The organism is Bradyrhizobium sp. WSM2254, from assembly GCF_000472645.1.
Lineage (GTDB): Bacteria > Pseudomonadota > Alphaproteobacteria > Rhizobiales > Xanthobacteraceae > Bradyrhizobium > Bradyrhizobium niftali.
Genome location: NZ_AXAB01000031.1, coordinates 1 through 53,617, shown reverse-complemented (window position 1 = coordinate 53,617; position 53,617 = coordinate 1). Strand labels below are relative to the sequence as shown.

Below are 53,617 nucleotides of genomic sequence, written 5' to 3'. Positions count from 1 at the left end.
TCGAGAACATCGACGATGCCAGCGACGGTTCGGCGGCGCTGAACAAGATGCGCGGCAAGAAGTACGGCCTCGTGATCTCCGACTGGAACATGGAGCCGATGACGGGCTACGACCTCCTGCGCGAAGTGCGCGCGGATCCGAACCTCGCCACCACGCCTTTCATCATGATCACGGCGGAATCGAAGACCGAGAACGTGATCGCGGCCAAGAAGGCCGGCGTGAACAACTACATCGTCAAGCCGTTCAACGCGGCGACGCTGAAGACCAAGATCGAGGCGGTCTTCCCGGACATGGCGAGCGCGTAAGGCGCGCACGCTTCTTCGGATAACAATCTTTCATCAGGATCGTCATGCCCGGGCTTGTCCCGGGCATCCACGTTCTTGTGCACGCGTGGTGGGACGTGGATGGGGGGGGGGAGCCCGGCCATGACGATCTCCATAGCTTAGCAATTGGTCTAAGCAGGCGCCGCTCAGGGCGGCATCACCACTTCAATTCGCGCATCAGCGCCTTCGGCGGGTGGCCGAACAATTCCATCACGGACGCCGGGTCGAGCTGGTCGAGACCTTCGAACTCCTCGGCATGGATGCCGCGGGTGACGAACAGGCAGTCGATGCCGAATTCGCGCGCGCCGGTGAGGTCGGTGCGGACGGAATCGCCGATCGCCAGCACGCGTCTGCGGTCGATCTGGTGGCCCTGGCGTTCGCCGGCGAGCGCCATCGCGCGCTCGTAGATCGGCCGGTGCGGCTTGCCGTAGAAGATCACCTCGCCGCCGAGCTCGCGATAGAGCTCGGCGATCGCGCCGGCGCAATAGATCAGCCGGTCGCCGCGTTCCACCACGATGTCCGGGTTGGCGCAGACCAGCGTCAGCTTGCGCTCGCGCGCCTTCAGCATCATGCCGCGATAGTCTTCCGCCGTCTCGGTCTCGTCGTCATAGAGGCCGGTGCAGACGATGTAGTCGGCCTGTTCCAGCGGCGCGGTCACCGCATCTAAGCCCCGATAGATCGAGTTGTCGCGCTCGGGGCCCAGCCAGAACATCTTGCGGCCGGGATGTTCGGCGACATAGAGCCGGGTCAGGTCGCCCGACGAGACGATCGCGTCATAGGTCTCGTCGGCGACGCCGAGCTTGCGCAATTGCCGCTGCACGGAGTCGGCGGGGCGTGGGGCATTGGTGATCAGGATCACCGTACCGCCGCGGCTGCGATAGGTGTGCAGCGCTTCGCAGGCTTCGGGGAAAGATTCCAGGCCGTTGTGGACCACGCCCCAGATGTCGCTGAGCACGACGTCCACATCGCCCACGAGCTCGCGCAGGCTTTCGGCGAAATGCAGCGTGGTCATGATGCGCGCGGCCAATCAGATCCGGCGCGCGAGCGCCGCGTTGCCGGTGATGCGTTGTGCCGGAGGTGCGGCTGACGTCGCGCCTTGGCTGAGTGGAGCGGAGCCATTGGATCCCTGAATATCCTGCGCCTGGTTCGGCGAGGCCCCGCCGGTAGCAGATGCCCCCTCCGGCCGCAATGGCCGCGGCGGCGCGAACAGGAACCCCTGGCCGAACCGAACGTCATAGTCGAGCAGATCGACCACGGCGCGCTCGCCTTCGATCCGCTCGGCGATCAGGTCGATGCCGAAACGGCCGAGCAGGTCGGAGAGGTCGGACGGGTGGATGTCGGAGGTCGAGGCCTGCCTCGGGTCGAGCAACAGCGTGGCCGGAACCTTGATGAAGCGCACGCCGCGGTCGGCGAGTTCGCGCGGCTCGATGCGCAGATCCGTGACATGGTCGATCGAGAAGCGGAAGCCGCGCTGGGCGAGCGCGGCGAGGTTCTCGGACTCGGCCGGGCCGAGATTGCGGAAGGTCGACTGCTTGAACTCCAGTACCAGCGACGGCGCCAGCGCCCGGTTGGCTTCGAGGAAGTCGAGGCATTGCGCGAAGGTGGTCGAATTGCCGAGCGTGGAGGCCGCGACGTTGCAGAACACGCCGACGTCCTTGTTGCGGACCATGAGGCGGCGCAGCACCTGCACACAGCGCAGCATCACCATGTTGTCGATGCGCCCGATCAGGCCCGAGGCCTCCGCGATGCTGATGAACTCCTCGGCGGCGATCAACTGGTCGCGCTCGTCGCGGACCCGTGTCACCGCCTCGTAGAACCGCACCTTGCGCTGCGGCAGCGTCACCATCGGCTGGAGGAAGATGTCGATGCGGTTCTCGTCGATCGCGTGGCGGAGCATCGCCAGCAATTGGGTCTGGTTGCGTCCGTTGGCGGTCTGAAGTGGATGGGCGGTTCGGGCCTGAACTGCCGGTGCCGGCCGCGGCTGCGCTGCGGGAGGCGGGGGAGCCGCGGGAAGCAGTGGCGGCGGCGCCGGCCGCTCCCCGAGCGGCGCGATCAGGTCGATCGGCGCTTCCGGGTCCGGCCTCGCGGCCGGAGCCGCCGCAGCTGCAGGCGCGGCGCCAGCCAGCAGGTCCTCATGGGTCGACACGGTGGAAGCAAGCTGCCTGACCAGCCCGCCGAGCTCGTTGATCTCGCCGACCACCGACTGGATGCGGTCGGAATTGGTCGAATTGGACGAGGCGATGCGCCCTTCGATCGCAGCGAGCCGACGGCCGAATTCGGCCACCTGGCGGGCGAGGTCGGCGGTGCCGCGCGAGAGGTCGGCGATCTGGCCGCCGACGTCGCTGCGGTCGCGCAGCCGCATCGACACCGCGTTGTAGAGGATCAGGAAGGTCAGCGCGGTCAGCGCCACGATCGCGGATTCGGTTCCGCTGATGCCGGCGACCGCGTAGAGCACAAGCCCGAGCGAGGCCGCGACCAGAACCATGCAGATGGCGATGAAGATCGTCGAAATGCGAATCATGCCGCGCGTTACGCCTCAAGAGCTGACTGCCTCACCCGGGAAAACACGGGTTACTGTGCGAACCCGTCACGCCTCATGCTCCCCCAAGCCGCATGACCCTAACATCATTGTTGATTCGAGGGGATAGTGGTCCGTTTGCCCTTCAAGTCAGGCCAGCCCGGCGAAAGCCTTCGAGGTAGTGCTCGCGATCGGAGGCGAGTTTGATCGGCATGAATTCGGCGATCCAGGTCAGCGAAACGTTCGGCTGGGCCCGGTGGAGTTCCTTCAGGGCAACCCGGGCGGTCTCGGTTTGTCCGGCCATGCCGGCAGCGGCAACCAGCACCCGGTGCCCGCCGACGAAGTCGCTACGCTGGCGCAGGGACTCCTGTGCGAGCCGGATCGCTTCCGCGTAGTCGCTGCCGAGGAAGCGGGCGAAGGCGGCGATGCCGAAATAGACCGGCGCGTAGGGATCGCGCGGGCTGAGGCGGATCGCTCGGCGCGCGGCCTCGTCGGCATCCTGCCAGCGGCCGCAATAGCCCAGCGCCAAACCATAATAGCCCTGCGCCAGCGCAAAATTCGGATTGAGCCGGAGCGCGGTCTCGAACTCGGCGAGCGAGTCCTCGAACCGCCGCGCGAACAGATGGACATGGCCGAGCGCATTGTGGGCCCAGGCATCCTCATCGTCGGCGCGGATCGCGGCCCTGGCCGCGCGCTCGGCGAGGGGTATTGCCGTGGCCATCTCCATCCAGCCCATGTGCGCCGTGAACATGTAGCTGGTGCCGAGCAGGCCGAGCGCCTTGCCGTAGTTCGGGTCGAGCGCGATGGCCTTCTCGAGCAGCGCCTGCGCCACGACATGATCCTGCCGCGTCACGCGCCAGTAGTGGGAAAGGGCGCGCATCACGAGATCCCATGCGTCCAGGCTGTCGGGCGGCTTGCGCTGGGCGCGAAAGCTCTCCGCGGCGTAGAGCTGCGGCTCGATCGCGGCGACGATGGCTTCGGTGATCTCGTCCTGCACGGCGAAGACGTCGGCGAGCTCGCGGTCATAGCGCTCAGCCCAGAGATGACTGCCGGTTGCGACGTCGTTGAGCTGCGCGGTGATGCGGACGCGGCCGCCATCCTTGCGGACGCCGCCTTCGACGACATAGCGCACGCCGAGTTCTTCCGCGACCTGCCGCAGATGAACCGGGCGGCCCTTGTAGATGAAGGACGAGTTGCGCGCGATGACGAAGAACCAGCGCAGCTTCGACAGCGCGGTGATGATGTCCTCGCTGATGCCGTCGGAGAAATAATCCTGCTCGACTTCGTCGCTCATGTTGGTGAAGGGCAGGACCGCGATGGCCGGACGATCTGGCAGCGGCAATGCCGTTGGCGGCGCGTTGGACGGTAGGGCTGACGCCGCGGGCGTTGCGGCCGAGGAAAGTTCCGTGACATCGCCGACGAAGCGCACGCCCTTGCGCGCGATGGTGCGGATCAGCCGCTGCTCCTCGCCATTGTCGTTGACCGCGCGCCGTGCTGCGTTGATCCGGCTGGTAAGGGTCGATTCCGAGACGACGCGGCCGTTCCAGACCGCATCGAGCAGATTGTCCCGCGTCACCACGCGCTCGCGGTTGCGGACGAGATAGAGCAGAAGATCGAACACCTGGGGCTCGAGCGCGACGAGCGAGTCCGCTCGCCGCAATTCGCGGCGCTCGGGATCGAGCACGAAATCCTCGAACTGAAACGCCACGCCTCGCCTCGGCCTCCGTGCGGAAATCAAGGTGCTCTCAGCGTAAAATAACGCTGGTCTCAAGGCCAGCGACCCGCATGCGCCCTATCGTCCCGGCGCTTTCAACCGCAGGAGATTGCCATGTCGACATCCGCCGCGCTCAAGCCCGCCGCAGCCCAACCCGATCTCGCCGCTGTCAAGCAGCGCCAGCACGGCGCCTGGTCGTCCGGCGACTATGCCATCGTCGGCACCACCTTGCAGATCGTCGGCGAGCAGCTTTGCGAGGCGCTGGACCTTCGCGCCGGCAGCAAAGTGCTGGACGTCGCTGCCGGCAACGGCAATGCGACGCTGGCGGCGGCCCGGCGCTGGTGTGACGTCACATCGACCGACTACGTTCCGGCGCTGCTCAAGCGCGGCCGCGAGCGCGCGGCAGCCGATCGTCTGATGGTCGAATTCCGCGAGGCGGACGCCGAAGCGCTGCCGTTTGCCGATGGCAGTTACGACGTCGTCGTCTCGACCTTTGGGGTGATGTTCACGCCGGACCAGGACAAGGCTGCTGCCGAACTCGCACGGGTCTGCAAATCCGGCGGCAAGATAGGCCTCGCCAACTGGACGCCGCAAGGCTTCATCGGCCAGCTGTTCAAGACCATCGGCGGACATGTGGCGCCGCCGGCCGGCGTGAAGTCACCGGCATTGTGGGGCACACCGTCCCGCCTCAAGGAGATGTTTGGAGACCAGGCGTCGGAGATCGCCGCCGAGCCGCGCATGTTCGTGTTCCGCTATCGCTCGCCGGAGCACTGGCTCGAAATCTTCAAGTCGTATTACGGGCCGATGCTCAAAGCCTTCGCCGCACTCGACGAGTCCGGTCAGGCTGCGCTGCGGCGCGACCTCATCACGCTGCTTGGCGAGTTCAACCATGCCGACGACGGCACGGTCGTCGTGCACAGCGAATATCTGGAAGCCGTCATCACCAAGCGCTGATGCGGCTTGAGGTCAGGCCGGCGTTCGGCCTGACCTCAACATCAGGCCGGGGCGGCGGCGCCGACCGTATCCGCGGCGACCGCCTCGCGGCTGCCGAGCGGCTTGGGCTCCCCGGTGGTCGTGTCGCGCAGGGTCTGCCGTTCGATCTCCGAGTTCAGCTCGGCGCCGAGCATGACGACGATCGCGGACATCCACATCCACATCATCAGGCCGATCGCCGCGCCGAGCGAGCCGTAGGTGGCGTTGTAATTGGCGAACTCGGACAGATACCAGGACAGCAAGGCGGAGCCGGCAATCCAGAGCAGGGCGGCCGCCACCGCGCCGAGGCTCAGCCATTGCCAGCGCGGCGCGTCGCGGCTGGGTGCGAAGCGGTAGAGGATGGCGAGCGCCGCGAGCAGGATGAGGAACAGGAGCGGCCATCGTGCCAGCGCCACAATCAACTTGCTTTCGGGCGCCATGCCGAGATGATTGAGCGCGAGCGGGAAGGCGACGACGGCACCCACCATCAGCAGCAGTGCCACGATGCCGCCGACCGTGAAGGCCAGCGACACCGAGTTCAGCCGGATGAAGCTGCGCTTCTCGCGCTCCTCATAGGCGACGTTGAGGGCGTCGAAGATCGATTTGACGCCGGCATTGGCGCTCCAGATCGCAAGCAGGAGGCCGAGCAGGAAGGTGGCACCAAGCGTCGTATTGCCCTTCGACACCACGCGCGCGACCTGGTCCTCGACGATCTGGAACGAGCCCTCGGGCAGCATCGTCGCGAGGGTCTGGAGATTGGCGCTGATCGTGGCGGGATCGGCGAACAGCCCATAGGACGAGACCAGCGCGGTGACGGCCGGAAAGATCGCGAGCAGCCCGAAAAACACGACGCCGCCGGCGGTCGCGAGCAAGCGATCGTCGTCGATGCGCTGATAGGTGCGCCGGAAGATATCCTTCCAGCCGGCCCAGGGGATCGCGAAGGGGCTTCTGGAACGGCGCCCGCGGCCGGGCTGCGTCGCGGCACGGGTTACGCGCGTTTCGGGAGAGCTTGCTTCGTTGTTGCGGTGGTCTTGCGGAGGACCCGGCCGGATCACGCCGGGGTTCTGGAAGTAGCGTTCTGCGGTCAGCACCAAGACGGCGGTGGCGGCGACCAGCAGCCAGGAGTCGAGCTGCCCTGAGCGCCGCGCGGGCATCTCACGCGTCCAATCCGTGCCGGTGCCGTCTCCGGCGCGCGGCCGTGAAGCCCAGCAGCCCGACGGCTGCGAGCATCAGACCCAGCTGCACGGGACGGTTGGCGCGCACGGGCCGGGTGTTGCCGCCATGGCGGCGTTCGCCGGGCGCGAGCGGCGCGAGGGGAATCGTCGTCGCGACCTCTTTCACTGCCTGCTTGACCGTTCCACGCGGAATCCGCGGGGTGGCGATCGCAACGCGCAGGCGGCTGGCCAGCGGCACGATCGGCTTGTCCCGACGCTTCGTTTGAGCCAGAGCCGCGCCGGCGCAGCACGCAGCCAGGACCAGCAGGACCGCGCCGACGGCACCAAAGCCCCAGAATTGTCCGTAGGTGATTGCGATCCAGCGGTACAAGGCAACCAGACCGACAAAGAAGGCCGCGATCAGGAACAGCCCGGCCACGGCGAACAGGCCGGCCGCGACCGCATAGGACGTCGCCCGTCCCGTGGCCTGGCTGGTGCGGTCACGCAAGTAAGACCGGGTGGCGCGCCTGAGATGGTTGAGTTTCAGCGCCATGCCGGCGCGCAGCAATTCGCCCGATGGCGCGAGCATGCGGACATCCTCCGAGAGCGAGACATTCGTCGGGGATGAACGTGACGGGATTTGACTTGTTCCGCGCCGGGCGCCGCCGCGGTGACCGATCAGCCGAGATCGGCGGCCGCGATCCAGAACACCTCGCCTTCGGAGTCTTCGGTGTCGAGCCAGAGCAGCGGCAGCTCCGGAAAGGCCTCGTCGACCAATTCGCGGCCGCGGCCGATCTCGCAGATCAATCCGCCATCCGGCGTCAGGTGATCGGGGGCGTCGCGCAGGATCCGGCGCACCACGTCGAGACCGTCGGCGCCGCCGTCGAAGGCGAGCTTCGGCTCGGCCCGGCACTCCGGCGGCAATGCCGCCATGCCTTCCGCATCGACGTAAGGCGGATTGGTGATGATGAGGTCGTATCTGTTGTCGCCCAGCGGGGCGAACAGGTCGCCGCGATGGAGGGTGACCCGCTCATCGAGCCCGTGCTCCCCGACATTGCGCGCGGCGACTTCGAGCGCGCCCCTGGAGATGTCGACGGCATCGACCGTTGCATTCGGGAAGTGATACGCGGCGAGGATGGCAAGGCATCCCGATCCCGTGCAGAGGTCGAGCACGCGCTCGACGGCGGTGGGGTCGTCGATCAGCGAACCGGACTCGCCGTCGCCGCCGAAATGCGAATCCAGGAGCTCGCCGATGAAGGAGCGCGGGACGATAACGCGCTCGTCGACATAGAAGGGCAGGCCGCGCAGGTAGATCTTGTTGACGAGATAGGCGGCCGGTTTGCGCGTGGTCACGCGCTTATGGATGAGATCGAGGATGGTCTTGCCTTCCGCAGCCGTGACGCGCGTGTGGGCAAAGGCCTCGAACTGGTCGGGATGCAGATGCAGGGCCTCGCAGACCAGAAAGGCCGCTTCCGCCACCGGATCGGTCGTTCCGTGCGCGAAGGCGAGCTTGGCCTCATTGAAGCGGCTCACGGCATAGCGGACGAAGTCGATGAGCGTGCCAAGCTCGCCGCGGCCGACTTTCGCAAGTTTGGGCGCGGCGCGGCCGCGCGCGGTCTTTTTTGAAGCTCTTGCCATCAGGATTTCGTCCAGCGCGCGGCGGCCTCGTCGTCACGGGTGTGGGCTTCGACCCAGCCGGTGCCGGTGGCGCTCTCTTCCTTCTTCCAGAACGGCGCGCTGGTCTTGAGATAGTCCATCAGGAACTCGGCTGCCTGGAACGCCGCCTGACGATGCTGCGATGCGGTCAACACCAGCACAATGTTCTGGCCGGGCATGAACCGCCCGACGCGGTGGATGACCGTGACGCCGTTGAGCGGCCAGCGCGTGGTCGCCTCGTCGACATGACGCTTGATCTCTTCCTCGGCCATGCCGGGGTAATGTTCGAGCGTCAACGCGGCGATCTTCGCGCTTCCCTCGTCGCCGCGGCAGATGCCGGAGAAGCTCACGACCGCACCGATGTCAGTCCGGCTCCTGGTCAGGAGCGCGGTCTCGCGCGCAACGTCGAAATCGTCTTCCTGGATACGGATGGTGACGGGGCCGGTGGTCGCAGGGGAAGTCATGGGCCTAGCCGCCGGTCATCGGCGGGAAGAACGCGATCTCGCGGGCGCCCGCGATCGCGGCGTCCGACTTGACGTGGGCGTGGTCGATCGCGGCGCGGATGACCTTCGGCTTCTCGAAGGCGTAGGCATAGGCCTCGCTCCGGCCGGAGAGCCAGGCGATGAGCTCTTCCACGGTGCGCACGGTCGCTGGCGGCTCGACGGTCTCCTCGGCCTTGCCGACCCGTTCGCGCACCCAGGCAAAATACTTCACCTTCATACCTCATCCTCCTTGATGAGGTGATGGATGCCGGAGCGGAAATAATCGTAGCCGGTGTACATGGTGAGGATCGCCGAAGCCCACAGCAGCAACAGGCCGATCTGGGTCACGACAGGCACGACCTGGTCGCCGGCCTCGCCCGCGAGCAGGAAGCCGATGGCGACGAGCTGGACCGTGGTCTTCCACTTGGCAAGCTTGGTGACGGGCACGCTGACGCGCAGCGCGGCGAGATATTCGCGCAGGCCCGAGACCAGGATCTCGCGGCACAGGATCACGATGGCGGCCCACAGTGACCAGCCATGGATGATACCGTCGGCGGCCAGCATCAGCAGGCAGGAGGCGACCAGCAGCTTGTCGGCGATCGGATCGAGCATCCGGCCGAACGCCGATTGCTGATTCCAGATCCGCGCGTAGTAGCCGTCGAGGTAATCGGTGACTGCTGCCGCGATGAAAATAGCGACCGCGACCCAGCGCAGCCACAGTGGCTGATCCAGAATCGACTGCGCATAGATGCACCCGACCACGACCGGGATCGCGGCGATCCGGCCATAGGTGAGGATGTTCGGGAGGGACATCGCGCGGCTGGTCGTCCCTCGTGTCGTGGCGATGTTCATCCGTCCTACCAATACCGCTGTGGCCCGAAGGTCAACCGTTCCGCTCCCCAAATGGGGTGCGGGATGCGACGACCATATGACCACGGCCCCCTTTAGTTCACCCCGGCTGGGGATGGAAATACTCGAAAATCCTGCGGGCGCTTTCGGCGCTCACCCCCGGAACCTTGCCGAGATCGGCGATCGAGGCCCGTTCGATCTCCTTCAGGGTTCCGAAATGATGCAGCAAGGCACGTTTGCGTGACGGGCCGATGCCCGGAATCTCCTGCAAACCGGCCTCGCGGATGTCCTTCTTGCGCAGCTTGCGATGCGAGCCGATGACGAAGCGGTGGGCCTCGTCGCGCAGGCGCTGGATGAAATAGAGCACGGGGTCGCGCGGCTCGAGCTTGATCGCCTCGCGTTCCGGCATGAACAGGGTCTCGCGGCCGGCATCCCGGTCCGGCCCCTTGGCGACCGACATCAGCGACACCTGGGTCAGGCCGAGATTCGCAAAGATCTCCCGGACGGCATTGAGCTGGCCGCGGCCGCCGTCGATGATCACGAGGTCGGGCCATTGCGGAAAATCGTCGTCCTTGACCTTGGCGCCCTCCTCCGGCGGGTTGATGAGACGCTTGAAGCGGCGCTCCAGCACCTCGCGCATCATGCCGTAGTCGTCGCCGGGCGTGAGCCCTTCCGACTTGATGTTGAACTTGCGGTACTGGTTCTTCACGAAGCCGTCCGGGCCGGCGACGATCATGGCGCCGACCGCGTTGGTGCCCTGGATGTGGCTGTTGTCGTAGACCTCGATGCGCTTGGGGGCATGCGGCAGGCTCAGCGTCGTCGCCATGGCGTCGAGCAGGCGGCCCTGCGTCGCGGTGTCCGCGAGCTTCCGGCCCAGCGCCTCGCGCGCATTGGTCAGCGCATGGGCGACGAGTTCCTTCTTCTCGCCACGCTTCGGCGCGGTGACCTCGATCTTGTGCCCGGCCTTGATCGAGAGCGCGTTGGCAAGCAGCTCGCTCTCCTCGATCTCATGCGAGAGCAGGATGTTCTTCGGCGGCGGCTTGTCGTCGTAGAACTGGGCGAGGAAGGAGCCGAGCACTTCTTCGGGCGTAAAGGTCTTCTCCGCCCGCGGGAAATAGGCGCGGTTGCCCCAGTTCTGGCCGGTGCGGAAGAAGAACACCTCGACGCAGGAGAAGCCGCCCTCCTGGTGGATGGCGAACACGTCGGCCTCTTCCACCGTGCGCGGATTGATGCCTTGCTGCGACTGGATCGCCGACAGTGCGGCAAGGCGGTCGCGGTAGAGTGCCGCGCTCTCGAATTCGAGCTCATTGGCCGCCTTCTCCATCTCGCCGGCAAGCTCCTGCTTCACCGCATGGCTCTTGCCGGAGAGGAAGTCGGTCGCCTCACGCACCAGGGTCGTGTAGCCGGGGAAATCGATCTCGCGGGTGCAGGGACCGGCGCAGCGGCGGATCTGGTAGAGCAGGCAGGGCCGGGTGCGGCTCTCGAAAAAGGAATCGGTGCAAGAGCGGATCAGGAACGCGCGCTGCAGCGCCGTGATGGTGCGGTTGACGGCGCCGGCGGAAGCGAACGGGCCGAAATAGCGTCCGGGCCGGGTTTGTGCGCCCCGATGTTTCAGGATCTGCGGCGCCCAATGGTCGCCGGTGATCAGGATATAGGGAAACGACTTGTCGTCGCGCAGCTGGACGTTGAAGCGCGGCCGCAGCTGCTTGATGAGGTTGGCTTCCAGCAGCAGCGCTTCGGTCTCGGTGTTGGTCGAGACGATCTCCACGGTCACGGTGGCGGCGATCATGCGCAGGATGCGCGCCGGTTGCGGCGCACTCTGGCGCGCGTAGTTGGAGAGGCGTTTTTTGACGTTCTTGGCCTTGCCGACATAGAGCACGTCGGCATTCGCATTGAGCATGCGATAGACGCCGGGCGAGGTCGGCGCGAGCCGGACCGCGCGCTCGATTGCCTCATGGCCGCTCGCCAGCGGCTCTTCGCCGACCGCGCCGCTCTCTTCCAAGATATCGGGCAGAAGCGCATCGTCCTCGTCGTCGCTGCCCGTGGTGGCGGGATCGAGGTCCGGCGGTGCCGTCTCCTGGGACGGGGCGTCCGGTGCCATGCCGCGCCTGGATTTGGGTGCGCGGGCGTCGTCCGGATTGTCGGTGGAATCGTGAACCATGGGGCGAATTTAGGCGCTGGGGATGCCGATTTGAAGTTCCGGCCATGCTGCACGCACAGAATGGCGGGCGCGGTTCCCGGTAACGCTTCCTTAAGTCTGTTAAGCGCGCGGTAACGGGTCTTAACAGCGCTTTAACTTAAAACTCTCGATAAATCTTACGCGAAAAGGTCTTGGTTCCGTAACCATGCGACGTGGCGCGGCGCGGCGGCGCGGGCATCGCACTGGTTTACGGCAGTTGCGTTGGAGTGTGTGATGAAGAGGCTCGTTGTGGGCGCGGCCGTGTTGGTTGCCGCCGGCTGGACAGCTTCGGCAGAGGCCGCCGATCTCAATTACGGGCAGCGTGCGCCCTATACCGTCAATCAGCCGCTCAATGCCTATAGCTGGGCCGGTCCGTATCTCGGTGCCAATCTCGGCTATGAGTGGGGGTCGGTGAGTAACTCACCCGTAAAGCCCTCCGGCTTCGTTGGCGGTGTGCAGGCCGGCTATAATTTCCAGAACGGTCCATGGGTGTTCGGCGTCGAGGGCGATATCCAGGCCGCCGGCGCTGATGACACCTTCGCGCCGTGGAAGTTCTCCAATCCGTGGTTCGGCACTCTGCGCGGCCGTGCCGGCTATACCTTCAGCAACGTGCTGCTCTACGGCACCGCCGGCCTCGCCTTCGGCGAGCTGCGTGCGCAGACCTTCGGCTGGACCGAGTCGCATACGAGCGCCGGCTGGACCATCGGTGCCGGTGCGGAAGTGGGCTTCGCGCCCAACTGGACCGCCAAGCTCGAATATCTCTACATCGATCTGTCGACGAGTCAGTTCGCAATCACAGGCGTGTCAAACGGCTATAGCGCCAGCGTTGTGCGCGCAGGCGTGAACTATCACTTCTGATAGCCAAATAAGAAAATACCGGACAATAACCTCCCGGCCGCTCGCGGCCGGGACTTTTTTTGCGCAAGGTTTTTTGAGTCAGGCCCGCTAGGAAAGGATGACCAAATTGACCGCCTTCGGTCCCTTCCCCTTCTTGTCCGGTTCGACTTCGAAAGTAATACGCTGTCCTTCGGCAAGGTCCTTCAGTCCCGCTCGCTCCACAGCAGTGATGTGAACGAAGACATCGCGACCGCCGTCATCCGGCTTGATAAAGCCGTAGCCGCGCTCGCCGTTGAAGAACTTGACCGTTCCCGTCATGGCCATCGGGAAACTCCCCCTCATTGCTCCTCCGTCGCGACGCAGACTCACGTCACGACATGACCGGGCCGTACGGAGCCCGGGAGCTGGCCATCCTTGGGCGGACCTTTTGGTCCGGCCGGATCTTTCTTAGGCCTTCACTCCGCCGCAACCATTCGCGGAAGCGGAACGCAAAGCCAGTCACGGAAATAGCATAATACGGTTCTTTGCAGATTGACTACGGCTCCTGCATATTTTTCCCAAGAATGCCGGAGTGTTACGGCCTCGGCACCTCTAATCGGAATCTGGCAGCGCCGCCCTGGCCGAGCGGCATTTCGAGCTCGGGCAGGATCGTCTTGAGCTCGCCGTGCAGCGTGTAAGGGGGATTGACGATCAGCAGTCCGGTGGAGGTGAGGGCTGCGCCGTCCAGTTGCGGCGCGGCGCTGAATTCGAGGCGCAGGCATTTGCCCGGCGGCTTTGCTGCGGCTGCGAGCCGCGCCACGAGTTGCGCCAGCGTGTCGGTGGCGCGCCGGCTCTTGGCCGGATACCAGATTACATAGATACCGGTTGGCCATTTTGCGAAAGCCTCCGAGAAGGCTTCGCCCAGCCGTTCGAACTCGTTCTTTGCCTCGAACGGCGGATCGATCAGCACCAGCCCGCGCCGTTCCTTCGGCGGCACGAAGGCCGGCAGCGCCACCCAGCCGTCGAGATCGACCACGCGGGCCTGCTCGTCGCGGCGCAACACGTCGATCAGCGCCTTGCGCGCCTTTGGCTCGAGCTCGCAGGCGACGAGGCGGTCCTGCGGCCTCAGCAGGCCGCGCGCGATCAGCGGCGAACCCGGATAGGCCTTGAGCTCGCCCTTCGGATTGAAGGCGCGGACGATGTCGAGATAGGGCTTGGTCAGTGCGGCGGTCTCGTTCGACAGGCGCGCCTGCATCAGCCGCGCGATGCCGGTCAGCCATTCGCCGCCGCGCCGCGCCTCGTCGCTTTCGAGATCGTACAGGCCGGCGCCGGCATGGGTGTCGATGACGCGGAACGCCCCCGGCTTGTCCTGCAAGTAAGTGAGGATGCGCGCGAGCACGATGTGCTTGATGACATCGGCGAAGTTGCCGGCATGGAAGGCGTGACGGTAGTTCATGGCGGAGAGTTACGACATCGCGCGATGAAAGTAACTCCCGTCATTCCGGGGTCACGCTTCCGCCTTCGCTCTTCGAGCTTCGGCGGACAAGTCGCGTGCCCCGGAATGACGGAGCTGATTTAGCTACCCACCCCTGATCGGCGGCATGGTCACCTGGTCGCGGCGGCAGGCGCGGCGGTCGATCTCCTCGCAGGCGCGGAATTGCAGGTCCTTGCTGAGGCAGATGCGGACCTCGGAAAGCCGCGTCCGGTTGCAGGTCACCGAGACGGCGGCGCTGCTGAGGCCCGGATTGGCCTTGATGAAGGCCTCCTCGACCTCCGCCGGCGCCACGGTCTTGGCCTGCGACAGGTCGAGATACTCGGCCGGAATCTTGATCGCGGCGCGCGCTTTCCGGATCGTCTCGAAATAGCTGCGATCGGCGAGCCCCGAGCAGGTGCCGTGCTTGTCCCATTCGTTGAAGATCAGGCCCGGCGCGGGCATCAGGTCGAGCATCGAGGAGACGATGCTGCGGTTCAGCCGTGGCGCCGGCCGCTGGCAATATTCCGGAAAGCCGTTCTCGTATTGCGGCCACAGCCCGTGCACCACGAAAGCATAGGGCCGGCCGCTGCACTGGATCTGGGAGCGGCCGCCGCGCTCGGCCGCCTCCTCGCAGAAGGAGGGCGACCACGACAGCGACAGCACATAGAAATCGAATTCGCCGGGCGCGTTCTGCCGCCTGTCCTGGGCTTGCGCGGCGCCCGTCAGCGCGACCAGCCCGGCGGCAAGCGGGAGGGCAAGGACCAGCGAGATCATCAGGCGGGAGAACGAATGCAATCTGGAATGAAACATGGCGACGCCCCTCAACTAGACTGTGCAATCGAGCCTAGCAGGCGATAAGAACATTTCAAGAACAAAATTCGGGCGGCCCCCGCCAAGCCGCTGGCTCGGTCCGAATCAGGGCTTGTCGAATTACTGCCTGGCGGCGCGGCAGGCCGGATTGTAGGCCCAGTTGCGGTCGAGCCCGACCACGCACCATTCGACACCATTGCCGTAACCGGCGAAGCCGCCATCCTCGATGATCGAGAAATGCACCTTGCGCACCTTGCCGTCGTTGAGCATGGCCTCGCCGGTGCAATAGCGGCGCGGAATGTTGTCGGACTGCCAGGGCCGGAACGCGGTCTCGCGCACGGCGGAGAAGCCGGTGATCTTCAACGAGGAGTTCCAGAAGGAGCTTTCCTTCTCCCAGAACTGGGTGGCGATCGTCGGCAGCGCCTTGTCGCAATCGGCGACGCCGCCGTCATAGCGCGGTCCGCTCAGCCAGAAGTTCAGCTCCAGCGGATTGGCCGCCCTGGCCTCACCGAGCGACAGCGCCCCGAACATGAGGCCGAGCACGGCGGCAAAGCGGAGCGATTTCAGGGGGGGCGAGGCGCGCATGGGCAATCCAGACAGAATGATCTGCGAAGGTCGGACGGTGCCGCGAAGGGCGGGTGAGGTCAAGTGCAGCGCGGCAACACTTGGCCAGGAGTTGATCATAACGTCGCATCCGACAGGGCTTCAGTTCTTTTCACTTCCGTCCCGGCACCGTAAACTGGCGCCAACCAATTGGAGTAACGGGAATGCGAATCATTGCGGCCGCGGGCCTTCTTGCCCTGGGTATGATGGCGAGCCAGCCGGCGCGCGCCGACATCTTTCCGGTGCCTCCGTTCAAGGGCAACGACACCGGCGGCATCATCGCCTATTCGATGGCCACCCAGGTCGATGCGCGGCAGGTCGCGGTCGATCACTGCGCGCGCTACGGCAAGGTCGTCAAATTCCTCGGCGTGCAGGCCTATGAGGGCGGCTACATCTCGTTCTCCTGCCGCTGGGTGCCCTATGGCGCCGCCAACCAGCCGATCCGCACGCTGTACTGAGGCGTTTTCGTAACGCAGCGATCTCTCAGCCGGGAGCTTCCCACATGACGCGCAAACTTGCTTTGCTCGGCTCGGCCGCTTGCTTCGTGTTGTCGGCCGGCAGCGCCTCTGCCGACGATCTGCCGGTGCGCAAGGCCGGCCTGTGGGAATTGAAGATGGTCAGGAGCGGCTCTGCGATGCCGGAAATGACCATGCAGCACTGCACCGACGAGACCGTCGACAAGGAGATGAACAACAACGTCTCCCCGATGGCCAAGCAGATCTGCGCCAAGCAGGACATCAAGAAGACTACGACCGGTTATGTCAGCGATTCCGAGTGCAGCGTCGCCGGCATCAGCACCACCTCGCATGCCGAGATCACCGGCGACTTCAACTCGGCCTATACGGTGAAGACCTCGTCACACGCGCAAGGCGGCGCTGCCGGCACGGCGGGACGCGACACCAGCATGACGCTCGAAGCGAAATGGCTGGGCGCCTGCAAGCCCGATCAGAAGCCCGGCGACATCGTCATGCCCGGCGGCTTCAAGATGAACGTGCGCGACGTCGACAAGCTGAAGAACCTGCTGCCGAAGTAGGGTTGTCTTCCCCTCTCCGCTTGCCGGAGAGGGTGGCTCGCCGCGAAGGCGCGAGACGGGTGAGGGGTATCTCACCGCGTGTGACGCTCTTACTTCTGAATTCGTTGAGGCAACCCCTCATCCGGCGCCATAGCCGAAGCTTCGCTTCGGCGTTCTTAAGAACGGCGGCCGAAGGCCGCCTACGCCACCTTCTCCCGCAAGGGGAGAAGGAAGATCGCGGCTACACCGGTATCCGCACACTCGCCCGTAGTCCGCCCATCGGGCTGTCGCCGAGCGTGATGTCGCCGCCGTGGGAGCGGGCGATGTCGCGGGCGATGGCAAGGCCGAGGCCCGTGCCGCCCTCGTCCTGGTTGCGGGCGTTGTCCAGCCGCAGGAACGGTTTGAACACCTCTTCGCGCAGATGCGCGGGAATGCCCGGGCCGTCGTCGTCGACCGTGACGGTCAGATAACGGTGATCGCGCTGGCCGGTGATGGCGATGCTCTTGCCGTAGCGCGCTGCATTGGTGACGAGGTTGGCGAGGCAGCGCTTGAACGAGGCCGGCTTCACCGTCACCACGGGCAGTCCGTTGAATGCGACGGTCGCAGCGTGGCCGTGGCGTTCGGCATCGCTGCGCAGCTCCTCGAGCGCCTGCGCCATGTCGGTCGGCTGCGACTGCTCGCCGGAATCGCCGCGGGCAAAGGCGAGGTAGTCCTCCAGCATCATCGACATCTCGTCGACGTCCTTGCGCATGCCCTCGAGCTCCGGGTTGTCGCCGATCAGCGCCAGCTCGAGCTTGAAGCGGGTCAGGATGGTGCGCAGATCGTGGCTGACGCCGGCGAGCATCGCGGTGCGCTGCTCCATCGTGCGCTCGATGCGCGACTTCATCTCGAGGAAGGCGACCGCCGCGCGCCGCACCTCGCGCGCGCCGCGCGGCCGGAAGTTCGGCGCCTCGCGGCCCTTGCCGAAGCTCTCGGCTGCATCGGCAAGACGCAGGATCGGTTTGATCTGGTTGCGCAGGAACAGCACCGCGACGATCAGCAGGATCGAGGACGTGCCGACCATCCAGAACAGGAAGATCTCCGAGTTCGAGGCGTAGGCCGCGCTGCGCTGCGCGAACACGCGCATCACGGCGTCGTCGAGCTGGATGCGGATCTCGACGAGGTTGGAGCGGCCGACCGTGTCGATCCAGAACGAGCGCCCGATCTGGCGACCGAGCTGCACCGACAGCGTCTGGTCGAGCAGCGAGAAGAACGGCTTTGGTCCCGGCGGCGGCATGTCGCCGGCGGGCAGGAAATCGACGACGAGGCCCAAACGCTGTTGGGCGATGCGACGGATCTGGTCGCGATCCTTGTCCTGCGGATAGCCCTTGTAGACGTCGATCAGCGCGGCGATGTCCTGCACCACCGCGGCCGACAGGCGGCGCGTCACCGTGTTCCAGTGCCGCTCCATGAACACGAAGGCGACGACGGATTGCAGGATCACCATCGGCACGATCATGATCAGCAGCGCGCGGGCATAGAGGCCGGTCGGCATCCAGCCCTTGAACGCATTGCCCATCCAGCCATTGGCGGCGGAGACGCGGCCGGCAGCGCTCTTCAGCAGGGTCAGGCCGGTATCGATCGTGCTCATCGGTCGCGCTTCACTGCTTTATGGCGATGCCACCAGCCGGTAGCCGATGCCGCGCACCGCCTGGAGGAACAGCGGATTGGCGGGATCGGTCTCGATCTTGCGCCTGAGGCGGTTGATCTGCACGTCGACGGCGCGCTCGTTGACGCTGCCATTGCCGGTCAGTGCGCTGCGCGGCACGGTCTCGCCCGGGGTCTCCGAGAGAATGCGAAGCATCTCGCGCTCGCGGTCGGTGAGGTGAATGACCTCCTCGCCCTGGCGCAATTCGCCGCGATCGAGATGGTAGACGTAGGGGCCGAACGCGATCTTCTCCACCACCGCGGCCTGCGGCGGCGGGGCGGCGCGCTTGAGGATGTTGTTGATGCGCAGCGCAAGCTCGCGCGGCTCGAACGGTTTTGCCACGTAGTCGTCGGCGCCGATCTGGAGCCCCTCGATGCGGGCTTCGGCCTCATGGCGCGCCGTCAGCATCACGATCGGCACCGAGGAGGAGGTCCGGATGAAGCGGGCGAGGTCGAAGCCGGTCTCGCCGGGCATCATGACGTCGAGGATCAAGAGGTCGAAATGCAGGCCCATGAGCTTCGAACGCGCATCGCTGGCGCTGGCCGCGGTCGAGACGCGATAGCCTTCGCTGGCGAGGAAGCGCGACAGCAGATCGCGGATGCGGCGGTCGTCGTCGACCAGTAGAAGATGCGGGGCGTCATCGGCCGGTTGCACCGGCGGACGGGCGAGCGTGGCAGCGAGCGGCACGGTCACTCCTTTGCGTCTTGGTTGACGGATGCGAAGATCGTCTCCAGCACCTTGTCCGGATCGTCGCGGTCGATCATCGCGCGCAGGAAGCGCTTGACCGTCTCCGCATCCTGCGGCGCCATCTCGGCGAGCGCCTTGGTGATCCGCGTGGTCTGGAGCCCGGCGAGCTTCTGCACCAGCGCCTCGCCCTTCGGCGTGGCGTAGAGCAGACGCTGGCGGCGGTCATTGTCGCCGGTCTTCTGCACGATGTAGCCCTCGTCCAGGAGCTGCTTGAGCACCCGGCCGAGCGACTGTTTTGTGATGCGCAGGACGTCGAGCAGATCGGCGACCTTCAGCCCGGGATAGCGGTAGACGAAGTGCATGACGCGGTGATGGGCCCGGCCGAAGCCGAATGCCTCCAGCTCCTGGTCGGGATCGCCGACGAAGTCGCGATAGGCGAAGAACAGTAGCTCGATGATATCCCAGCGCAAATTGCCTCCTTCGCCTGCGGCCGGCCGGAGCTCGGCAGCGTCTTGAGAGGGAGTCGCGAAATTTATGTCAGGCATATTGACGTATCTTGGGTTCAATGTTACAAAACGATCAGCCCGCACGAAATTTTAGATCGTTTCGCGTCGGGTGGCATTTCTAAGAGCGGCCGGAGAGAGCCGGACAGGCGGCAACGGCCGGATCAGATCTACCGTGCGATTGTCGAGCGGCATTTCGGCAAAACATACTGGACTTCCGCCTTCCGCAAAAGCATGTCCTCGGCGACATGCTGGTCACGGAAACCGGCCGTAACAAGGCTGGCGGTGGTTCGGCCAACAATCTAATCAAGCCAGCCGGGCCCGGAACGGGCAGGCGGGCGCCCGAACAGCGCCGCTACCGGCAGCGGGAGGCAAGGACATGAGCATGAAATTCGACATCCAGCCCGCATCCAATCCGACGCCCGAGAAGGATCGGGTCGCCAAGCTGGTGGACCCCGGCTTCGGGCGGGTCTTCACCGATCACATGGCGATCGTCCGCTACAATCAGGCCAAGGGCGGCTGGTACGAGGCGAAGATCGAGGCGCGCGCCAACTTCCAGATCGATCCAGCCGGCGCAGTCCTGCACTACGCCCAGGAGATTTTTGAAGGCCTCAAGGCCTACAAGCGCGACGACGGTGGCGTGAACCTGTTCCGCCCCGACGCCAATGCGCGCCGCTTCAAGGACTCCGCCGACCGCATGGCGATGGCGCAGCTACCCGAAGATGTCTTCATCGAGGCGGTCGAGCAGGTCGTGCGCATCGACCGCGCCTGGATGCCGGGCGGCGAGGGCAGCCTTTACCTGCGGCCCTTCATGATCGCGAGCGAGACCTTCCTCGGCGTCAAGCCGTCGTCCGAATACATCTTCGCGGTGATCGCCTCGCCGGTCGGCTCCTATTTCAAGGGCGGGCCTGCGCCGGTCTCGATCTGGGTCTCGGAGAACTACACCCGCGCCGCGATCGGCGGCACCGGCGCGGTCAAGTGCGGCGGCAACTATGCCGCAAGCCTGCGCGCGCAGGCCGAGGCCATCCAGCACGGCTGCGATCAGGTCGTGTTCCTCGACGCGGTCGAGCGCCGCTACATCGAGGAGCTCGGCGGCATGAACGTCTTCTTCGTGTTCGAGGACGGTTCGCTGTCGACGCCGCCGCTCGGCACGATTCTGCCCGGCATCACCCGCGACTCCATCATCGCGCTGGCGAAGGATGCCGGCAAGACGGTGCGCGAGGAGCCGTACTCGCTCGACCAATGGCGCAAGGATGCAGGCTCCGGCAAGCTGAAGGAAGCGTTCGCCTGCGGCACCGCTGCCGTGATCTCGCCGATCGGCAAGGTGCGCTCGGTGAGCGGCGATTTCGACATCAGCGGCGGCGCCGCCGGCCCCGTCGCCATGGGCCTGCGCAAGCAGCTCATCGACATCCAGTACGGCCGCACCAACGATCCGCACAACTGGATCCGCAAGGTGTTTTGAGGCTCTTCTTCCTTCTCCCCTTGTGGGAGAAGGTGGCGCGAAGCGCCGGATGAGGGGTCTCTCTCCACGCAGCCAAATCTGGATTCGCGGAGAGAACCCCTCACCCGTCTCGCCGCTTTGCGGCGAGCCACCCTCTCCCACAAGGGGAGAGGGGAAAAGCGCAAATGTTTGTGGACTTTTGCGCTATGAACTCCCCGCCACAACTCCGCGACAAAGCCAGGAGACATCGAAGCATCCTGGACATCGCGATCATGGCAACACAACTCTCCCAGCCCCTGAAATGGGTCGTACTCGCCGCAATCACCGGCGTCTCCGTCTTCGGCATCCTGACCATCGGCCCCACGCCGGAAGTCGCAGCGCAAGACCGCTCGCCGATCGTCGACGTGCGCACCACCGATCCCGAGATGAACACCGCGATCGCACGCGCCCGCGGCACGCTCCCGACCTTCTGGGCCTCGTACGAGGCGCCCAAGCCGTCGGAGGCCGGGCACGCCCTGAAAGTGCGCTTTCCCACCCGCAAAGGCGGCGAGCACATCTGGATCGCCGAGGTGAAGAAGCTGCCCAACGGGGCCTATTCCGGCCGCTTCGCCAATGAGCCGCGCGATCTGCCCGGAAAGCACGCGGGCGACGAGGTCAAGTTCAGCGAAGCCGACATCTCGGACTGGATGTTCATGCGCAACGGCAAGATCGTCGGCGGGGAGACCATCAAGCCGACGCTGAAGTCGCTGCCAAAGGCCGACGCTGATGCCCTCCGGGCGCGCATGGAGCAGCCGTAGGGCAAGCCGGGGCACGATCTCTCTTCCCCTCTCCCCGCTTGCGGGGAGAGGGTAGGGTGAGGGGGAGTCTCCGCAGGGACGGTGGCAGAGGGACTCGCGGAGAGTCCCCCTCACCCGAAATCCGCGCTTTCAGCGCAGATTTCGACCTCTCCCCGCAAGCGGGGAGAGGTGAAAGCGCCGTTTCCGGGTTGTACGTCAACGTTTGTGCTGTAAGTCAGCGTTGCCGCCTCGCGCGTCGGCTGGTAAACGCCGCGCATGGCCGAAAAACCCAAAAAACCCCAGAAACTGAAGGCGCGTCTGCCGCGCGGGCTCGAGGACCGTGATCCCGCCGCGATCCGGGCGACGCGCGAGATGGTCGAGAAGATCCGCGCCGTCTACGAGCTCTACGGGTTCGAGCCGGTGGAGACGCCGGCGATGGAATATACCGATGCGCTCGGCAAGTTCCTGCCCGACCAGGACCGCCCGAACGAGGGCGTGTTCTCGTTCCAGGACGACGACGAGCAGTGGATTAGCTTGCGCTACGATCTGACCGCGCCGCTCGCCCGCTACGTCGGCGAGCGCTACGGGACCGACGCTCTGGTCTTGCCCTATCGCAGCTACCGCGTCGGCTACGTCTTCCGCAACGAGAAGCCCGGCCCCGGCCGCTTCCGCCAGTTCATGCAGTTCGATGCCGATACGGTCGGCTCGGCAACGCCGGCGGCGGATGCCGAGATCTGCATGATGGCCGCGGACACGATGGAGGCGCTTGGGATAGCGCGCGGCTCCTATGTGGTGAAGGTGAACAACCGAAAAGTGCTCGACGGTGTTCTGGAGGCAATCGGACTCGCTGGTGACGAGAATGCCGCACGCCGACTGACCGTGCTGCGCGCAATCGACAAGCTCGACAAGTTTCCGGCCGACGAGGTGCGCAAATTGCTCGGTCCCGGCAGATGGGATGGAGGCGAAGAGGGCAAGGGCGACTTCACGAAGGGCGCCAATTTGAGCGCGGCCGAGGCTGACGTTGTTCTCGCCATCACCAAACCGCGCGACGATTGGAAAGATGCCATTGCCGCGGCGGAAACTTACCTCGCCAAGACCGAAGTTGGTCAGGCCGGCGTGAGCGAGCTGGAAGAGATCGCCAAACTGGTCATGGCGTCGGGCTATGGCGCGGACCGCATCAGGATCGACCCCTCCGTCGTGCGCGGCCTCGAATATTACACCGGCCCCGTCTACGAGGTCGAACTCCTGCTCGACACCAAGGACGAGAAGGGCCGCCCGGTGCGCTTCGGCTCCGTCGGTGGTGGTGGCCGTTATGACGGTCTCGTCTCGCGCTTCCGCGGCGAGCCGGTGCCGGCGACCGGTTTCTCGATTGGCGTCTCGCGTCTCCAGGCCGCGCTGACGCTGCTCGGCAAGCTCGACACGCGGCCCGAGTTCGGGCCTGTCGTCGTCACCGTGTTCGACCGCGACCGCGTCGCCGACTATCAGAAGATGGTCGCGTCCTTGCGCACCGCCGGCATCCGCGCCGAGCTCTATCTCGGCAATCCCAAGAACATGGGCAACCAGCTCAAATATGCCGACCGCCGCAACAGCCCTTGCGTCATCATCCAGGGCTCCGATGAAAAGGCGCGCGGCGAGCTGCAGATCAAGGATCTGATCGAGGGCGCCAAGGCGGCCGCCGCCATCGCCTCCAACCAGGAATGGCGCGAGAGCCGCCCGGCGCAGTTCTCGTGCAGCGAAGCCGACCTCGTCGCCAAGGTGCGCGAGGTGCTGGCGCGCCATGACGTGAGCTGGGACTAGCCATTCGCGCATTGCCTGATGCCCGGGCTTGTCCCGGGCACCCACGTCCTGTTTGATGCACACGACTTTGAATGATCGGGACAAGCCCGATCATGACGACAGCAGCAGGGAGAGAACGATGCCTGAGATCACCGTCAGCATGGCCGAAGGCCGCACCGACGAGCAGAAGGCCGGCATGATGCGCGACATCACGCAGGCACTGGTGAAGAATCTCGGCGTCGACGCCGATGCCGTCGTCATCCAGATCAACGAAGCCCCGCTCCGCCACAAGATGAAGGGCGGCAAGACCTTCGTGGAGCGCGCGGCGGCGGCGAAGAAGTAGCGACGGCTGGCGCGGGTAGCCACAGTCGCAGCAGCAATCACAACTGTCGTCCCCGCGAACGCGGGGACCCATAACCACAGGGAGCGGTTGTGGGCGAGCTGCTAACTGCGAGTCTTCGCCAAGCTACTCCCTGTGGCTATGGGGCCCGGATCTGCGCTTCGCTTGTCCGGGACGACACTGAGCAAGCACCATGGACGCACGCGACTTCATCAAGGTCGGCATGAGCGCGGAACGCACACTGGTGGTGCCGGTGGAGCGCACGGTCGGACATTTCGTGCCCGGCATGCCTTTTGTCTATGCGACGCCGATGATGATCCTCGAGATGGAGATGACCGCGGGCGACGCGATCCGCTCTGCGCTTCAGCCGGGCTGGGTCACCGTCGGCACCGAGGTCGACATCCGCCATCTCGCAGCCGCCCTCGTCGGCGCGACGGTGCGAGCCACCGCGACAGTGGTCGCGGTCGAGCGCCGCGTCATCCGTTTCGAGGTCGGAGCGTTCGAGGGCACGCGCAAGCTCGGCGATGGTCGCCACGCGCGCGGACTCGTCAATGTCGAGATGTTCAACAAGCGCCTCGGGGCAGGCTTGAAATCGTAGGGTGGGCAAAGGCGCGAAGCGCCGTGCCCACCATTGCTCCGCGTGCGAGATAGATGTGGTGGGCACGCTTCGCTTTGCCCACCCTACGGCATCTTGCTACTTCGCCAATTCCTTCGACCGCTGCGTTGCGGCCGCAATCGCGCGGATCATCAGGTCGCGCAGTCCGGGCTCACCCATCAGCACGCCGAGCGCTGCGGCCGTGGTGCCGCCGGGCGAGGTGACGTTCTGGCGCAGCGTGCCGGAGGGAAGCTCGGATTGATGCAGCAGCTCGCCCGAGCCGGCGACGGTTTCGCGCGCGAGCTTCGTCGCCAGCGCCTCGGGCAATCCCGCTTCGACACCGGCGCGCGCAAGTTCCTCGGCGAGCAGGAACACATAGGCCGGCCCCGAGCCGGACACCGCGGTCACCGCATCCATCAGGCTCTCATCCTCGATCCATTCGACCGAGCCGGTGGCGCGCAGCAGCGCATCGGCGACCGCGCGCTGCGTCGCGCTGACGTTGTTCGCCGCAACCGCCACCGTGATGCCGCGGCCGATCGCGGCCGGCGTGTTCGGCATCGCGCGCACCACGGCGCCGCCGCAGACCTCCTGGAGTGAGGCGATCGTGGTTCCCGCCATGATCGAGACCACGGAGGTGTTCTCCGAGACGAAGGACTTCAGCTTCGCGCCGGCCTCGCGGAACATCTGCGGCTTCACCGCGACGACCATGGTCTCGACCCGGCCTGCCGCCTTCACATCGGGATTGAGCGCCACGCCCTTGGCGGCAAGCGCGCTGATCTCGGGTGCGATGTGCGGATCGACCACCGCGACACGGCGCGGATCGAGCCCGCCCGCAAGCCATCCGGTCAGCATCGCGCCGCCCATCTTGCCGGCGCCGGCGAGAAGGATGGTGCCGGTGATGTTTTGAAGGGTGCTGTTCGCCACTGTGGTCACCACAAATTCGGTGTCGTCCCGGCGAAGGCCGGGACCCATAACCACGAATGTTTCTAGTGGATGCAGGTGTTGGCAACAAGCCGCGTGCCCTAAGCGATTTCACGCGCAGGACGACGGTGGGGAGGGAGCGGCGGCTCCCTTACGTCACGAGAGACTTACGCCTCTCCCACCGTATCGAACATCGCCGCGTCCATCGCTTCCGTCGTGGTCTTGCCGGCCCACACCACGAACTGGAACGCCGGGAAGTAGCGCTCGCAGGCGTGGATGGCGCCGGCGAGCATGGCTTCGCATTGCGCGGTCGAGGCGGTCAGTCCGCCCGGCAGCACCAGGGCCTGACGGTGCATGACCATGCCGGTGTTGGTCCACAGGTCGAAATGGCCGACCCACAACTGCTCGTTGACGGCGGCGACGAGCCGCTGCACTTCGTTCCGCCGCGCGACCGGAATCTTCATGTCGAACGCGCAGGCCAGATGCAGCGCCTCGATCCCGCCCATCCAGGTGAAGGAGAGCTGGTAGTCGGTCCATTGTCCCTTCGAGACAATCGTGAGTTCGTCTTCGCCGGAGCGTTCGAACGGCCAGTTGTTGCTGGCAGCGATATCCTCGACCACCGCGAGCGGATGACTTCGGGAATCGATAGCGCCTTCGAGCAGGGACATGCCGTCTCGACCTCTTGCCTTCTTGTTGTCTTTGATACGCACGCGGTTGGTCCGGCGCGCGCTTCCTCAACATCACTGAGGCGATCCCCTCGGAGTCGCTCTCGCGATCCCGGGATCAGCGCGGGCTTATCGCGGATCAACTGATGTGATTTGCGGAATCTGCGCAACTGGCTGCCGAGTCCGTCCACAAGTCAGGACTCGTTCGTCCACAGCTCATCTCCGCCACAATTCTTAACGGAGGAGAACAAACCGGAATCGGATCGACCGGCCTTGCTGCGTTCCGTGTGCCGGGGGCCCTCCTTGCGGGTCCGGATCGGTCCCGCCCTGTTCGATGTCTGCCCCGCAGGATTTTCGCAGAGTTTCGCTCTGACGTCATAGGCACATGCGTAGTACCCATAAGGAAGGTTCTTGCTGGCCGTCTCCCGGTTCGTCATAATTCGAAATAGTCCACCCATATCGGGTGGATAAGTTCTCAGGGCGGGGTGGAAGTCCCCACCGGCGGTAAGGGCCGAAAGGTCCAAGCCCGCGAGCGCCTTCCCCAGGATTTGTCCTGAAAAGGGATTTTATCCGAAGGGAAGGGTCAGCAGATTCGGTGCAACTCCGAAGCCGACGGTTAAAGTCCGGATGAAAGAGAACGGTCGGTGGCAGACGCATCGCAAGGTGCGGCTGTTTGTCGTTCCGTGTGCCCTGATTCTGGTCCTTAACTGAGGAAAGCCATGAATCAGATGTTGCAAGATCCCCAAGTCCAAACTTCCAAAGCTGAAACCGCCGAGACGACCCAACCGCCGGTTCCCGTGGACCCGCCGGCAATCGAGCATCCGCGTTTTGCAAAACCGCAGCGGGTGGCCTTCGTGCAGGCCTGCTGGCACCGCGACGTGGTCGAGGAAGCCCGCATCGCCTTCATGAAGGAGGCCGAGGCGCGCCACCTCACCCATGTCGACGTGTTCGAGGTGCCGGGCTCGTTCGAGATCCCGCTGCACGCGCAGATCCTCGCCAAGACGCGGCGCTACACCGCGATCGTCGCGGCCGGCCTCGTCGTCGACGGCGGCATCTATCGCCACGAGTTCGTCGCCGACACGGTGATCAAGGCGCTGATGGACGTGCAGCTCCGCACCGAGGTGCCGGTGTTCTCCGCGGTGCTGACGCCGCAGCAATTCCACGAGACCGAGGTGCACTACGATTTCTTCCGCAGGCATTTCGCGATCAAGGGCGTCGAGGTCGCAGAAGCCTGCGCCAACACGCTGCTCGGTCTGGAGCGCTTGCGCGGCCAGGTCGCGGCGGGAATTGCGTAACGCGGCGTAACGACTCTCATCCCTCATCCCTGGGAGCGCGTAGCGCGTCTCAAAGGATGAGGCCCGGATGCTGCCGCGGGCCTGCATGGTCGAGTCGGCGCTTGCGCGCCCCCTCTCCATGAGGCTCCGGCGGCCTTCACACGCCGCTGATTGTCAATCCCGCCGCCGTCCCTGTAAAGTCGGCGGCGGGAGGAGGCCGTGCCGTGGAGACGGCGTGGCCGACAAGATCATGTTCGAAGGACACGATCCCTATCTCGTCGCGCTCTCTGTGGCGATCGCGAGCCTGGGTGGCTATACCGGCTTTGCGCTTGCGGCTCGCATCCGCAACACGCCTGGCGTCAGTAACCGCGTTCTTCTCGCGGGCGCGGCGGTGTTTCTCGCCGTCGGCATCTGGACCATGCATTTCGTCGGCATGCTGGCCGCGCCGCTGCCGCCCGACACGGTCTATCTCGTTCTTCCCACCATCATCTCGTTCCTGATCTGCGCGCTGGTGGTCGGCATCTCCTTGTTCTTCGTCTCGATCGGCGAGCCGTCCCTGAAGCGGGTGGCCTCGTCCGCCGTGCTGCTCGGCGTCGGCATCGCCAGCATGCATTATGTCGGCATCCATGGGCTCGCCGGTCCCTTCGGCATCGCACATGACCGGACGATGGTGCTGCTGTCGGTTTTGGTTGCGGTCGTCACCGCCTATGGCGGCTTGCGCGCCTTCCTGGCGCAACAGGAAGGCGTTCGGCTGATCGTCAGCTCGATCGCTTTCGGCATCGCCGTCTCCGGCATGCACTACACGGCAATGCTCGGCATGCATTTCGAGCCGCTGACGGGGGCGGGGCATCACCATCCCGGCAGCGGTCTTGCCGCGTCGCAGCAAATTCTCTCCATCGTCGTCGCCGTGCTGTGCTTCGTGATCGCCGCCGGCTTCCTGCTCTCGCTGGTGCCGGATCGCCGGCAGGCGCAGACGTCTCCAGCCGCCGACCCGGTTTTACCGCCAGTCGCTCCCGCTGAACCGGTCGTCGCGGCTGGGACATCGCCGCGGCCGGTGGGGCCGCTCGGCGGTCTCGGCCTGCCGCCCCGCGCACCGGCGCCGCGGCTGCCGGTCGAGGGAGCCGACGGCACCCATTTCATCGACACGGCCAACGTCCGCAGCGTTCGGGCGGACGCGCACTACACCCTCGTCCATGACGGCACGCGCGAGCGGATGTGTCCATGGTCGATCTCGGAGGCCGAGGCGCAACTCGATCCGTCGCTGTTCCTCAGGGTACACCGCAGCCATATCGTCGCGATCCCCCATGTCGCGCTGGTCCGGAAAGAGGGCGACGGTGCCGTGCTCGAGCTCGACGGCCCGTCACCACACTTGGTCCCGGTCAGCCGCGCCAAGATCGCCGAGGTGAAGGCGAGGCTGGGGCTGGCCAATCGGCGGCACGCGTAACGCTCCGGCCGCACGGGAAGTGCGCTCCCTCCCGCGCACTTCGAGCGCGTCGACCGCCCCCGCAAACGGGAGAGGTGCGGCGAGATCGCCGCCTTAGGTCGCCGTCCCTGACGCAATTCGTGCGTTCCCACCCGCAACTCGTGCGAAATCCGCTGTTCCGTGCCCCGGCGATTGCAGCTGCCCCCGCTCGGAGAGACCGTCCGGCCAACGTCCGCGCCGCCACCGGCCCAAGGACGATTATGGGAGGAGACGATGATCCCGGGCTCATTCAGCTATCACCGGCCGGCGAGTGTCGCCGATGCCGTCAAACTCTTGTCAGACCTCGGCGAGGATGCGCGGCCACTGGCCGGCGGGCACAGTCTGGTGCCGATGATGAAGCTTCGGCTCGCGACCCCCGCCCATCTGATCGATCTGCACGGCATCGCCACCCTGAAAGGCATCCGCCGCGACGGCAATAATCTGGTCATAGGCGCGATGACCACCCAGCACGAGCTGCTGGCCTCCAGCGACGTCGCCCAGTCGATGCCGATCCTGCACGAGGCAGCCCTGCTGATCGCCGATCCCCAGGTGCGCTACCGCGGCACGATTGGCGGGAACGTCGCCAATGGCGATCCCGGCAACGACATGCCGGCGCTGATGATGACCTTGGGGGCGACCTACCGCCTCGAAGGGCCCGATGGTGCGCGGGATGTCCCCGCCGCCGATTTCTATCAGGGCGCCTATTTCACTGCGCTCGAACCCGGCGAGATCCTGACCTCTGTCTCGGTCCCCGTGCCGGCAGCCGGCCACGGCTACGCCTATGAAAAGCTCAAGCGCAAGGTCGGCGACTACGCCACCGCGGCGGCGGCCGTTGTGCTCACCATGTCCGGCGGCAAGGTCGCGACCTGTTCGATCGGCCTCACCAATGTCCACGAGACGCCGCTGCTCGCCGCTGACGCCGCCAAAGCGGTGATCGGCACCAGCCTCGATCCAGCCTCGCTGAAAAAGGCGGCTGCCGCAGCCGAAGCGATCATGGCGCCGGCGGCAGATGCGCGGGGGCCGGTCGAATACCGGAAACATGTCGGCGGGATCATGGTGACGCGCGCGCTTCAGCGCGCGGCCGCCGTCGCCAAGTAAGGGAGGGGATCGATGGCAAAAACACATGTGACCATGAAGGTGAACGGCGCCGAGGTCGAAGGCCTCGTCGAGCCGCGCACGCTGCTGGTGCATTTCATCCGCGAGAACTTGCAGATGACCGGCACCCATATCGGCTGCGAGACCACCCATTGCGGCGCCTGCACTGTCGATATCGACGGGATGTCGGTGAAGTCCTGCACGATGTTCGCAGTCCAGGCGGACGGCTCCGACATCACCACGATCGAAGGCATCGCCAATGCCGACGGCACGCTGTCGGCCCTGCAGGAAGGCTTTCGCATGATGCACGGCCTGCAATGCGGCTTCTGCACGCCCGGCATGATTGTCCGCGCGCATCGGCTGCTGAAAGAAAACCCGTCGCCGAGCGAGCAGGAGATCCGTATGGGCATCTCCGGCAACATCTGCCGCTGCACCGGCTACCAGAACATCGTCAAGGCAATCCAGTACGCTAGCGCCAAGATCAACGGCGTCGAATTCCAGGAGGCCGCAGAATGAATGACCTCACTCCCACGCGGGAACAACGCACCGCCGCACTCGAGGGCATGGGCTGCAAGCGCAAGCGCGTCGAGGACATCCGCTTTACGCAGGGCAAAGGCAATTACGTCGACGACGTGAAGCTGCCGGGCATGCTGCATGGCGACTTCGTTCGCTCGCCGCATCCGCATGCGCGCGTCAAAAAGATCGACGACAGCGAGGCGCTGAAAGTTCCCGGCGTGCTCGCGGTCATCACCGCCGAGACGCTGAAGACCGTGAACCTCGCCTGGATGCCGACCTTGGCCGGCGACGTGCAGATGGTGCTCGCCGACGGCAAGGTGCTGTTCCAGAACCAGGAGGTCGCCTTCGTGGTCGCGACCGACCGCTATGCCGCCGACGATGGCATCAACAAGGTGGTGGTCGAATACGAGCCGTTGCCGCCGCTGGTAGATCCCTTCAAGTCGATGGATGCGGACGCGCCGGTGCTGCGGGAAGATCTCGCCGGCAAGACCACGGGCGCGCACGGGCCGCGCAAGCATCACAACCATATTTTCGAGTGGACCGTGGGCGACAAGGAGCTGACCGACGCCGCCTTCAACAAGGCCGAAGTGAAGATCAAGGAGATGATCTCCTATCACCGCACCCATCCGTCGCCGCTCGAGACCTGCCAATGCGTCTGCTCCTTCGACAAGATCAAGGGCGAGCTGACGATCTACGGCACGTTCCAGGCCCCGCATGTGATCCGCACCGTGGTGGCGCTGATCGCAAAGCTGCCGGAGCAGAAGATCCATGTGATCGCGCCTGACATCGGCGGCGGCTTCGGCAACAAGGTCGGCGCGTATCCCGGCTATATCTGCGCGGCCGTCGCCTCCATCGTCACCGGCAAGCCGGTGAAATGGGTCGAGGACCGCATCGAGAACCTGACCGCGACCTCGTTCGCGCGCGATTATCACATGACGACGGAAATCGCGGCGACGAAAGAGGGCAAGGTCACCGGCCTGCGCGTGCACGTGCTCGCCGATCACGGTGCGTTCGACGCCTGCGCCGACCCGTCGAAATGGCCGGCCGGTTTCTTCAACATCGTCACCGGCTCCTACGACTTCCCGACCGCGCATCTGGCGGTGGACGGTGTCTACACCAACAAGGCGCCGGGCGGCGTCGCCTACCGTTGCTCGTTCCGCGTCACGGAGGCGGCCTACTGCATCGAGCGCGCCATGGATATTCTGGCGCAGAAGCTCAACATGGATCCGGCGGAGCTGCGGCTGAAGAATTTCATCAAGCCGGAGCAGTTCCCGTATCACTCGGCTTTGGGCTGGGAATACGATTCCGGCGATTACCACACCGCCATGCGCAAGATGATGGAGACGACCGGCTACGCCGCGCTCCGCAAGGAGCAGGCCGAGAAGCGCGCGGCCTTCGCGCGCGGCGAGACCCGCGAGATCATGGGCCTCGGCATCTCCTTCTTCACTGAGATCGTCGGCGCCGGCCCGTCGAAGAATTGCGACATCCTCGGGATCGCCATGTTCGACTCCTGCGAGATCCGCATGCACCCGACCGGTGCGGGCATCGCCCGCATGGGAACCAAGAGCCAGGGTCAGGGGCACGAGACCACCTGGGCCCAGATCATCGCGACCGAGATCGGAATCCCTGCCGACAACATCCAGGTGGAGGAGGGCAACACCGACACCGCGCCCTACGGGCTCGGCACCTACGGCTCGCGCTCGACGCCGGTGGCGGGCGCCGCAATCGCGATGGCGGCGCGAAAGATCAAGGCCAAGGCGCAGATGATCGCGGCCTACAAGCTCGAGGTCCACGAGGATGATCTCGAATTCGACATCGACGGCTTCCGCGTGAAAGGCCTGCCGGAAAAATTCATGTCGATGAAGGACATCTGCTGGGCAGCCTACAACTCTGTGCCGCCGGGCATGGAGCCGGGGCTGGAGGCGGTGAGCTACTACGATCCGCCCAACATGACCTACCCGTTCGGCGCCTATCTCTGCGTGATGGACATCGACGTCGATACCGGCGTGTACAAGATCCGTCGATTCTACGCGCTCGACGATTGCGGCACCCGCATCAACCCGATGATCATCGAGGGCCAGGTGCATGGCGGCCTGACCGAAGCCTTCGCGATCGCGATGGGTCAGGAGATCCGTTACGACGAGGTGGGCAACGTCGTCACCGGCTCGTTCATGGATTTCTTCATGCCGACCGCGGTCGAGACGCCGCATTGGGAGACCGATTTCACCGTCACCCCGTCGCCGCATCACCCCATCGGAGCCAAGGGCGTCGGCGAGAGCCCGAATGTCGGCGGCGTGCCGGCCTTCTCCAACGCCGTCAACGACGCGTTCTCGTTCTTGGGGAGTACGCATATCCAGATGCCGCACGACTTCTGGCGCAACTGGAAGGCGGCCAAGGATCTGGGCGCGGTAGCGTAGTTGGTTGGTTCGTCATTCCGGGGGCGCCCGAAGGGCGATCCATGGTGCGCAATTGCGCACCAGAGAATCTCGAGGTTCCGGGTTCGATGCTTTGCATCGCCCCGGAACGACGGAGAAAAGACATGAAAGGTCGTGACGAACTCGCACAAGCCCTGTCCGCATCGGGCTACATCGCCGATGCGGACCTCGCGACTGCGATCTCGCTGATGCAATTGCTGCGGCGTCCGCTCTTGCTCGAAGGCGAGGCGGGCGTCGGCAAGACCGAGGTGGCGAAGACGCTCGCCAAGGTGCACGCGACTAAGCTGATCCGTCTGCAATGTTACGAAGGCCTCGACCAGTCGTCGGCACTTTACGAGTGGAACTACCAGCGCCAGTTGCTGGCGATCCAGGCCCATCGCGGCACTGACAGCATCGAGGACCAGGTCTTCTCGGAAAAGTACCTGCTGGAGCGACCGCTGCTCGCCGCGATCCGCCGGCCGAAGGCGCCGGTGCTGCTGATCGACGAGATCGATCGCGCCGACGACGAGTTCGAGGCGTTCCTGCTGGAACTGCTGTCCGACTTCCAGGTCTCGATCCCTGAGCTCGGAACCATCCCTGCGGTCACCATCCCGCATGTGGTGCTGACCTCGAACGGCACGCGCGAGCTCTCCGACGCGCTGCGCCGGCGTTGCCTCTACCATTATGTCGATTATCCCGACGTCGATCGCGAGACCCGCATCATTCTGGCGCGCGTCACTGGCGCCAGCCCGTCGCTCGCGCTCCAGATTGCTCGTATGGTCGAGGGCGTGCGCAAGGAGGAGCTGCGAAAAGTCCCGGGTGTCGCGGAGACACTCGACTGGGCGGCGGCCCTGGTCGGGCTTGATATCCGCGATCTCCACGATGCGCCCGAGACGGTGCATGAGACGCTGGTCTGCCTGCTCAAGACCCATGAGGACCGCGCCCGCGTCACGTCGGAGGTGACGCAGCGCCTGCTGGGGAAGGTCGCATGAGCTGCTGCGGCTCCAGCCCCGGATATGACGATCTCAACGAGGTCTCTCGCCTCGTGTCGACACGGCTTGCCGCCTTCCTGCGCACACTGCGTGATGCCGACTTCCGCGTCGGGCTTGCCGAGGGACAGGACGCGGCGACGCTGATGGCGTCGGGCTACGCGGCGCGGCCGAGTTTGTTGCGCGCGGCATTCAAGCACTTGTTCTCGGCGCGCAAGTCCGACTGGGACAAGTTCGACGGGCTGTTCGATGCGTTCTGGCTAGGCAAGCGCGTGCGCTCGCGCTCCCGCACGATTGGCTCGGCGCCCGGCGCCAGCAATCCGTCGCTGAAGAGCCTGCGGGACAAGTCGGCGGAGCAGGGCGGCAACCAGTCCGTCACCGACCAGCTCCCGTCGTCCGATGATGCTCCGGAAGGCCGTTCCGGCGAGGGTCGAATGGAAGGCGCTTCGCGCGCGGACAATCTTGCGGAGGTCGATTTCAGGAAGCTTGGCGATCCCGATCAGGTCGCACAGGCCCATGAAGCTGCGGCGCAGCTCGCGAGCGCGATGCGCACGCGGCTGACGCGGCGCGATCTGGCGCGGCGGCGCGGCTACCGGCTTGATCTCCGCCGCACCATTCATCGCAATATCAGCCATGGCGGCGTGCCGATCAGCCTCGTCAAACGGCGGCGCAAGGACAAGCCGCTGCGTCTGGTCGTGCTGCTCGACGCCTCGGGCTCGATGAGCATGTACACATCAGTGTTCCTGCGCTTCATCCACGGCGTGCTCGACCAATTCCGCGAGGCCGAGGCGTTCCTGTTCCACACCCGCCTCGCCTACGTCTCCGATGCGATGAAGGAGAAGGACGCCGGCCGCGCACTCGACCGGCTCTCGATCATGGCGCAGGGCGCGGGCGGCGGCACGAAGATCGGCGAGAGCCTGCAAACCTTCAACCGATGGCATGCTTCGCGCGTTCTCCATTCGCGCAGCTGCGTGATGATCGTCTCCGACGGCTATGAGACCGGCGATGCCGCGCTGCTCGGCCGCGAAATGGCGGCGCTGCGCCGCCGCTGCCGCCGTATCGTCTGGCTCAATCCGATGATGGCCTGGGAAGGCTATGCGCCCGAAGCGCGAGGCATCAAGGCGGCGCTGCCGCATGTCGATCTCTATGCGCCCGCGAACTCGCTGCAAAGCCTGCGCGCGCTCGAACCCTATCTGGCGAAGCTCTAGAGGAGGCGCCGATGACCGCTCATGTCGAAGTGCTGGATCTCGTGGCGCGGATGAAGGCCGCCGAGCGCGCCTTCGTGCTCGCGACGGTGGTGCGTACGGTTTCGGTGACCGCGGCGAAGGCCGGCGCCAAGGCGATCATCGCGGCCGACGGCAGCATCGTCGCCGGCTGGATCGGCGGCGGCTGCGCCAAGGGTGCGGTGCTCAAGGCGGCGCGCGAAGCGCTCGCCGATGGCGAGCCGCGCATGGTCTCGGTGCAGCCGGAAAACCTTCTGGCCGAGCTCGGCGTCAGCGCCGGCGAGAGCCGCGACGGCATCCGCTTCGCCAGCAACATGTGCCCGAGCAAGGGCACCATGGACATCTTCGTCGAGCCGGTGCTGCCGCATCCCTCGCTCGTCATTCTTGGCGCCAGCCCGGTGGCTCTGTCGCTGGCCGCGCAGGCGCGCACGCTCGGCTATCACGTCACGCTGGCCGCACCCGCTGCCGACCTCACGGCCCAGCCGGATGCCGACATTGTCATCGATGGCTACCAGCTCGGCGAGCTCAACGAGGCAAAACGCTTCGTCGTGGTCTCGACGCAAGGCAGGGGCGACGAAGCCGCTCTGCGCGCGGCGGTCGCGACCAGGGCCGACTATCACGCCTTCGTCGGCAGCCGCCGCAAGATGGCCTCGCTGCGCGCGAAGCTGATTGCGGAGGGCACCAGCGCCGTAGCAATCGATGATGTCAAGGCGCCGGCCGGACTCGATCTCGGTGCCATCACGCCGGAAGAGATCGCGATGTCAATCCTCGCCGAAATCACCAGGGAGCGCCGGCGCGGCCAGCGCGCCGCCATCCAAGTCGCAAGCAGAGAGTGAGAACCGATCATGCAGATGAACGACAGCCAGCGCATTCCCGCCTCACGCGAACAGGTGTGGGCGGCGCTGAACGACCCCGCTGTGCTGAAGCAGTGCATTCCCGGCTGTCAGTCCCTCGAGGTGACCGCCCCGAACGAGATGACCGCGACGGTGGTCTTCAAGGTCGGCCCGGTGAAGGCGACGTTCAGCGGCAAGGTGACCCTGTCCGATCTCGATCCGCCCAACAGCTACCGCATCTCGGGCGAAGGCTCCGGCGGCGTCGCCGGTTTTGCCAAGGGCGGCGCGGTCGTGCGGCTGGAATCCGAGAGCGCCGAGATCACGGTGCTGCACTACGAGGTCGACGCGCAGATCGGCGGCAAGCTCGCCCAGTTAGGGGCACGGCTGATCAATTCGACCGCGACGAAGCTGGCCGGCGAGTTCTTCAAGTCGTTTGCCGAGGTTGTGGGTGCGAAGGCCGAAGCGGGTTGAAACGTCGTGAGGTCTTGGCCTCACCCCAACGACACGCCCGCCTTCGCCCGGCTGATCCCGAGCGTCAGGATGCGCTGCAGGAGATCCGGATATTTCAGCCCGGCATGTTGAGCCGCCGTGGCGAATTCCTGGCTCTTGGCGATCTCGGGGTTGGGATTGGCTTCGATGAAATACGGCGTGCCGTCGGCGGCGAGACGAAAATCGATACGCGCATAGCCGTCGAGGCCGAGCGCCCGGTAGATGCGCTTCGCGGCGCGCTGGATGCGCGCGGTGACTTCGGGCGCGAGGTCCTTCGCCGGCCCGTCGACGATGCCGACCTTTTCCTGATAGTCGGTGTCGTGCTTGGCTTTCTCCGTGGCGATGTGCCGTGAGCTGCGTCCGCCCATGCTGCCGAATTTCAGTTCCCAGACCGGCAGAACACGCAGCCGGTTGTTGCCGAGCACGCCGACATAGAGCTCGCGCCCCTCGATGAACTGCTCGGCGATCGCGGCGGATTCGACGCGCTCGTGGATGAAGGCGACCCGCTCCGCGAGCTTCTCGTCGGTATCGACGATCGATGCCTGCGAGATGCCGAAGGACCCGTCCATGTTCAGGCTCTTGACGATCAGCGGCAGCGCAAGGCGCGTCGGGCGTTTCACCTTGCGGCGCATCGGGAAGACGGCGAAGGCCGGCGCCGCGATCCGGCGGTGATGCACCAGCGTCTTGGACAAATCCTTGCCGCGCGCCAGGATCAGGCCGCGCGGATTGCACCCGGTATAGGGGACCTTCAACAGCTCGAGATAGCTGGCGATGTGCTGGTCGTAGGCGACGTTGTTGTGGAATTCCTCCAGCAACGTGAAAACCACGTGCGGCTTGAACTCTTCGATCGCCTCGCGCACCGGCTTGATTTCGTCCTGCGCGCCGAGGGCGCGAACCTCGTGGCCGGCCGCGCGCAAGGTGCTGACCACATCGTATTCCGTTTTCCACGCGTTGATTTCCTGCGCGGTGTATCCGTCGCTTGAGTCCGGAGGCATGAAGTCCGGATGCATCAGGACCAGAATGCGCAGGCGTCTCATAGCGCGATCCATTTGCGCCGAGACGGGCCAAACAGCGCGTGCATCGTCTTGGCGGTCACGAGGACGGTGAAATCGAGAACGAGCTTCTGTTCGGGGCCGACGGCGCGCAGATCGAGCTCGCGGCAGCGGGAGATCATATCATCAAGCACGGCATCGAGCGTGAGCTGGTTCTCGCCGGTCCACCGCGCGACCAATTGCCTGATCTGGGCGCGGTGCCGCCTGATCAGGCTCGAAGCCGGCTTTGACCGGTAATGCCGTGGATCGGCGGAAAACAGCCTCGAGAGGTCGCGGTCGTAGGTCTTCGGCGGCGTGAAGGCGTAGAACGCCTGCTTCTTCTTGTAGTGGTCGTCGAGCGTCTGGCTGAGCTTGCTCAGCGGGTCGACACGCTCTCGCGTCGTGATAAGCGGCCGCTTGCCTGCGATCTCGCCCATCAGTTCGTCGACATATTCGAGCTTCTTCAGTGCCGGCCAGCCGGCATATCGTGTCCGCCAGTTCGAGCGCGGCCGCAGCCACACCGCAAAGGTTTCGGCGAAGTCTTCGTCAGGATGGCTCTGCGCGTACCAGAGCCGAAGATGCTGGACATAGCGCCGGCTCGCCGGATTGGGCCGGTAGTAGCGCGGATAGTGCTTTGACGATGGGCCGAACAGCTGCTGCCAGCGTCGGCGGCGCTGCAACTGATAGCCGTGCTGGATGGCATGGCCTGCCTCGTGACGGAGGATGGCCATGCACTCGCGCCAGGTTCCGCCCTCGACGTCGAACATCATCCTTTTCTCGAGCTTCATCAGGCGGGGATGGGCGAGATAGAACGGGATGGCGATGCCGGGCACATCTCCCGGACTGAACCATTCGCTCGAGATCCATGTGTGCGGCCGCAGCCGGATGCCCCGCTCTTCCAGCTCCTCGTGGAGCGTGCCGACGCAATCCTCGAGCCAGGTACCTTCGACGGTAACCCTCAGGCTGCTGAGGCGTTGCTCGAGCAATTCGTCATCCGACAGCTTCTCCCAGGCAAATTTCCGGCGTGGCATCAGGCATCCAGAGGGCAGAGATGACTCGGCGTCCGGATGATGTCATGGGCCGCGGTTGGCAACAACCCGTGGGGCTAGGTCGTAAGGGACGCAAGCGTCGCGCACTCCCTCGCCCCGCTCTTGTCCGCCGAAGCCTTGGCGAAGGCGGATGCGGGGCCGCGGCGAGCTTCGCTCGCGCTGAGAGGGTGGGGTGAGGGGGAGTCTCCACAGGAACGGTGAGAGCGAGACTCGCGGAGAGTCCCCCTCACCCGGACTCCGCGCTTCGCGCGAATTCCGGCCTCTCCCCGCAAGCGGGGAGAGGCGAAGAAAAAATTAATCGAACAGGCTCGACACCGACTCTTCCGCCGCGGTGCGCGCGATCGCGTCCGAGATCAGGCTGGCGATCGGCAGCGTGCGGATGTTCGGCGCCTTGCTCACCGCTTCCGTCGGCAGGATCGAGTCGGTGATCACGAGCTCCTTCAGCTTGGAGTTGGTGATACGGGCGGCCGCGCCGCCGGAGAGCACGCCGTGGGTGATGTAGGCGTAGACGTCCTTGGCGCCCTTGGCGATCAGCGCGTCGGCCGCGTTCACCAGCGTGCCGCCGGAATCGACGATGTCGTCGACCAGAATACAGCTGTAGCCGGAGACGTCGCCGATCACGTTCATGACTTCGGATTCACCCGGCCGCTCGCGGCGCTTGTCGACGATGGCGAGCGGGGTGTTGATGCGCTTGGCGAGTCCGCGGGCACGGGCCACGCCGCCGACGTCGGGCGATACCACCATCACCTTGGAGAGGTCGAAACGTTCGCGGATGTCGCGCACCATCAGGGGGGCAGCAAACAAATTGTCGGTCGGGATGTCGAAGAAGCCCTGAATCTGGCCGGCATGCAGGTCGAGCGTCATGACGCGGTCGACGCCGGCATGGGTGATCAGATTGGCGACGAGCTTGGCCGAGATCGGCGTGCGCGAGCCGGAGCGGCGGTCCTGCCTGGCATAGCCGAAATAGGGGATCACTGCGGTGATGCGGCGCGCCGAGGAGCGGCGCAGCGCGTCGGTGATGATCAGCAGTTCCATCAGATTGTCGTTCGCCGGGAACGAGGTCGACTGGATGATGAAGGCATCCGAGCCGCGGATGTTCTCCTGGACCTCGACGAAAATCTCCATGTCGGCGAAGCGCCGCACAACCGCTTTGGTCAGCGGCATGTCCAGGCCTTGGGCAATGGCCTGGGCGAGAGCCGGATTGGAGTTGCCGGCGACAAGCTTGATGGAGCCGTTCTTGGCCGACATAGACGCTTCCTCCCGCGCTTTGCTGGATAGGACGTTCAACATCTGGGAATACCCACTTGAAGCACGGTTATGACGGGCGAGGAAATATCAGGCCGAGGGCCGCAATGGCAACCCGGGATGCTACGTTTTCCCTTTGAAAATCCTGAGTCGGGCCAACGGCTTGGCCGCAACTTGAGGCCGTGGTTTAGCGGGGGTTATCGCTCGGCGTAGCCGAGCGCCGAGGCCGGCATGTCGGGTGCCGGTGCCTCCCGGGTCACGCTTGCCACCGCCGGTCCCCGCAGGCCCGGAGCCTCCGGCGTGCCGTTGATCATGTTGGAAAGTCCGCTGAATCCGGCCTGGGCGATCTTCCGCAGCACGAGGTCGTCGGCGGCTCCCCAGGGATCGCGGCCCCCCTTGCTGGCGGTGGGTTCCTCGCCGGAGAGGCGCAGCGCCCGCTGCTGGTTGGCGTCATAGACGTCCCAGACCCAGGCGATCACGGTCCTGCCGCGCACGATCTGGGCGGAGAGGTAGCTGCGCACGCGGTAGGCGGCCGAACCCTCGCGGGAGACCACGGACAGGCTGCGCAGCTTGGATTCGCTGTCGAGCACGCCGACCATGCGGTCGAATACCTGGGGCGGGGGGCCGTCGATGGATTCGAAGGCGACCGTCGCGCCCGAGCCGGCGCTCGGTGCCATCGCATAGGAGTTGGCGGCACTACCACCACCGCCGGCGCAGCCGCCAAGCGCGGTCGCCGCCGCCAGCAGCATGACCGCCAGCACGCGCGAACCCGCGCGGCCCAGGATGAATGACGCGTCCCTCATTATGGAGGGCAGCGATATCGTTAAAATGCATTAACGTCTAGGGCGGGAAAGCCACATCGGCACCTGGGAGCGCGTCGCGGCCGGAGCCGGTGGCGATCGGGCCGCGATCCGCATGCTGGCTCAGGTTGCCAGATGATGCCGCATTGCGGCCTGGATCCACACCCATTCCCGGTTCGGGCTGGTGTCCGGAGACTGCCCCCTCATGATGGCGACCAGTTCCCAATAGCGGTTCGCGCGAGCATCGTGCCGAACATATTTCGTGCGCATCCAGTTGCGGAAGGCGGCGTCGGGCTTCTGGTTCATCAGGTGGGCCGAAGTTTCCAGCCAATCCCGCGCCAGCTCATTGGCTTGCGCGGATGACGGATCCAGCCCCTGTTCGATGGCTTCCTTCGCCCTGAGCACCATGGCGTCGCTGGCTTCTTGACAGGCCTTCATATCGATGACCTCGCGATCCCAGACATCACCGGCGTTGGCTCGCATATTGGCGATAAAGGAGGGATCGCTCAGGAGAGCTGCAAGCTCGATCCATGCGTCACATTGCTCAGGCGTTGGCTCGTCCGGCAGTTCGGGGACGGACGCTTCCACCATCTGGCGCACCCATTCCTGATCGATGTTGATGCCGTCGGACACTCTTTCAAAAAAGCGCTCAACCACGTTGCGTCGTTCCACGCGGGACAGTTGCGTCATGCTCCAAAATCTCCTCAGGTCGGCTTCGGTGAGTTGCGGTGAACGCAACGCAGCCCGCAGCGCGGCGGCGACGCGGCGCTGGGCGGCGATCTCCGCCTCCAGCGCCTCGAGCCGCAGCTTCAGAGCCTCGGCCAGCGACAGCTCCTGGCAGAGGACCTCCCGGATCGCATCCAGGCCAAGGCCGGCATCACGGAGACAGCGGATGAGCTCAAGCCGGACAAGCTCGCTATCCGTGAAGACGCGGTAGCCGCTCGCAGTTCGGTCCGCCGGCGGCAACAATCCCTCGTCCGAATAGAAGCGAAGCTTGCGGACCGAAATGCCGCAGAGCCGTGCCGCTTCGCCGATGCTGTAGGTACGTTGCTTCATTCCGCCGTTCTGCGGTTTCCAGCAGGTGGAGAGTCAAGGCCGTTTTGAAGCAGGAACGAAGCGACGGCCGGTTCATCCCTCCAGCGCGATCGCGTGAACGTGCCGGCCGTAGTCCGGCTCCTTGCGATGCACCGAGCGGCGATAGCTGAAGAAGCGCTCGTCGGCGTAGGTGTCGAGGCCGAGATCGTCGATCATCAGGATGCCGGCGGCCTCCAGCCGCGTCCGGATGAAGCCGGCGAGGTCGAACATCGCGTGGCCCTCGCGCACCGACGGAATGAAGAACATCGCGTTCTCCGCGTCCGTCTCGATGAAGCGCGCCAGGAACTCGTTGCCGACTTCATAGCTCTCCTGCCGGATCAGCGGGCCGATCGCCGTGATGATGCCGCCGCGCGTGGCGCCGAGCTTTTCCATCGCTAGAATCGTCGCCTCCAGCACGCCGGTCAGCGCGCCCTTCCAGCCGGCATGGGCGCAGCCGATGACGCGCGCATTGGGATCGACGAACAGCACCGGCCCGCAATCGGCGGTGGAGACGCCGAGCGCGATGCCGGGCGTCTTGGTCACCAGCGCGTCGCCCTTCGGCCGCGGCCCGCTCGGCCACGGCGTCTCGGCAACCAGCACGTCGGGCGAATGGATCTGGTGCAGGCTGAGGAAGCGCTCCGGCGCCACACCGACATGCTCGGCCATGCGGCGGCGGTTCTCCGCGACAAGGGCCTGATCGTCGTTGGAGCCGAGCCCGCCATTCAGCGCGGCATAGATGCCGCCGGAGACACCGCCTTCGCGGGTGAAAAAGGAATGGCGCAGGCCGGGCACCGCCGACAGCAGCGATGAAGCGAGAGTCATCAATTCCCCCCGGCCTGTTCGAGATCGCTGAGGCCGGCAAGGCCTGACAGCCGCGGCTCGGAGATGCCGAGCACCTTGAACATCGAGCCCATGCCGCTACGCCCGGTGTCTGTCAGGCGCTTCAGCGCCACGGAAATGTCGGTGGCGACCTCGGGCGCCGCCTTCTGCATCAAGGCGGCTGCGCGGGTGTCGATGCCGACGCGCTTGAGGAAATCGCCCTGCGTCACCGGCCCGTGCACGCGGGCGCCGACATCCTCGGCCGCGCGCGCCAGCGCCTGGAAATCGACATGGGCGGTGACGTCGGCCTGGCCCGGCGCCTTCAAGGGATCGGTGAAGGTGTGGCGCGCGATCGCCTGGAAGGTGTCGCCGGCATCGCTGCGCAAATGGCCGTAATCGATGATCAGCGCCGCACCGTCCTGGTCGCGCACGCGCGTGGCGAGCTTCATCATCTCGCCGTCCGGACGCCATTCGAACACGGCGCCGACGGGCGCGGCGCGCACCAGGGGCGGCAGCAGCACGTCGAAGCGCGGCGTCGGCTCGGGGGCCGCGCCGAACTGAAGCTTGCCGTTGGGATCGATCTCGATCACGCGCTCGTGCCAGCCGTTCTCGCGCTTCACCATCTGGTGGATCGGCAGCACGTCGAAATATTCGTTGGCGAGGATGATGCTCGGGCCTTCGGGCACGTCGTCGATGCTGTCGTGCCAGGCGATGTGGCGCACGCCCGACAGCATCGCACTCTGCCGTTCGCGCAGGACGGGATTGACCTCGACCAGGTGGATATGAAGCGCCTGGTAGAGCGGCGGCAGCACGCGGAGCGCGCGCAACGCATCCGCCATCATGGTGCCGCGGCCGGGGCCGAGCTCGATCAGCCGCAAGAATTGCGGCGAGCCCATCTGCTTCCATACCGAGGCGGTCCACAGTCCCAGCAGCTCGCCGAACATCTGGCTGACCTCGGGCGCGGTGGTGAAGTCGCCCTCACGCCCGAGCGGATCGCGCGAGACGTAATAGCCGTAGCGCGGGTGCATCAGGCACAGTTCCATGTACCGCCAGACCGGCATGGGGCCTGAGGATTTGATCAGCGCCTTGATCTCGTTGAGTAGCGGCTGTTCGGTCACGGCCTTCTTCTCGAAAGGAATTAACTGATAGCCCCGATGGGCCTCGGCGCACCGCGCCTGATAGCCAATACAATAAGTATGAGGCCTACAATAAGCATCGGGATCGACAACAGCATGCCCATGGTTAATCCGCCCCAGAGGAAGCCGAGCTGAGCGTCCGGCTCGCGGAAATGCTCGCCGGCGATCCGGGTCAGACCATAGATCAGGATGAAGGCGCCGAGGATCATGCCGGGCCGCTTCAGGGCGCCGAGGCGGATCATGATCGCAAGCACCGTGAACAGCAGGATGCCCTCCATGCCGGCCTCGTAGAGCTGGCTCGGATGACGCGGCAGCTGCGTCGGGTCGTTGGGGAAGATCATCGCCCAGGGCAGGCTCGCATCGGTGGCGCGGCCCCACAATTCGCCATTGATGAAATTGGCGATGCGCCCGAGCAGCAGCCCGACCGGCGCGACCGCGGTGGTGATGTCGCCGAGCGACAGGATCGGGATGCCATTGCGATAGGCGAACCACATCACCGCGACGACGCAGCCGAGGAAGCCGCCATGGAACGACATGCCGCCCTCCCACAATCTGAAGATCGCGGCGGGGTGATCGATGAAGAAGGGCAGATTGTAGAACAGCACGTAGCCGGTGCGGCCGCCCAGGATGATGCCGAGCGTGACCCACAGGATGAAGTCGTCGATCTGCACCAGCGAGATCGGCGCCGGCCCGCCCCATAAACGCTCGTTCTTCAGGAGCGAGCGCGCATAGAGCCAGCCGAACACGATGCCGCAGATATAGGCCAGCGCATACCAGCGGATCGCGAACGGACCGATCTCGAGTGCGATCGGCTTGAAGGCGGGAAAGTCGATGAGCAGAAAGGGCATGGCGCCTTCGAGGGGCTAGACGAGGTTGCGGCGATAGAGCGCCAGCAGCCGCTCCCAATGCCGCTCGGCCGCGTCGCGGTCATAGACCGGACGCTTGGGGAAGGCAAAACCGTGATGGGTGCCGGGATAGATCTCGACCTCGGCTTTCGCACCGCTCATGCCCTGCTTGACCTTCTCGATGATCTCGGTCGGCGCATAGATGTCGGTTTCGGCGCAGGCGAAATAGAGCTCGGCGCTGGTCTTGCCGGCGGCGAGATGCGGGCTGTCGTCCTGGTCGGTCGCAAGCTGCGTGCCATAGACCGAGGCGGCGGCCTTGACGCGACCTGGGAAATGCGTGGCGGCGTTGACGGCGTAGCGGCCGCTCATGCAGTAGCCGACCGTGCCGACAATCTTGGTGTTCGCGGCGGCCTGGCCCTCGGCGTAAGCGAGCAGCGCGCTTGTGTCGTCCATGATCATGGGGATGGTGAGCGAGCTCATCAGCGCGAACATACGCTTGCGCTCCGGTGCGTTCGGGTCGGCCGGCAGCGCGCCGAGCTCCATCACCCCGGAGCGGTAATAGAGGTTCGGCAGCATCACGTAATAGCCTGATGTCGCGAGCCGGCGCGCCATGTCGCGCAGCTCTTCGCGGATCGCCGGCGCATCCATGTAGAACAGGATGACCGGAAACGGCCCGCCACGTTCGGGATGGGTGATGAAGGTTGCGGTGTGGCCGTCCCTGGTGGGAATCGCGATCTGCTGGTCGATCATCTCGTGCGCCTTGTGATTCTTCTTATGCCGGGACGTTGAATACGATTGCAAGGAAACCGGGGCATGACAAGGATACCGCCGATCGGCCCTTGATCCGTTCCGCCCGGATTGCCATTGTCTTTTCGAGCGTTCGCGCAAAGTTTATCGGAGCTGCCAGGAGACCGAAATGACCCAGACCAACAACCGGTTTTTCGACGAGATCGGCCGCCTGATGAACGACGCCGCCGGCGCGGCCCAGGGCGTCAAGCGCGAGTTCGACACGGTGATGCGGACCCAGGCCGAAAAATTCCTGCGCGACATGGACCTGGTCAAGCGCGAGGAGTTCGAGGCGGTCAAGGACATGGCCCGCCTGGCGCGTGAGGAGAACGAGGCCCTGAAGGCGCGCATCACGGCGCTGGAGGGCAAGCTGGGCGGGACGACTAGCTGAGGTCGTCATGCCCGGGCTTGTCCCGGGCATCCACGTCTATCGTCCTACCCGGGAATACGTGGATGGCCGGGACAAGCCCGGCCATGACGGTGTTCCGGGCCACACCGGTCCTCGCAAAAAATCCCCGCATTTCCTTGTCATTTCCGCGTCTTCCGGGTAAAAGCCCGCCACGTCCGCGGCCCCCGCACCCCTGGAGGCTTGCTGTGGACGATGCCATGGGCCGCGCTGCGGCCCATTAACTTTTGCAAAAACAAGGACTTAACGTTATGGCGACGACCGTCAAGGAATTGAAGGCGACCGCACGTCCGAAGAGCGGCAAGGGGGCCGCCCGGGCTGAGCGTCGCGCCGGGAAAGTGCCCGGAGTGATCTATGGTGACAAGCAACCCCCGCTCCCGATCTCGGTTGACGATCGTGAACTGCGCCAGCGCATCCTCGCCGGCCGGTTCCTGACCACGCTGGTCGACATCGACCTCGACGGCAAGAAGCACCGCGTGATTCCGCGCGACTATCACCTCGATCCGGTCAAGGATTTCCCGATCCATGTCGACTTCATGCGGCTCGGCGAAGGCGCCACCATCCGCATCAGCGTTCCGCTGCACGTGGTGAAGGCGGAAGGTTCGCCCGGCGTGAAGCGCGGCGGCGCCGTCAACATCGTCGCGCATGCGATCGAGCTCGAATGCGGCGTCGAGAGCATCCCGCAATTCATCGAGGCCGACGTCGGCTCGCTCGAAATCGGTCACTCCCTGCATCTGGCTGACATCAAGCTGCCGGCCGGCGTGAAGGCGCTGACCCGCGAGGACGCGACCCTCGTCACCATCGTGCCGCCGTCCGGCTACGCCGAAGAGCAGAAGGCTGCTGCTGCGGCCGCGGCTGGTGGTGCGGCTCCGGCTGCGGGCGCTGCTGCTCCGGCGGCTGGTGCTGCTCCGGCGGCTGGCGCGGCTGCTCCGGCAGCGGCTGCCAAGGCTCCCGCCGGCGGCGACAAGAAGAAGTAATCTCTCAAGGCTGGCGCGCGGTCCCTGATCGCGCGCCGAGCGAGGGGCGCGCCGCGTCATGCGACTCTTTGTTGGGCTCGGCAATCCCGGCGCGAAATACGCACGTAACCGGCACAATATCGGCTTCATGGCCGTCGACGAGATCGCGCGGCGTCATGGTTTCTCGCCATGGCGCCGCAGGTTTCAGGGCGAGACCTCGGAAGGCGCGCTCGGCACTGAGCGCGTGATCCTGCTCAAGCCGACGACCTACATGAATGAATCCGGCCGCAGCGTTCAGGAGGCGGCAGGCTTCTTCAAGATCGCCCCTGGCGACGTCACCGTGTTCCATGACGAGCTCGAACTGCCGCCGGGCAAGGTGCGCGTGAAGGTCGGCGGCGGCATCGCCGGCCACAACGGTCTGCGCTCGATCTCGGCGCATATCGGCAACGACTACCGCCGTGTCAGGCTCGGCATCGGCCATCCCGGCGTCAAGGAACTGGTGCACGGCCACGTGCTGTCGGACTTCGCCAAGGCCGACAACGACTGGGTGGCGACGCTCTGCGACGCGGTCGCCGAGCACGCCGCGCTGATCGCCAAGGGCACGGACGCGACCTTCGCCAACAGGGTGCATCTTGCCATGCAGGCGAAGGGATTTTTGACCAAGGACGACAACGGCAAGGAATAGCGCTCGTGGGATTTAAATGCGGGATCGTCGGGTTGCCCAATGTCGGCAAATCGACCTTGTTCAACGCGCTGACCGAGACGGCCGCGGCGCAGGCCGCGAACTATCCGTTCTGCACCATCGAGCCGAATGTCGGCGAAGTCGCCGTGCCCGATCCGCGGCTCGACAAGCTCGCGGCGATCGCCAAGTCGGGCCAGATCATTCCGACCCGGCTGACCTTCGTCGACATCGCGGGCCTGGTGCGCGGCGCCTCCAAGGGCGAGGGCCTCGGCAACCAGTTCCTCGCCAACATCCGCGAGGTCGACGCCATCGCGCATGTCGTGCGCTGCTTTGAAGATTCCGACATCGCCCATGTCGAGGGCAAGATCGCCCCGCTCGCCGACATCGAGACCATCGAGACCGAGCTGATGCTCGCCGACCTCGACAGCCTCGAGAAGCGTGTCGACAACCTCAGCAAGAAGGCCAAGGGCAACGACAAGGACGCCAAGGAACAGCTCGACCTCGTCAACCGCACGCTGGTGCTGCTGCGCGAGGGCAAGCCCGCACGCCTCGTCGAGCGCAAGGCGGAGGAGGAGCGTGCCTTCGGGATGCTCGGCCTGCTCTCGTCCAAGCCCGTGCTCTATGTCTGCAACGTCGAGGAAGGTTCGGCCGCGACAGGCAATTCGTTCTCGAAGGCGGTGCAGGAGCAGGCTGCCAAGGAAGGCGCCGTCGCCGTCGTCATCTCCGCCAAGATCGAATCCGAGATCGCCACCATTTCGCGTGAAGAGCGCGCCGACTTCCTGGAGACGCTGGGTCTCGAAGAGGCCGGCCTCGACCGCCTGATCCGCGCCGGCTACACGCTGCTCGACCTCATCACCTATTTCACGGTGGGCCCGAAGGAAGCGCGTGCCTGGACCATCTATCGCGGCACCAAGGCGCCGGGCGCGGCCGGGGTGATCCACACGGACTTCGAGAAGGGCTTCATCCGCGCCGAGACGATCGCGTATGACGACTACGTCGCGCTCGGCGGCGAGGCCGGCGCCCGCGATGCCGGCAAGCTTCGGCTTGAAGGCAAGGAATACGTCGTCGCCGACGGCGACGTGATGCATTTCCGGTTCAATACGTAAGGTCTCGTTGTCATTCCGGGGCGCGCCTCTTGGCGCGAGCCCGGAATCCATTTGTCCGCGTACCCTGAGGCTTGATGGATTCCGGGCTCGCGCTACGCGCGCCCCGGAATGACGAGCCTCACTTCATCCCGCCGCCCTGGTCCCGGATCGCGCCGAGATGCTCGTTGATGCGGAAGACGATCAGGATCAGTTCCGCGACGATGCGCGAGAACACGATGCCGACGACGACGCTCGCGATCGACGACAGCAGCACCAGGAAGCCGCCGAACGGGCTGATCGCCATCGCCGCTAGCCCTGAGAAGATGCCGGAGAGGCCGAACAGGCAGATCAGCGCGATCACCAGCCAGTAGAAGGTCTTGATGATCGTCGGCGTGATGAAGCGGTCCCACTGAAACAGGTCGCTGAATGAAAACATCGCTCTCCCCAGGACAAATCGGGCCTTGTCAAATCGGGCATCGGCCCTCGGTTGATCCGACTCAAGGCCAGGATCGCCGCGTCGAATGTAGCACGAGCCATGCGGGCCGGCGGGTTGAGATTGCCGCAAAGTGCGGCCACAATCTGTCATTTCCGCCAGCAATCCCAAGATGACCCTGACCTTCGAAGATTTCCCGCCCGGCCGGTTCGGAACGTTCGGCCCGCGCCATGTCACCCGCGACGAGATCTTGGCCTTCGCCGCCGAGTTCGATCCGCAACCGATGCACCTGGACGAGGACGCCGCCAGCAAAAGCATGCTGCGCGGCCTGTCCGGATCGGGCTGGCACCTCTGCTCGCTGATGATGCGGATGATGGCCGACGGCTTCATCACCCGTGCCGCCTCGCTCGGCTCGCCCGGCGTCGACGAGGTGCGCTGGCTGTCGCCGCTCAGGCCCGGCGACGACCTCATGCTGGACGTCGATGTGCTGGAGGCGCGCACCTCGAAGAGCCGCCCCGAGCTCGGCATCGTCAAGTTCAAATGCACTGTGCGCAACGCGACGGGACAGGCGCTGTGCGAGATGACCTCGCCGATCCTGATCAAGCGGCGCGAGGGGGCGGTCTGATGCGGTTCTTCGAGGACATCGAGATCGGCCACCGCCGCGAGATCGGCGCCTACACGTTCACGGCGGAGTCGATCAAGGTTTTCGCTGCAAAGTTCGACCCGCAGCGCTTTCACCTCGACGAGGAGGAGGGCAAGAACTCGCTGTTCGGCGGGCTCGCGGCCTCGGGCTGGCATGTTGGCTCGGCCTGCATGAGCCTGCTTGTCGCGGACGGCCAGCGCCTGGCGCGAGAGGCCGCAGAGCGCGGCGAGGAGGTCGCGGTGTGGGGCCCGTCACCGGGCTTTCGCGACCTGCGCTGGATCAGGCCGGTGCTCGCCGGCGACACCGTCTCTTACGCCAATGTCGTCATGGACAAACGCACCTCCGCCTCGCGCCCCGGCTGGGGCATTTTGACGGCCCGCACCACCGGCACCAACCAGCGCGGCGAAGAGGTCTACGCCATCACCGCCAGCGCCTTCGTGCCGATGCGGAAGACGGGTTAGATCAGTTCCAAGATGAACGGCTGAAAAGAGCGCGCAAGTGTTGCCCGCGCGCTATGGACGCTATTCCGGACGGCTGCCATAAGCCTGCGCAACATGGTTACCCGCGAAGCAGTTGGCGGAACCATCGAGTTGCTAACCAATTATGAACCTGTCGCTGTCTATTTGAACGAATAGGCAGAGGACAGGGGACGAGGACCATGGCTGACCGCGGCGCACTCAAGTTTGTTGGATTTATCTTTGCTACCGCGACGTTGGCCGTGATGCTGGTCGCCGGCATGGTGGTGAAGGGCTATGCCGATGGCGCCTACACCCTGGAAGCCTCGACCGTGGAAGCTGCCCGGTAAGACTTCGTTAACTTTTCGGGGCCGGCGTCCGGCCTCCGCTCATCGGCTATAGACGAACGCCAGCACCGCGATCGCAACCGCCAATAATCCAACGAAGCGCAGCATGATCGTGCCGAACTGGTTCGGCGCGGGGCGCAGCGGTATGGGGTCCGTGGTATCGGGCCGAATGCTTTCCATCTGAAATATCCCCCGGGCCCGGCCGCAACGCTGCGGGGGCTTGGCATTGGTCGCCGGGAAGGGGCGGAGGGTTCAAAGCCAAATCCTCCGCCGTCATGCCCCGGCTTGACCGGGGCATCCAGTACGCCGCGGCCTCTCGGCTCTTGCCTCACTGTCGCTGGAATACTGGATCACCCGCCTTCGCGGGTGATGACGCCCAGCGTGAGGAGCGTGCGCGCACCCATCACGCCCCCAGAATCAAAACCGCCGCGCCCCTTTCGGAACGCGGCGGCCGGTGATGCCTGGTGCTGACCGATCAGCTGTTGCGCAGGCCGTCGGCGGCGCGCTTCCACTGCGCGACGTTGTCGGCGATCATGCGGGTCGACTTCATCGCGGCCTGGCTGAGCTGGGCGTAGCCGGAGATCTCGCGCTGGACGCGCTGGCCTTCGGCATGGAGCAGGTCGCGCAGGCTCTCGAGTTCGGAGATCAGGTTCTCGATCTCGGCGAGCGAGGTGCCGGCGACGCGCTGGATCAGCGAGTTGACGTTGGTGACGGTGGCCTCCGCGCTCGGATCGAGCGCCGGTGCGTCGGTGGTCGTCGCCGCCGGACGGCGCAGATAGGCGATGTCGTTGCGGACGAAGTCACGGATGCCGGCTTCGACTTCCGTCACCGCGGCGAGATTGCTGTCGACGACGGTCTCGGTCTCGGCGGCTTCGATCTTGTCCGGACGAATGGCGTTCATCGTTGTTCCCCTGTTCGCGTTGAGCGCAGCGCGAGTGTCCCCCGCACGACGATGTCTGTAAGGCAATTCGCATCAGGGCGTCGGATTTTGACCGTAACTGGGCCAAGATGCGGCAAGGGCGGACCATTCGGGGGTTTTGCCGTGGCGTATGGTTAGGAATGTCTGAACGGCGCAACGCGCATCGAATCCATCCCCTCATGGTGAGGAGCGCGCCCTTCGCGCGCGTAGCGGACGATGCTTCGCATCGCCGCGGGAACCATGCAGGCCCGGCTGTAGCAGTGGGGCCTCGATCCTTCGAGACGCCGCTGCGCGGCTCCTCAGGATGAGGGGAGAGAGTGCAGCGTTAAGCTCACCAGCTCTTCTTGAACCCCGCCGTCAGGCTCTTGTTGATCGCGCCCTGCGAGGTCTCGCCGACCGAGCCGGAGACGGTGACATTGTCGAACAGCTTTTGCTCGGCGCCGAGCTTGCGCAGCCATTTGTCGTCGGTGGTCGACAGCGTCTGGCCCGCGGTGATGCTGGTGCCGGTATCGGTGAGGGTGACCTTGGCGGACTGATCGGTCTCGTAGTTGCGGGTGATGTGACCGCCGATGCCGGGGACCGCGGTCGTGCCCTGCTGGTTGACGCTGTAGCCGTTCTGGAGCGTCAGCGACGTGTCGCCCGACAGCGGCATCGATTTGGTGAGGGAGGCGCCGATCTTGCTCTGCTCGGCGCCGGGATCGACGCGGGCTTCCACCGCGGTCTTGTCCCAGATCGGGCCCGCGCCTGGCGCGGTCGCGGCCGCCCAGGCGCTGCCGGAGGATTGCGGCAGGCTGCCGCCATTGGCGGCCTTCTGCGCCAAGAGCTCGGACATCGTCCGCGGCTCGCTCGTCACCGTCATGTCGGCGCCGATGCGGGCGTCCCAGAACGAGGAGACCGACTGCTTCACCGTCACCGCCGAGGAGCCGTTGGCTTTGGCGTTCGACGACCAGTTCATCCCGTCATTGGCGGCGGCCTGCGCGCGCTTCTTGGCGGCGATGAGGTCGTTGAGCGTGCCGGCGTCGATCGCGAGCTGGCTCCAGTCGAGCTTGTCGACGTCGATGCCTTTGAGCACGTCGGGGTCGTTGACGTCGGGGGCTTCGGCTGCCTCGGCCTCGTCGTCGGGCGTGGCCGCGCGTGGGGAAAAGGGCGGAATGATCTGCGCCGAAACCGTCAGAACCGAGCCCAGAATGAACGCGGCCGCCAGCACCGGCAGCCTGGTCCAGCCAAAACCTGTCGAGAATTCCATCGTCCTGCCCGCGAACCCCAGCGCATGCTCTCCGATAATATATATCGGCCTTCCGCAATGACCATGCGCCATTCCACGCAAAGGATGCTGATCTATCGTTGCGAAATTGTGGCGGCTCGCCTCGCCCAGAGCATGATCCGGACCCGAAGGGCCGCGCCAGCGCAAAGTGTGCAGCGGTTTTCCCTCGCGACAAGCGCGGAACGCGTTTGCGCGGAGATCATGCTCAAACAACTGGAATGGCGAACCAACGGGCCGCGCGAAAGGCGCGCGCCCGACAACGGGCTTCCGGCACGACGGCATCCGGCGGGGCTGGAGGCCAGGACGTCGCGCCACGCATCGTCATCGGTCCCGAAGAGCGGGGCCCGTTGGCGTCTCCCCTCAGCCGACGCTGCTCATCTTCGGCAGATGAATGGCGCGGCCGAGTGCCTGCTCGACCAGGTCGAAGGTGTCGATCAGCACGCGCAAGCTGACGAGCTTGCCCGCCCTGAACTGGGCGAACTGCGCGACCCGCAAGGAAATCGGCTTGTTGGAATCCAGCGCCGTCAGCGAATAGCGCAGCATCGAGGCGGCGGAATCGACGCCGAGCATGATGCTCTCGCGGTCGAAGCGGCGGACTTGGAAATTGTCGGCGAGCTGGCGGATGACGTCGAGCACGGCGTCCTTGCCCTGGCGCGCGCCGAGGAACGGAAACATGTCGATCGGGCCGTAGAGCGCCCACTCGACGTCCTCGTCGATCAGGGCCTCGATATCCTCGAAATGCCGGTCGTTGATCGCGCGGTGCAATGCGCGCGAGAAACGCCAGAGGCTGTGCTCTGTCATTTTGGGCAGTCCTGAAGCTGGCTTGCGAAAAACGGAGAACAGCCCGATGCACCGGAAACGTGCCGCGGGGCCGCTCAACTCATTTGTATACGAACAAAATAGGAGATTTCGGCCGAAACGCAATTCACGTTTTCGCAATGCACAATTGACCGAGTTTTGTGAGATTTACAACAGAACCCCGTAATCTTCCGGTCGTGGGCCTATGGAACCCGAACTGCGCCACATCCTCGGTGTCGTCCTGGCGAAAGCCAGGACCCATAGCCACCGAATCCTGCAATGGGCACGCTGGCGGTTAGCAAGGTGCCACCATATCGGCAGTCGGGGTAATGGGTCCCCTGAGTTCACAAACGAAGTGCAACACTTCCAACTGGAGGTGTTGCCATGGGGCGGACTTACAAACAGCTCTCCCTTGACGATCGATGCGAGATTGCCCGCCTTTCGGCCAATGGCAACTCGGTCGGGCAAATCGCGGCAGCTTTGGATCGCCCGCCATCAACGATCTCTCGGGAGCTGAGGCGGAACCGTGGCAGGCAGGTCGGCTACAAGCCAAGCTATGCTCAGCAGCAGACCCGGGCGCGGCGCTGGAAGGGTTC

60 protein-coding genes and 1 riboswitch (1 of these 61 cut by a window edge) are annotated in these 53,617 nt (G+C 65.3%); of the genes, 27 read left to right on the top strand and 33 right to left on the bottom strand.

Going from position 1 to position 53,617, the window contains the following annotated elements:
• On the top strand, positions 1–305 hold the 3' portion of the coding sequence (locus A3M7_RS0123050; RefSeq protein ID WP_008567674.1) for a response regulator. The gene continues 91 nt to the left of window position 1, outside the view; 305 of the gene's 396 nt are visible here — the last part of the coding sequence; its start codon lies off the left edge, out of view; it ends in the stop codon at positions 303–305.
• Between the two features lie 175 nt (positions 306–480).
• Here the strand turns inward: A3M7_RS0123050 and A3M7_RS0123045 are convergent, their stop codons facing one another.
• The 3 genes from A3M7_RS0123045 to A3M7_RS0123035 form a co-directional block, all read right to left on the bottom strand.
• On the bottom strand, positions 481–1,335 hold the full coding sequence (locus tag A3M7_RS0123045; RefSeq protein WP_027546011.1) for a TIGR01459 family HAD-type hydrolase: 855 nt from the start codon (positions 1,333–1,335) through the stop codon (positions 481–483).
• Between the two features lie 15 nt (positions 1,336–1,350).
• Positions 1,351–2,844 (bottom strand): EAL domain-containing protein, encoded by a 1,494-nt coding sequence (locus A3M7_RS0123040; protein WP_027546010.1) that lies wholly within the window; start codon positions 2,842–2,844, stop codon positions 1,351–1,353.
• Between the two features lie 142 nt (positions 2,845–2,986).
• Positions 2,987–4,549 (bottom strand): winged helix-turn-helix domain-containing tetratricopeptide repeat protein, encoded by a 1,563-nt coding sequence (locus A3M7_RS0123035; protein ID WP_027546009.1) that lies wholly within the window; start codon positions 4,547–4,549, stop codon positions 2,987–2,989.
• Positions 4,550–4,669: 120 nt separating this feature from the next.
• Here A3M7_RS0123035 and A3M7_RS0123030 point away from each other — a divergent pair, with 120 nt between their 5' ends.
• Positions 4,670–5,509: a class I SAM-dependent methyltransferase gene (locus A3M7_RS0123030; RefSeq protein ID WP_027546008.1), complete on the top strand. Its 840-nt coding sequence runs from the start codon at positions 4,670–4,672 to the stop codon at positions 5,507–5,509.
• A gap of 41 nt (positions 5,510–5,550) precedes the next feature.
• Here the strand turns inward: A3M7_RS0123030 and A3M7_RS0123025 are convergent, their stop codons facing one another.
• The 7 genes from A3M7_RS0123025 to uvrC form a co-directional block, all read right to left on the bottom strand.
• Complete coding sequence (locus A3M7_RS0123025; RefSeq protein WP_027546007.1) at positions 5,551–6,681, bottom strand: YihY/virulence factor BrkB family protein; 1,131 nt, start codon at positions 6,679–6,681, stop codon at positions 5,551–5,553.
• A gap of 1 nt (position 6,682) precedes the next feature.
• Positions 6,683–7,270, bottom strand: coding sequence for a phage holin family protein (locus tag A3M7_RS0123020; protein ID WP_027546006.1), 588 nt, complete (start codon positions 7,268–7,270; stop codon positions 6,683–6,685).
• Positions 7,271–7,359: 89 nt separating this feature from the next.
• Positions 7,360–8,319, bottom strand: a complete 960-nt coding sequence (prmB, locus tag A3M7_RS0123015) for a 50S ribosomal protein L3 N(5)-glutamine methyltransferase (RefSeq protein ID WP_027546005.1) — start codon at positions 8,317–8,319, stop codon at positions 7,360–7,362.
• Complete coding sequence (locus A3M7_RS0123010; RefSeq protein ID WP_027546004.1) at positions 8,319–8,801, bottom strand: molybdenum cofactor biosynthesis protein MoaE; 483 nt, start codon at positions 8,799–8,801, stop codon at positions 8,319–8,321. The genes prmB and A3M7_RS0123010 overlap by 1 nt, the downstream gene beginning before the upstream one ends.
• Positions 8,802–8,805: 4 nt before the next feature.
• Positions 8,806–9,057, bottom strand: coding sequence for a molybdopterin converting factor subunit 1 (gene moaD, locus A3M7_RS0123005; protein WP_027546003.1), 252 nt, complete (start codon positions 9,055–9,057; stop codon positions 8,806–8,808).
• Positions 9,054–9,671 (bottom strand): CDP-diacylglycerol--glycerol-3-phosphate 3-phosphatidyltransferase, encoded by a 618-nt coding sequence (pgsA, locus tag A3M7_RS0123000; protein ID WP_011090204.1) that lies wholly within the window; start codon positions 9,669–9,671, stop codon positions 9,054–9,056. The genes moaD and pgsA overlap by 4 nt, the downstream gene beginning before the upstream one ends.
• 97 nt (positions 9,672–9,768) lie before the next feature.
• On the bottom strand, positions 9,769–11,829 hold the full coding sequence (uvrC, locus tag A3M7_RS0122995; RefSeq protein WP_027546002.1) for an excinuclease ABC subunit UvrC: 2,061 nt from the start codon (positions 11,827–11,829) through the stop codon (positions 9,769–9,771).
• Positions 11,830–12,081: 252 nt separating this feature from the next.
• Here uvrC and A3M7_RS0122990 point away from each other — a divergent pair, with 252 nt between their 5' ends.
• Entirely contained in the window at positions 12,082–12,705 is a 624-nt protein-coding gene (locus A3M7_RS0122990; RefSeq protein ID WP_027546001.1) for an outer membrane protein, read from the top strand.
• Positions 12,706–12,792: 87 nt separating this feature from the next.
• Here the strand turns inward: A3M7_RS0122990 and A3M7_RS0122985 are convergent, their stop codons facing one another.
• The 4 genes from A3M7_RS0122985 to A3M7_RS0122970 form a co-directional block, all read right to left on the bottom strand.
• Positions 12,793–13,008 (bottom strand): cold-shock protein, encoded by a 216-nt coding sequence (locus A3M7_RS0122985; protein WP_008544396.1) that lies wholly within the window; start codon positions 13,006–13,008, stop codon positions 12,793–12,795.
• 250 nt (positions 13,009–13,258) lie between these two features.
• Positions 13,259–14,119 carry a 23S rRNA (adenine(2030)-N(6))-methyltransferase RlmJ gene (locus tag A3M7_RS0122980; protein WP_027546000.1) on the bottom strand — a complete coding sequence of 287 codons (861 nt, stop codon included), beginning with the start codon at positions 14,117–14,119 and terminating at the stop codon, positions 13,259–13,261.
• A gap of 123 nt (positions 14,120–14,242) precedes the next feature.
• Entirely contained in the window at positions 14,243–14,947 is a 705-nt protein-coding gene (locus A3M7_RS0122975; protein WP_027545999.1) for a ribonuclease T2, read from the bottom strand.
• Between the two features lie 120 nt (positions 14,948–15,067).
• Positions 15,068–15,532, bottom strand: a complete 465-nt coding sequence (locus A3M7_RS0122970) for a hypothetical protein (RefSeq protein WP_027545998.1) — start codon at positions 15,530–15,532, stop codon at positions 15,068–15,070.
• A gap of 182 nt (positions 15,533–15,714) precedes the next feature.
• Here A3M7_RS0122970 and A3M7_RS0122965 point away from each other — a divergent pair, with 182 nt between their 5' ends.
• Both A3M7_RS0122965 and A3M7_RS0122960 read left to right on the top strand, forming a co-directional pair.
• Entirely contained in the window at positions 15,715–16,008 is a 294-nt protein-coding gene (locus A3M7_RS0122965; protein ID WP_027545997.1) for a hypothetical protein, read from the top strand.
• 44 nt (positions 16,009–16,052) lie between these two features.
• Positions 16,053–16,583, top strand: a complete 531-nt coding sequence (locus A3M7_RS0122960) for a DUF3617 family protein (protein WP_027545996.1) — start codon at positions 16,053–16,055, stop codon at positions 16,581–16,583.
• Positions 16,584–16,803: 220 nt separating this feature from the next.
• On the opposite strand, the gene A3M7_RS0122955 is transcribed toward A3M7_RS0122960, so the two are convergent.
• The 3 genes from A3M7_RS0122955 to A3M7_RS0122945 are packed head-to-tail and all read right to left on the bottom strand — an operon-like array spanning position 16,804 to position 19,481.
• Positions 16,804–18,192 carry an ATP-binding protein gene (locus A3M7_RS0122955; protein ID WP_027545995.1) on the bottom strand — a complete coding sequence of 463 codons (1,389 nt, stop codon included), beginning with the start codon at positions 18,190–18,192 and terminating at the stop codon, positions 16,804–16,806.
• An 18-nt stretch (positions 18,193–18,210) separates the two neighbouring features.
• Positions 18,211–18,942 (bottom strand): response regulator, encoded by a 732-nt coding sequence (locus A3M7_RS0122950; RefSeq protein WP_027545994.1) that lies wholly within the window; start codon positions 18,940–18,942, stop codon positions 18,211–18,213.
• A complete protein-coding gene (locus tag A3M7_RS0122945; RefSeq protein ID WP_027545993.1) occupies positions 18,939–19,481 on the bottom strand; it encodes a MarR family winged helix-turn-helix transcriptional regulator in 543 nt (180 codons plus the stop codon). Before A3M7_RS0122945 ends, A3M7_RS0122950 begins: the two co-directional genes overlap by 4 nt.
• 337 nt (positions 19,482–19,818) lie before the next feature.
• Here A3M7_RS0122945 and A3M7_RS0122940 point away from each other — a divergent pair, with 337 nt between their 5' ends.
• The 5 genes from A3M7_RS0122940 (at position 19,819) to A3M7_RS0122920 (ending at position 24,370) form a co-directional block, all read left to right on the top strand.
• Positions 19,819–20,901 carry a branched-chain amino acid aminotransferase gene (locus tag A3M7_RS0122940; protein ID WP_027545992.1) on the top strand — a complete coding sequence of 361 codons (1,083 nt, stop codon included), beginning with the start codon at positions 19,819–19,821 and terminating at the stop codon, positions 20,899–20,901.
• Positions 20,902–21,152: 251 nt separating this feature from the next.
• Positions 21,153–21,677 carry a YegJ family protein gene (locus A3M7_RS0122935; protein ID WP_027545991.1) on the top strand — a complete coding sequence of 175 codons (525 nt, stop codon included), beginning with the start codon at positions 21,153–21,155 and terminating at the stop codon, positions 21,675–21,677.
• 255 nt (positions 21,678–21,932) lie between these two features.
• The gene (gene hisS, locus A3M7_RS0122930) at positions 21,933–23,453 is read left to right on the top strand and encodes a histidine--tRNA ligase (protein WP_027545990.1); all 1,521 of its coding nucleotides are present in this window, start codon (positions 21,933–21,935) and stop codon (positions 23,451–23,453) included.
• Between the two features lie 55 nt (positions 23,454–23,508).
• Complete coding sequence (locus tag A3M7_RS0122925) at positions 23,509–23,775, top strand: tautomerase family protein (RefSeq protein ID WP_156936966.1); 267 nt, start codon at positions 23,509–23,511, stop codon at positions 23,773–23,775.
• Between the two features lie 190 nt (positions 23,776–23,965).
• The gene (locus tag A3M7_RS0122920; RefSeq protein ID WP_027545989.1) at positions 23,966–24,370 is read left to right on the top strand and encodes a thioesterase family protein; all 405 of its coding nucleotides are present in this window, start codon (positions 23,966–23,968) and stop codon (positions 24,368–24,370) included.
• A gap of 96 nt (positions 24,371–24,466) precedes the next feature.
• On the opposite strand, the gene proC is transcribed toward A3M7_RS0122920, so the two are convergent.
• Both proC and A3M7_RS0122910 read right to left on the bottom strand, forming a co-directional pair.
• Positions 24,467–25,339: a pyrroline-5-carboxylate reductase gene (gene proC / locus A3M7_RS0122915; protein ID WP_198033805.1), complete on the bottom strand. Its 873-nt coding sequence runs from the start codon at positions 25,337–25,339 to the stop codon at positions 24,467–24,469.
• Between the two features lie 116 nt (positions 25,340–25,455).
• On the bottom strand, positions 25,456–25,956 hold the full coding sequence (locus A3M7_RS0122910) for a YbjN domain-containing protein (RefSeq protein ID WP_027545987.1): 501 nt from the start codon (positions 25,954–25,956) through the stop codon (positions 25,456–25,458).
• Positions 25,957–26,420: 464 nt separating this feature from the next.
• Positions 26,421–26,596: riboswitch (FMN riboswitch) on the top strand.
• Positions 26,597–26,672: 76 nt separating this feature from the next.
• Between A3M7_RS0122910 and A3M7_RS0122905 the strand changes: the two genes are divergently transcribed.
• The 9 genes from A3M7_RS0122905 to A3M7_RS0122865 all read left to right on the top strand — a co-directional run bounded on the left by A3M7_RS0122905 (position 26,673) and on the right by A3M7_RS0122865 (position 36,230).
• Positions 26,673–27,248, top strand: a complete 576-nt coding sequence (locus tag A3M7_RS0122905) for a 6,7-dimethyl-8-ribityllumazine synthase (protein WP_027545986.1) — start codon at positions 26,673–26,675, stop codon at positions 27,246–27,248.
• 229 nt (positions 27,249–27,477) lie between these two features.
• Positions 27,478–28,671, top strand: coding sequence for an MHYT domain-containing protein (locus A3M7_RS0122900; protein ID WP_027545985.1), 1,194 nt, complete (start codon positions 27,478–27,480; stop codon positions 28,669–28,671).
• Between the two features lie 252 nt (positions 28,672–28,923).
• Positions 28,924–29,787: a xanthine dehydrogenase family protein subunit M gene (locus A3M7_RS0122895; RefSeq protein WP_027545984.1), complete on the top strand. Its 864-nt coding sequence runs from the start codon at positions 28,924–28,926 to the stop codon at positions 29,785–29,787.
• A gap of 12 nt (positions 29,788–29,799) precedes the next feature.
• Positions 29,800–30,300: a (2Fe-2S)-binding protein gene (locus tag A3M7_RS0122890; RefSeq protein WP_027545983.1), complete on the top strand. Its 501-nt coding sequence runs from the start codon at positions 29,800–29,802 to the stop codon at positions 30,298–30,300.
• Entirely contained in the window at positions 30,297–32,717 is a 2,421-nt protein-coding gene (locus tag A3M7_RS0122885) for an aerobic carbon-monoxide dehydrogenase large subunit (RefSeq protein ID WP_027545982.1), read from the top strand. Before A3M7_RS0122890 ends, A3M7_RS0122885 begins: the two co-directional genes overlap by 4 nt.
• 122 nt (positions 32,718–32,839) lie before the next feature.
• Positions 32,840–33,706, top strand: coding sequence for a MoxR family ATPase (locus A3M7_RS0122880; protein WP_027545981.1), 867 nt, complete (start codon positions 32,840–32,842; stop codon positions 33,704–33,706).
• Positions 33,703–34,911, top strand: coding sequence for a VWA domain-containing protein (locus tag A3M7_RS0122875; protein ID WP_027545980.1), 1,209 nt, complete (start codon positions 33,703–33,705; stop codon positions 34,909–34,911). Before A3M7_RS0122880 ends, A3M7_RS0122875 begins: the two co-directional genes overlap by 4 nt.
• An 11-nt stretch (positions 34,912–34,922) precedes the next feature.
• A complete protein-coding gene (locus tag A3M7_RS0122870) occupies positions 34,923–35,762 on the top strand; it encodes an XdhC family protein (RefSeq protein WP_027545979.1) in 840 nt (279 codons plus the stop codon).
• Positions 35,763–35,771: 9 nt separating this feature from the next.
• Positions 35,772–36,230, top strand: a complete 459-nt coding sequence (locus A3M7_RS0122865) for a carbon monoxide dehydrogenase subunit G (RefSeq protein ID WP_027545978.1) — start codon at positions 35,772–35,774, stop codon at positions 36,228–36,230.
• A gap of 20 nt (positions 36,231–36,250) precedes the next feature.
• Here A3M7_RS0122865 and A3M7_RS0122860 read toward each other — a convergent pair whose 3' ends face one another.
• The 9 genes from A3M7_RS0122860 to A3M7_RS0122820 form a co-directional block, all read right to left on the bottom strand.
• Positions 36,251–37,285, bottom strand: a complete 1,035-nt coding sequence (locus A3M7_RS0122860; RefSeq protein ID WP_027545977.1) for an ATP-grasp domain-containing protein — start codon at positions 37,283–37,285, stop codon at positions 36,251–36,253.
• Positions 37,282–38,310, bottom strand: coding sequence for a putative zinc-binding metallopeptidase (locus tag A3M7_RS0122855; protein ID WP_027545976.1), 1,029 nt, complete (start codon positions 38,308–38,310; stop codon positions 37,282–37,284). The genes A3M7_RS0122860 and A3M7_RS0122855 overlap by 4 nt, the downstream gene beginning before the upstream one ends.
• Positions 38,311–38,622: 312 nt before the next feature.
• The gene (locus A3M7_RS0122850; protein WP_027545975.1) at positions 38,623–39,576 is read right to left on the bottom strand and encodes a ribose-phosphate pyrophosphokinase; all 954 of its coding nucleotides are present in this window, start codon (positions 39,574–39,576) and stop codon (positions 38,623–38,625) included.
• Between the two features lie 194 nt (positions 39,577–39,770).
• Positions 39,771–40,376 (bottom strand): hypothetical protein, encoded by a 606-nt coding sequence (locus A3M7_RS0122845; protein WP_027545974.1) that lies wholly within the window; start codon positions 40,374–40,376, stop codon positions 39,771–39,773.
• A 120-nt stretch (positions 40,377–40,496) separates the two neighbouring features.
• The gene (locus tag A3M7_RS0122840; protein ID WP_027545973.1) at positions 40,497–41,429 is read right to left on the bottom strand and encodes a MerR family transcriptional regulator; all 933 of its coding nucleotides are present in this window, start codon (positions 41,427–41,429) and stop codon (positions 40,497–40,499) included.
• Positions 41,430–41,501: 72 nt separating this feature from the next.
• Positions 41,502–42,269 carry a peptidoglycan editing factor PgeF gene (pgeF, locus tag A3M7_RS0122835; protein WP_027545972.1) on the bottom strand — a complete coding sequence of 256 codons (768 nt, stop codon included), beginning with the start codon at positions 42,267–42,269 and terminating at the stop codon, positions 41,502–41,504.
• Positions 42,269–43,384, bottom strand: coding sequence for a class I SAM-dependent methyltransferase (locus A3M7_RS0122830; RefSeq protein WP_027545971.1), 1,116 nt, complete (start codon positions 43,382–43,384; stop codon positions 42,269–42,271). Before A3M7_RS0122830 ends, pgeF begins: the two co-directional genes overlap by 1 nt.
• 20 nt (positions 43,385–43,404) lie before the next feature.
• A complete protein-coding gene (gene lgt / locus A3M7_RS0122825; RefSeq protein WP_027545970.1) occupies positions 43,405–44,250 on the bottom strand; it encodes a prolipoprotein diacylglyceryl transferase in 846 nt (281 codons plus the stop codon).
• A gap of 15 nt (positions 44,251–44,265) precedes the next feature.
• Positions 44,266–44,997, bottom strand: coding sequence for a dienelactone hydrolase family protein (locus A3M7_RS0122820; protein WP_027545969.1), 732 nt, complete (start codon positions 44,995–44,997; stop codon positions 44,266–44,268).
• Between the two features lie 166 nt (positions 44,998–45,163).
• Between A3M7_RS0122820 and A3M7_RS0122815 the strand changes: the two genes are divergently transcribed.
• From A3M7_RS0122815 to ychF, 4 genes are all read left to right on the top strand, one after another.
• Positions 45,164–45,424, top strand: a complete 261-nt coding sequence (locus tag A3M7_RS0122815; protein ID WP_027545968.1) for an accessory factor UbiK family protein — start codon at positions 45,164–45,166, stop codon at positions 45,422–45,424.
• A 266-nt stretch (positions 45,425–45,690) separates the two neighbouring features.
• Positions 45,691–46,416 (top strand): 50S ribosomal protein L25/general stress protein Ctc, encoded by a 726-nt coding sequence (locus A3M7_RS0122805; RefSeq protein WP_027545967.1) that lies wholly within the window; start codon positions 45,691–45,693, stop codon positions 46,414–46,416.
• A gap of 58 nt (positions 46,417–46,474) precedes the next feature.
• On the top strand, positions 46,475–47,080 hold the full coding sequence (gene pth, locus A3M7_RS0122800) for an aminoacyl-tRNA hydrolase (RefSeq protein WP_027545966.1): 606 nt from the start codon (positions 46,475–46,477) through the stop codon (positions 47,078–47,080).
• A 5-nt stretch (positions 47,081–47,085) separates the two neighbouring features.
• Complete coding sequence (ychF, locus tag A3M7_RS0122795; RefSeq protein WP_027545965.1) at positions 47,086–48,183, top strand: redox-regulated ATPase YchF; 1,098 nt, start codon at positions 47,086–47,088, stop codon at positions 48,181–48,183.
• A gap of 118 nt (positions 48,184–48,301) precedes the next feature.
• Here ychF and A3M7_RS0122790 read toward each other — a convergent pair whose 3' ends face one another.
• On the bottom strand, positions 48,302–48,598 hold the full coding sequence (locus tag A3M7_RS0122790; RefSeq protein WP_027545964.1) for a DUF4282 domain-containing protein: 297 nt from the start codon (positions 48,596–48,598) through the stop codon (positions 48,302–48,304).
• A 169-nt stretch (positions 48,599–48,767) separates the two neighbouring features.
• Between A3M7_RS0122790 and A3M7_RS0122785 the strand changes: the two genes are divergently transcribed.
• From A3M7_RS0122785 to A3M7_RS49805, 3 genes are all read left to right on the top strand, one after another.
• Positions 48,768–49,220: a MaoC family dehydratase gene (locus A3M7_RS0122785; RefSeq protein ID WP_027545963.1), complete on the top strand. Its 453-nt coding sequence runs from the start codon at positions 48,768–48,770 to the stop codon at positions 49,218–49,220.
• The gene (locus A3M7_RS0122780; RefSeq protein ID WP_027545962.1) at positions 49,220–49,699 is read left to right on the top strand and encodes a MaoC family dehydratase; all 480 of its coding nucleotides are present in this window, start codon (positions 49,220–49,222) and stop codon (positions 49,697–49,699) included. The genes A3M7_RS0122785 and A3M7_RS0122780 overlap by 1 nt, the downstream gene beginning before the upstream one ends.
• 197 nt (positions 49,700–49,896) lie before the next feature.
• Positions 49,897–50,043: a hypothetical protein gene (locus tag A3M7_RS49805; protein ID WP_027545961.1), complete on the top strand. Its 147-nt coding sequence runs from the start codon at positions 49,897–49,899 to the stop codon at positions 50,041–50,043.
• Positions 50,044–50,082: 39 nt separating this feature from the next.
• On the opposite strand, the gene A3M7_RS49800 is transcribed toward A3M7_RS49805, so the two are convergent.
• From A3M7_RS49800 to A3M7_RS0122755, 4 genes are all read right to left on the bottom strand, one after another.
• On the bottom strand, positions 50,083–50,220 hold the full coding sequence (locus A3M7_RS49800) for a hypothetical protein (protein WP_018648329.1): 138 nt from the start codon (positions 50,218–50,220) through the stop codon (positions 50,083–50,085).
• A 295-nt stretch (positions 50,221–50,515) separates the two neighbouring features.
• Positions 50,516–50,941, bottom strand: a complete 426-nt coding sequence (locus tag A3M7_RS0122765) for a hypothetical protein (protein ID WP_027545960.1) — start codon at positions 50,939–50,941, stop codon at positions 50,516–50,518.
• Between the two features lie 349 nt (positions 50,942–51,290).
• Positions 51,291–52,205, bottom strand: coding sequence for a hypothetical protein (locus A3M7_RS0122760; RefSeq protein ID WP_027545959.1), 915 nt, complete (start codon positions 52,203–52,205; stop codon positions 51,291–51,293).
• Positions 52,206–52,583: 378 nt separating this feature from the next.
• On the bottom strand, positions 52,584–53,024 hold the full coding sequence (locus A3M7_RS0122755) for a nuclear transport factor 2 family protein (protein WP_011090168.1): 441 nt from the start codon (positions 53,022–53,024) through the stop codon (positions 52,584–52,586).
• 381 nt (positions 53,025–53,405) lie between these two features.
• On the opposite strand from A3M7_RS0122755, the gene A3M7_RS47030 reads away from it, so the two are divergent.
• The coding region (locus A3M7_RS47030) for a helix-turn-helix domain-containing protein (protein WP_156936965.1) at positions 53,406–53,617 on the top strand (212 nt) is incomplete at its 3' end.

Bases quoted from the DNA above. Each gene is read 5' to 3' on its own strand.
- A3M7_RS0123045 (WP_027546011.1), bottom strand. From the start codon at position 1,335: ATGACCACGCTGCATTTCGCCGAAAGCCTGCGCGAGCTCGTGGGCGAT.
- A3M7_RS0123040 (WP_027546010.1), bottom strand. From the start codon at position 2,844: ATGATTCGCATTTCGACGATCTTCATCGCCATCTGCATGGTTCTGGTC.
- A3M7_RS0123030 (WP_027546008.1), top strand. From the start codon at position 4,670: ATGTCGACATCCGCCGCGCTCAAGCCCGCCGCAGCCCAACCCGATCTC.
- A3M7_RS0123025 (WP_027546007.1), bottom strand. From the start codon at position 6,681: ATGCCCGCGCGGCGCTCAGGGCAGCTCGACTCCTGGCTGCTGGTCGCC.
- A3M7_RS0123020 (WP_027546006.1), bottom strand. From the start codon at position 7,270: ATGCTCGCGCCATCGGGCGAATTGCTGCGCGCCGGCATGGCGCTGAAA.
- prmB (WP_027546005.1), bottom strand. From the start codon at position 8,319: ATGGCAAGAGCTTCAAAAAAGACCGCGCGCGGCCGCGCCGCGCCCAAA.
- A3M7_RS0123010 (WP_027546004.1), bottom strand. From the start codon at position 8,801: ATGACTTCCCCTGCGACCACCGGCCCCGTCACCATCCGTATCCAGGAA.
- moaD (WP_027546003.1), bottom strand. From the start codon at position 9,057: ATGAAGGTGAAGTATTTTGCCTGGGTGCGCGAACGGGTCGGCAAGGCC.
- pgsA (WP_011090204.1), bottom strand. From the start codon at position 9,671: ATGAACATCGCCACGACACGAGGGACGACCAGCCGCGCGATGTCCCTC.
- uvrC (WP_027546002.1), bottom strand. From the start codon at position 11,829: ATGGTTCACGATTCCACCGACAATCCGGACGACGCCCGCGCACCCAAA.
- A3M7_RS0122990 (WP_027546001.1), top strand. From the start codon at position 12,082: ATGAAGAGGCTCGTTGTGGGCGCGGCCGTGTTGGTTGCCGCCGGCTGG.
- A3M7_RS0122985 (WP_008544396.1), bottom strand. From the start codon at position 13,008: ATGGCCATGACGGGAACGGTCAAGTTCTTCAACGGCGAGCGCGGCTAC.
- A3M7_RS0122980 (WP_027546000.1), bottom strand. From the start codon at position 14,119: ATGAACTACCGTCACGCCTTCCATGCCGGCAACTTCGCCGATGTCATC.
- A3M7_RS0122975 (WP_027545999.1), bottom strand. From the start codon at position 14,947: ATGTTTCATTCCAGATTGCATTCGTTCTCCCGCCTGATGATCTCGCTG.
- A3M7_RS0122970 (WP_027545998.1), bottom strand. From the start codon at position 15,532: ATGCGCGCCTCGCCCCCCCTGAAATCGCTCCGCTTTGCCGCCGTGCTC.
- A3M7_RS0122965 (WP_027545997.1), top strand. From the start codon at position 15,715: ATGCGAATCATTGCGGCCGCGGGCCTTCTTGCCCTGGGTATGATGGCG.
- A3M7_RS0122960 (WP_027545996.1), top strand. From the start codon at position 16,053: ATGACGCGCAAACTTGCTTTGCTCGGCTCGGCCGCTTGCTTCGTGTTG.
- A3M7_RS0122955 (WP_027545995.1), bottom strand. From the start codon at position 18,192: ATGAGCACGATCGATACCGGCCTGACCCTGCTGAAGAGCGCTGCCGGC.
- A3M7_RS0122945 (WP_027545993.1), bottom strand. From the start codon at position 19,481: ATGCCTGACATAAATTTCGCGACTCCCTCTCAAGACGCTGCCGAGCTC.
- A3M7_RS0122940 (WP_027545992.1), top strand. From the start codon at position 19,819: ATGAGCATGAAATTCGACATCCAGCCCGCATCCAATCCGACGCCCGAG.
- A3M7_RS0122935 (WP_027545991.1), top strand. From the start codon at position 21,153: ATGGCAACACAACTCTCCCAGCCCCTGAAATGGGTCGTACTCGCCGCA.
- hisS (WP_027545990.1), top strand. From the start codon at position 21,933: ATGGCCGAAAAACCCAAAAAACCCCAGAAACTGAAGGCGCGTCTGCCG.
- A3M7_RS0122925 (WP_156936966.1), top strand. From the start codon at position 23,509: ATGCACACGACTTTGAATGATCGGGACAAGCCCGATCATGACGACAGC.
- A3M7_RS0122920 (WP_027545989.1), top strand. From the start codon at position 23,966: ATGGACGCACGCGACTTCATCAAGGTCGGCATGAGCGCGGAACGCACA.
- proC (WP_198033805.1), bottom strand. From the start codon at position 25,339: ATGGGTCCCGGCCTTCGCCGGGACGACACCGAATTTGTGGTGACCACA.
- A3M7_RS0122910 (WP_027545987.1), bottom strand. From the start codon at position 25,956: ATGTCCCTGCTCGAAGGCGCTATCGATTCCCGAAGTCATCCGCTCGCG.
- A3M7_RS0122905 (WP_027545986.1), top strand. From the start codon at position 26,673: ATGAATCAGATGTTGCAAGATCCCCAAGTCCAAACTTCCAAAGCTGAA.
- A3M7_RS0122900 (WP_027545985.1), top strand. From the start codon at position 27,478: ATGTTCGAAGGACACGATCCCTATCTCGTCGCGCTCTCTGTGGCGATC.
- A3M7_RS0122895 (WP_027545984.1), top strand. From the start codon at position 28,924: ATGATCCCGGGCTCATTCAGCTATCACCGGCCGGCGAGTGTCGCCGAT.
- A3M7_RS0122890 (WP_027545983.1), top strand. From the start codon at position 29,800: ATGGCAAAAACACATGTGACCATGAAGGTGAACGGCGCCGAGGTCGAA.
- A3M7_RS0122885 (WP_027545982.1), top strand. From the start codon at position 30,297: ATGAATGACCTCACTCCCACGCGGGAACAACGCACCGCCGCACTCGAG.
- A3M7_RS0122880 (WP_027545981.1), top strand. From the start codon at position 32,840: ATGAAAGGTCGTGACGAACTCGCACAAGCCCTGTCCGCATCGGGCTAC.
- A3M7_RS0122875 (WP_027545980.1), top strand. From the start codon at position 33,703: ATGAGCTGCTGCGGCTCCAGCCCCGGATATGACGATCTCAACGAGGTC.
- A3M7_RS0122870 (WP_027545979.1), top strand. From the start codon at position 34,923: ATGACCGCTCATGTCGAAGTGCTGGATCTCGTGGCGCGGATGAAGGCC.
- A3M7_RS0122865 (WP_027545978.1), top strand. From the start codon at position 35,772: ATGCAGATGAACGACAGCCAGCGCATTCCCGCCTCACGCGAACAGGTG.
- A3M7_RS0122860 (WP_027545977.1), bottom strand. From the start codon at position 37,285: ATGAGACGCCTGCGCATTCTGGTCCTGATGCATCCGGACTTCATGCCT.
- A3M7_RS0122855 (WP_027545976.1), bottom strand. From the start codon at position 38,310: ATGCCACGCCGGAAATTTGCCTGGGAGAAGCTGTCGGATGACGAATTG.
- A3M7_RS0122850 (WP_027545975.1), bottom strand. From the start codon at position 39,576: ATGTCGGCCAAGAACGGCTCCATCAAGCTTGTCGCCGGCAACTCCAAT.
- A3M7_RS0122845 (WP_027545974.1), bottom strand. From the start codon at position 40,376: ATGAGGGACGCGTCATTCATCCTGGGCCGCGCGGGTTCGCGCGTGCTG.
- A3M7_RS0122840 (WP_027545973.1), bottom strand. From the start codon at position 41,429: ATGAAGCAACGTACCTACAGCATCGGCGAAGCGGCACGGCTCTGCGGC.
- pgeF (WP_027545972.1), bottom strand. From the start codon at position 42,269: ATGACTCTCGCTTCATCGCTGCTGTCGGCGGTGCCCGGCCTGCGCCAT.
- lgt (WP_027545970.1), bottom strand. From the start codon at position 44,250: ATGCCCTTTCTGCTCATCGACTTTCCCGCCTTCAAGCCGATCGCACTC.
- A3M7_RS0122820 (WP_027545969.1), bottom strand. From the start codon at position 44,997: ATGATCGACCAGCAGATCGCGATTCCCACCAGGGACGGCCACACCGCA.
- A3M7_RS0122815 (WP_027545968.1), top strand. From the start codon at position 45,164: ATGACCCAGACCAACAACCGGTTTTTCGACGAGATCGGCCGCCTGATG.
- A3M7_RS0122805 (WP_027545967.1), top strand. From the start codon at position 45,691: ATGGCGACGACCGTCAAGGAATTGAAGGCGACCGCACGTCCGAAGAGC.
- pth (WP_027545966.1), top strand. From the start codon at position 46,475: ATGCGACTCTTTGTTGGGCTCGGCAATCCCGGCGCGAAATACGCACGT.
- A3M7_RS0122790 (WP_027545964.1), bottom strand. From the start codon at position 48,598: ATGTTTTCATTCAGCGACCTGTTTCAGTGGGACCGCTTCATCACGCCG.
- A3M7_RS0122785 (WP_027545963.1), top strand. From the start codon at position 48,768: ATGACCCTGACCTTCGAAGATTTCCCGCCCGGCCGGTTCGGAACGTTC.
- A3M7_RS0122780 (WP_027545962.1), top strand. From the start codon at position 49,220: ATGCGGTTCTTCGAGGACATCGAGATCGGCCACCGCCGCGAGATCGGC.
- A3M7_RS49805 (WP_027545961.1), top strand. From the start codon at position 49,897: ATGGCTGACCGCGGCGCACTCAAGTTTGTTGGATTTATCTTTGCTACC.
- A3M7_RS49800 (WP_018648329.1), bottom strand. From the start codon at position 50,220: ATGGAAAGCATTCGGCCCGATACCACGGACCCCATACCGCTGCGCCCC.
- A3M7_RS0122765 (WP_027545960.1), bottom strand. From the start codon at position 50,941: ATGAACGCCATTCGTCCGGACAAGATCGAAGCCGCCGAGACCGAGACC.
- A3M7_RS0122760 (WP_027545959.1), bottom strand. From the start codon at position 52,205: ATGGAATTCTCGACAGGTTTTGGCTGGACCAGGCTGCCGGTGCTGGCG.
- A3M7_RS0122755 (WP_011090168.1), bottom strand. From the start codon at position 53,024: ATGACAGAGCACAGCCTCTGGCGTTTCTCGCGCGCATTGCACCGCGCG.